The sequence below is a fragment of the Sphingomonas sp. DG1-23 genome, from assembly GCF_030730875.1.
GTDB lineage: Bacteria > Pseudomonadota > Alphaproteobacteria > Sphingomonadales > Sphingomonadaceae > Sphingomonas.
Genome location: NZ_JAVAMA010000003.1, coordinates 108288 through 163867 on the forward strand (window position 1 = coordinate 108288; position 55580 = coordinate 163867).

Genomic DNA, 55580 nt, shown 5'->3' on the forward strand with positions numbered 1-55580 from the left:
GCTGCACGCCCTATGAGATGGCCGAGGCGGCGAAGCTCAGCGAGGATCGCGGCGCGGCGATCGTCGACATCAACATGGGCTGCCCGGTCCGCAAGGTCACCAGCGGCGACGCCGGATCGGCGCTGATGCGCGACCTCGATCTCGCCGCGTCGCTGATCGCGGCGTGCGTCAAGGCGGTCAGCGTCCCCGTGACGGTCAAGATGCGGATGGGCTGGGACCATGCCAGCCTCAACGCCCCCGAGCTCGCGCATATCGCCGAGGATCTCGGCGCGAAGATGATCACCGTCCATGGCCGCACCCGCAACCAGATGTACAAGGGCAATGCCGACTGGGGCTTCATCCGCAAGGTGAAGGACGCGGTGTCTATCCCGGTGATCGCCAATGGCGACATCTGCACGGTCGAGGATGCCCGCGCTGCGCTGGCGCAATCGGGCGCCGACGGGGTGATGATCGGGCGCGGCGCCTATGGCCGGCCGTGGATCCTGCGCGACGTGATGGACGCGCTGACCGGCCAGCCCGAGCGCGCCGAGCCGTCGCTCGACGAACAATATCGCGTGATCGTAGAGCATTATGTCGACACCCTCAGCCATTATGGCAACGAGGTCGGCGTCAACATGATGCGCAAGCATGTCGGCTGGTACACCAAGGGCATCCATGGCTCGGCCGAGTTCCGCAACCATGTCAACAAGATCTCCGATCCGGTGCGAGTGCTCGACATGCTCGCCGAATTCTACGCGCCATGGTCTTCGCGCGCGGCGGCCTGAGGCGCGCGAGGCCGGAACCGGTTAAGGGACCTGGCTTCGGCGAATTGTTCGCCGCGCTTCCCGTCGCGGTGCTGGTGATCGATCCCGACGGCCGCATCGCCCATGCCAATTCGGCGTGCGAGCTGCTGCTCAATCATAGCGAGACGACGATGGTCGGGCAGCCGTACGACGCGGTGCTGCGCCCGCCCGAGGATTATGTCGATCGCCGCGACGGGCATGGCTTCGCGGCGTTCGACATCGAGATCGAGGCGGTCCGCGGCCCGCGCATCCGGGTCGATTTCGTCGAGACGATGATCGCCGACCAGCCCGGCTGGCGGATCGTTACGCTCCATCATGCGCCCCAGTCGCGCCCGGTGGCGCAGGGTGCCGATCGCACCGCTGGCGCGCGCGCGGCGGTCGGCGCCGCGGCGATGCTCGCGCACGAGATCAAGAACCCGCTGTCGGGGATTCGCGGCGCCGCGCAATTGCTGCAGCGGGGCGACGCGGAAGGCGAGCTCACCGGGCTGATCACCACCGAAGTCGACCGCATCGTCGCGCTGATCGACCGGATGCAGGACTTTACCGACACGCGGCCGCTCAAGCTCGCGCCGACCAACGTCTATCCCTTGCTCGATCACGCCCGGCGGGTGGCGCTGGCGGGTTTCGCGCGCGAGATCGCGATCGAGGAGCGTTTCGATCCCTCGCTGCCGCCGGTTCTGGTCGATCCCGATGCATTCCTGCAGGTGCTGCTCAATCTGCTCAAGAACGCCGCGGAAGCGCTGGGCGACACCGCCGAGCCCCGGATCACGCTGGCGACCGCCTATCGCCACGGCATGTCGGTGAGCACCGGCGCCGGCCGGCCGCGCCAGAAGCTGCCGATCGAGATCCTCGTCCTCGACAATGGCCCCGGCGCGCCCGACGACATTGCCGAGCATCTGTTCGAGCCGTTCGTCTCGGGCAAGCCGGAAGGGAAGGGGCTGGGATTGCCGTTGGTCGAGAAGCTGGTCCGCGACATGGGCGGGATCGTCCAATATGGCCGCGAGCGCGACCCCGAGGCGACCGTGTTCCGCATCCTGCTGCCGAGGGCGGCATGAGCGGCAGCGTATTGATCGTCGACGACGATTCGGCGATCCGCACCGTCGTCGCCGCCGCGCTCAGGCGCGAGGGGCACCGGGTCACGACCGCGGCGAGCATCGCGGAGCTGCGCCGGGCATTGGCGAGCGGCGTGCCCGACGTGCTGGTGACCGACGTGGTGCTCCCCGACGGCAACGGGCTCGATGTCGCGGCGGGGCTCGCCGGCGAGCATCCCGAGCTGCCGATCATCGTCTTCTCGGCACAGAACACGCTGGCCACCGCCGTGCGCGCGACCGAGGTCGGCGCGTTCGATTATCTGCCCAAGCCCTTCGACCTCGACGTGCTCGCCCAGGCGGTGCGCGGCGCGATCGCCCGGCGGCAGCGCCAGCCCGCCGAACTCGCCGAGGCCGAGATCCAGGGCGGCTCGACGCTGATCGGGCGCTCGCCGGCGATGCAGGAAGTGTATCGCGTCATCGCCCGCGTCGTCGCGAACGATCTGACCGTGCTGATCTCGGGCGAATCGGGCACCGGCAAGGAGCTGGTCGCGCAGGCGATCCACGATCTCGGGCCGCGCCGCCGTGCGCCTTTCGTCGCGCTCAACATGGCGGCGATCCCGCGCGAGCTGATCGAGGCCGAATTGTTCGGGCACGAGCGCGGCGCCTTTACCGGCGCGGCGACCCGCGTCGCGGGCAAGTTCGAGCAGGCGGCCGGCGGCACCCTGTTCCTCGACGAGATCGGCGACATGCCGATGGACGCGCAGACCCGGCTGCTGCGCGTGCTCCAGTCGGGCGAGTTCACCACCGTCGGCGGCGCGCGGACGATCCGGGCCGATGTCCGTATCGTCGCGGCGACCAACAAGGACCTCGTTCAGCTGGTCCAGGCCGGACAGTTTCGCGAGGACCTGTTCTACCGGCTCAACGTCGTCCCGGTGAGCCTGCCGTCGCTGCGCGAACGCCGCCAGGACGTGCCGCTGCTCGCGCGCCATTTCCTCGATCGCGCCGCCGAGGCGGGGCTGCCGCGCAAGCAGCTCGATCCGGGCGCAGTCGCGGTGCTCGAAGGCTATGACTGGCCGGGCAACGTCCGCGAGCTCGAGAATCTGATGCGCCGCATCGCCGCGCTCAGCCGCGACGAATGGATCGACGCCGATGCGATCCGCCGCGCGATCGGCGATTCGAGCAATTTCCAGCCCGAGGCGCGCGATGCGGGGATCGACGCGGCGGTGCGCGCCCGGCTCGAACGCATGGCGATCGAGGAGCCGCGCGCGCTCGACGACGGCAGCCTGTACGAGCGCATCATCGGCGAGGTCGAGCGTCCGTTGATCGAGGCGATGCTGGCGCGCCATCAGAACAACCAGCTGCGCGCCGCGCGTGCGCTCGGCATCAATCGCAATACCCTGCGCAAGCGGCTCGACACCTTGGGGATCGAGATGGGGGCGGATCGACCGGCCGGTACCGAATAGCGACGGTTAGCCCCAAATTATGTGTTCTTTCGGCCACAATCTCGTTGTAACAAAGCAACGATGGATGCCGTGACCGAGCAGATTGCCGAAGCCGGACCGCGCAAGCGGCGGCTGAGCGTCACGCCCGCGATGGAAGCCGGCGTGCTGTTCGCCGCCATTGCGATCGCCATCATCAGCTATTTCGTGATCAGCGGCGAGCGCTCGCCCGAACGGCTGCTGTCGCCGCCTTTGGTCGCATTGCTGCTCGTCGCCAATCTGCTGCCCGGAGTGGCGCTGCTCGTGCTGATCGGTCGTCGCGCCGCCCGGCGCCGCGCGGCATTGTCGACCGCGGGCGGGGAGGGGCGGCTGCACGTCCGCCTCGTCGCGATCTTCTCGGTGCTGGCGAGCGTGCCGACGTTGCTCGTCGCGGTGATCGCCTCGCTGCTGTTCCAATACGGCGTCGAATTCTGGGTTTCGGACCGGCCCAAGAGCATGATCGAGAATGCGCAGGCGCTGGCGCAGGAATCGTATCGCCAGCTGCTGGGCTTCGTCGATCGCGAGACGGTCGCGATGGCCAATGACGTGGCGAACGCGCTCAACGAATATCCGCCCGAGAGCATCAATTTTCAGCAGATTTTCGGCGGGCAGGTATATGTCCGCAGCCTTTCCGAGGCGATCATCTTTACCGTCGCGCCCGACGGCCAGATCCAGACGATCGCGCTGGTGAATCCCTATGAGCGCGATCTCGAGAAGGAGATCGATCGCGCCGCGCTCAAGCGGATCGATCGCGGGATGCAGAGCGTCGCCGATGCGCAGGGCGATCGCATCCGCTCGCTCACGCGCATTCCCGGATCGGGCAATCTCTATCTCTATGCCGGCCGGGCATCCGGTCTCGGCGGCATATCGCCGCAGACCGAGCGCGCTGCGCAGGTGCTCGCCGATTATCGCGCGCTGGTGACGCGCTCGCGATCGCTCCAGCTCCAGTTCAACATCGCGCTCCTCGTGCTCGCATTGTTCATCGTCGGGATCGCGGTCTGGGTGGCGTTGCAGGTCGCCGACCGGGTGGTGCGGCCGGTGAACGAACTCGTCGGCGCCGCGCGACAGGTCGCCAGCGGCGACCTCACCGCGCGCGTGCCCGAGCGCAAGTCGAAGGACGAGCTCGGCGTGCTCGCCGGCGCATTCAACCAGATGACCGGCCAGCTCCAGGGCCAGACCAACGCGCTGGTCAGCGCCAATGCCCAGCTCGAGAGCCGGCGCGCGCTGATCGAGGCGGTGATGTCGGGGGTCTCCGCCGGGGTCATCTCGATCGGGGCCGATCGGGTGGTGCGGCTGATGAATGCCTCGGCGCTGGCACTGCTGCGGCGAAGCGAAGAGGAGTCGCTGGGCAAGCCGCTTGCCGAAATCGCCTCCGAACTCGAAGCCTTGCTCGACGGCGCCGAGCGCGAGGCGGTGGTCCAGGTCACCGTCGGCGGCGAGGCGCGGACGCTCGCGGTGAAGATCACCTCGGACGAAGCCGGCCAGGTGCTCACCTTCGACGACATCACCCAGCAATTGCTCGATCAGCGCCGCGCCGCCTGGTCCGACGTCGCGCGGCGGATCGCGCACGAGATCAAGAACCCGCTCACCCCGATCCAGCTCGCCGCCGAGCGGCTCCAGCGCCGTTACGGCAAGCAGATCGAGGGCGGCGAAGGGGTGTTCGCCCAGCTCACCGACACGATCGTCCGCCAGGTCGGCGATCTTCGGCGGATGGTCGACGAATTCTCGTCCTTCGCGCGGATGCCCAAGCCACTGTTCCGTCGCGAGTCGCTGCTCGACATCGCCCGCCAGTCGATGTTCCTCCACGAAGTCGCACACCCGGCGATCCGCTTCGAGCTCGACGCGCCCGACGAGCCGCCGAGCCTCGTCTGCGACCGGCGTCAGATGGGCCAGGCGCTGACCAACGTGATCAAGAACGCGGTCGAGGCGATCGAGGCGCGCGGCGAAGGATCGGCGTTGCCGCAAGGCGAGGTCGCGCTTGCGATCAAGGCGGAGGACGAGCAGCGTATCCTGCTGACCGTCGCCGACAATGGCGTCGGGCTGCCGGTGGAGCGCGACCGCATCGTCGAGCCCTATATGACCACGCGCAGCCGCGGTACCGGCCTCGGCCTCGCGATCGTCAAGAAGATCGTCGAGGAGCATTGCGGCACGATCGGCTTTACCGACCATGAGGGCGGCGGGACGGTGGTCACGATCTGCTTCGACACCGAAGCGCTCGAAAGACTCGCCCAGCAGAATAATGACGCCGAACCGGCCGAGCCCAGGGCCCCGGCACTTACCAGAAGCGGAAAATCCTGATGAGCCTCGATATCCTCGTCGTCGACGACGAACGCGACATTCGCGAACTCGTCGCGGGTGTGCTGGAGGACGAAGGCTATGCCACGCGCGCCGCCGCCGACAGCGACGCCACGCTGGAGGCGATCGCCGAGCGCCGGCCGAGCCTGGTGCTGCTCGACGTGTGGCTGCAGGGTTCGCGGCTCGACGGGCTCGAACTGCTCGACGAGATCAAGCGGCGCGATCCGTCGATCCCGGTGCTGGTGATCTCGGGGCACGGCAATATCGATACCGCTGTCGCGGCGATCCGCCGCGGCGCCTCGGACTTCATCGAGAAGCCGTTCGAGGCCGAGCGGCTGCTGCTGCTCGTCGAGCGCGCCACCGAGACCGAGCGGCTGCGCCAGGAAGTCGTGTCGCTGCGCGCCTCGGTCGGCCGCGAGAACGACCTCACCGGCAGCTCGGCCGCGATCAACAGCGTGCGTGCCACCTTGAAGCGCGTCGCCTCGACCGGCAGCCGGGTGCTGATCACCGGGGGCGCCGGCGTCGGAAAGGAAGTCGCGGCGCGGCTGCTCCATGGCTGGAGCCAGCGCGCCGCCGCACCGTTCGTGATCGTCAGCGCGGCGCGGATGACTCCCGAGCGCGTCGAGGAGGAATTGTTCGGGGTCGAGGAAGGCGGCGATCTCGTCCGCCCCGGCCTTCTCGAACAGGCGCATGGCGGCACATTGTTCCTCGACGAGATCGCCGACATGCCGGTGGCGACCCAGGCGCGGATCCTGCGCGTGCTCACCGACCAGAGCTTCAGCCGCGTCGGCGGCACCCGAATCGTCAAGGTCGACGTCCGCGTCGTCTCGGCGACCGCGCGCGACCTGATGGCCGAAATCGCTGCAGGGCGCTTCCGCGAGGACCTTTATTACCGGCTCAACGTCGTCCCCGTCTCGATCCCGCCGCTCACCGAGCGCCGCGAGGACATTCCCGTGCTCGTGGAGCATTTCGTCGCGCATTATGCGAGCGAGCGCCGGGTACCGACCCCCGAGGTCGCGCCCGACGCGATCGTCGCGCTGCAGAGTTATGAATGGCCGGGCAATGTCCGTCAGCTGCGCAATGTCGTCGAGCGCACCGTGATCCTCGCGCCGGGGGACCGGATCGGGCGGATCGATCTCGACCTTTTGCCCCCCGAGGTGCTGGGCCGGCAGGGAGACGGCGGGCCGGGGGCGGGTGCCAATGCGATCATGGGCGCGCCGCTCAAGGAAGCGCGCGAGACCTTCGAGCGCGAATATCTGCGCGTCCAGATCCGTCGGTTCTCCGGCAACATCTCGCGCACCGCGAGCTTCATCGGGATGGAGCGTTCGGCGCTGCATCGGAAACTGAAACTGCTCGGGATCACCGAGACCCGCGAGGAATAGGTTGGACGCGCGCGCCCGGAACCAATAGAATGCCGGCTCCGCACCAGGGTGGCGCGGCATTCCGACGCCGGGAACCGGCGCGAAGCGGGACATGAGCCCGCCAAGAATAGAAGGAAACTATCATGGCCGAGAAGCAGACTTCGCTTCAGGACCTGTTCCTCAACTCGCTCCGGCGCTCGAAGGTGCCGGTCACGATGTTCCTCGTGAAGGGCGTCAAGCTCCAGGGCATCGTCACCTGGTTCGACAATTTTTCGGTGTTGCTGCGCCGAGACGGCCAGTCGCAGCTGATCTACAAGCACGCCATCTCGACGATCATGCCGGCGGGCCCGGTTGACCTCGCCTCGCTCCTCGAAGCGGCGGGAGAGTTCCAGCACAAGAACCCGGTTCTGCAGGAAATTTTCCTCAACGCCGTGCGTCGTCAGCAGGAAAACGTCACGATGTTCCTCGTCAACGGCGTGATGCTGCAGGGCCAGATCGCGGCGTTCGACCTGTTCTGCATGCTGCTCCAGCGCGAGGGCATGGCGCAATTGGTCTACAAGCATGCGGTTTCGACCATCCAGCCGGCACATCCGCTCAACCTCGCCGAGGAAACAACCGCCCCCGACGGCGATTGAGCCATCATGTCCACCGGTTTTGATCGCGACGCCGACGAGTTCGCCCGCGGCGCGCGCGCGATTGTCGTCTATCCCGAAATGGGCGCCAGTTCGCGCGATGCCGAAGCGCGCCTCGAAGAGACCGCCGGGCTGGCCGCGGCGATCGGCGTCGAAGTGTGCGAGAAAGTCACGGTCAAGCTGCGCCAGCCCAAGCCGGGGACGTTGATCGGCTCGGGGCAGGTCGAGGCGATCGCCGAGACCGTCCGCGACGCGGAACTCCAGCTCGCGGTGTTCGATGCGGGCCTGACTCCGGTCCAGCAACGCAATCTCGAGACGGCGCTGGGCTGCAAGGTGATCGACCGCACCGGGCTGATCCTCGAAATCTTCGGCGAGCGCGCCCGCACTGCCGAGGGCCGGCTGCAGGTCGAGCTCGCCCATCTCGATTATCAGGCGGGCCGGCTGGTGCGCAGCTGGACCCATCTCGAGCGCCAGCGCGGCGGCTTCGGCTTTCTCGGCGGCCCGGGCGAGACCCAGATCGAGGCAGACCGCCGGCTGATCCGCGACCGGATGGCGCGGCTCAAGAAGGAGCTCGACCAGGTCAGCCGCACGCGGACCTTGCACCGCGACCGGCGCCAGCGCGCGCCTTGGCCGGTGATTGCGCTGGTCGGCTATACCAATGCCGGAAAGTCCACGCTTTTCAATCGCTTGACGGGCGCTGACGTCATGGCGGAGAATCTGCTCTTCGCCACGCTCGACCCGACCTTGCGGCAGATTGCGCTGCCCGGGATCGACAAGGCGATCCTCTCGGACACAGTGGGCTTCGTCTCCGAACTGCCGACCCAGCTCGTCGCGGCGTTCAAGGCGACGCTGGAGGAAGTGGTGTCGGCCGACCTGCTGATCCATGTCCGCGACATCGCCCATCCCGACAGCGAGGCGCAGCGCGCCGATGTCGAAAAGGTGCTCGCCGAGATAGGCGTCGCCGAGACGACGCCGCGGTTCGAGGCGTGGAACAAGCTCGATCTGCTCGACGACGCGCGTCGCGAGCAATTGCGCGAAGATGCCGGCAAGCGCGAGGACGTGATGCCGATCTCGGCGTGGACGGGGGAGGGCGTCGACACCCTGATCGCCACCGTCGCCGCGCGGCTCACCGCGGGGCATCGTCGCTACACGATCAGTCTGCCCGCCGGCGACGGAGCCGGGGCGGCGTGGCTCCACCAGCACGGCGAGGTGGTCGAGCAACGGATCGAGGAAGAGCAGGCGCTGTACGAAGTGCGGATGGCGCCTGGGGACTATGAACGATTCCTGACGCGGCAGGGCTGAGCCCGGAACACTGCCACGGGGAACGCATGATTCGCCGCTCCCCTCCCGCTTGCGGGAGGGGCTAGGGGAGGGTGCGACGGGGAGGCTGGTGCGACTCGCGCACGTCAGGCCCTTCGACCCCTGCAAGCGGGAGGCGAGCGACCGGTGGTGGGGATTTGTCGATTTCGAAGCGGATCGGGACCCGGATGCGGCGGACGCCCGCGGCAAGACCCTCGGTCGATCCCTTTCCGGCGAAAGTGGTGATGCTCCCGGCGACCACCGCGCACGCGGCGCGGTCCAGCGCGGCGTCGCCGCTGCTCGCCACCGGTTTGCAGGCGAGCAATCTCTCTTTCGGTCCCACCAGCGCCTCGACCCATACGCGGCCCTCTGCGCCCCGGTGCAATGCTTCGGCCGGGTAGCTGTCCGCAGCTTCGATCATGCGCGGCCTAGGTGGCGGCGGCAGTATCGGGCAGCGCCGGCTGTTCAGCGTGAAGGCCATCGCACCGCAGGCGAGCGGACGGATCTCGCGCAGCGCAGTGACCCGGTAGATCGACCCATATTGCATCCCGCGGCGGGCATCTCGCCGCGCGATGCAGCCGGTCGCGCCGAAATGCTCGGTCGCCACGGCCTGCAGCCAGACGCCGCGGACCGCCGAAACGATCGCGCCGCGCCTGGCCGAGCGCGCGTTCGAGCTGGGACCGGACGGCGGCGGCGTCGAGGCAGAGATGGCCGACCTCCTGCATTCCTCGCGGTCGAAGCCGCTCGTTCTTCTCGAGAAGCGCGCGGCGTTCGAAGCTGGCATGCGCCCAGTCGCCATCGGCGACGACGAACAACCCTTCGAGCGGCGCCGGCCCACCGATCCGGATGCCGCGCGGAAACAGCAAAGGGAAGCAGACGATCAGCAGTATCAGCGCGCCGATCGTGCCGTAGAGGATCAGGCCGGCAGGGCGCAGGTTGCGCACCGCCCGCCCGAGGCTCATCCGCGCTTGGCCTTGACCCAGAGCGCTTCCTTGCCGTCAAGATCGAGCCCGGCGAACGCCGCGCCGGCTTCGGCTTCCATTGCCTTGAAGCGGCGCTCGAACTTGGCGTTGGCGCCGCGCAACGCCGCCTCGGGGTCCACGCCCTGCTTGCGCGCCCAATTGACCACCGCGAACAGCAAGTCGCCAATCTCTTCCTCGCGATGCGCGGGCGACGTGGCGGCTTCGACTTCGGCGAGTTCCTCGTCGATCTTGGCGCGGGCGCCGCTCGGATCGGGCCAGTCGAAGCCGGTGCGCGCGGCGCGCTTCTGGAGCTTTTCGGCACGGAGCAGAGCAGGGAGGCCGAGCGCGACGCCGTCGAGCGCGCTCTCATGCCCTTTCGCACCGCGCTCGTCCGCCTTGATCTGCTCCCACAGATGATGGCCGCCCGCATCGGCGCCGAGAAAGATGTGCGGGTGGCGGCGCTCCATCTTGTCACTGATCGACTCGATCACGTCGGGGAGCGCGAAATGGCCGGCTTCCTCGGCCATGCGGCTGTGGAACACGACCTGGAGGAGCAGATCGCCGAGTTCGTCCCTGAGCTCGGCCATGTCGCCGCGCTCGATCGCGTCGGCGACTTCATAGGCTTCCTCGATCGTATAGGGCGCGATCGTCGCGAAGGTCTGCACCGTGTCCCATTCGCAGCCGGTCTTCGGATCGCGCAACCGCGCCATGATCGCGACGAGGCGTTCGATATTGGCCGAAGTCATGCGGAGAAGGCTCTTTCAACTGGATCGTGTCGAACCGGCATAGCCCCTTGGGATGCCTTTACGCCACCCGGCGGATCAGAACCATATCCTGATCCCGGCGACGAAGCTCGTGCCGCCGGTTTCGTCGCCGCGTCGACGCGCATAGTCTGCAGTGGCGCCGAATTTGCGCTCCCAAGATACGCCGACATAGGGCGCGAATTCGCGGATGCGCTCGTAACGGAGCCGCAGCCCCAGCTCCATGTCGGACAGGCCGGCGCCGGTCGCGCTCTCCGGCACGTCCTGCGCGGCGAGGTTCAGCTCGGCGCGCGGCTGGAGCACGAGGTCCTGCGTGATCCGCTGATCGTAATAGCTCTGGATCCGGCCGAGCAGATCGCCTCTGGTGGAGAGGAACAGCGTGCCCTCTACATCGAACCACCACGGCGCGACGCCCTCGACACCGATCGCGGCCCAGGTGCGGCGCGGCCCCGGCCCGAGATCCTGGCGGAGGCCGGCCTGCAGGTTCCAGTACGGATCGAGCGCGCGGCTGTAGAGCGCCTGCACTTCGGCGCTCTCGACGGCGCCGCCGAAATCGCCGCTGCCTTCGCTTTTCAGGGCTAAGCGATCCCGGTCGCCGCCGATCCACGCCTCGCCATCCCAGCGATAGCCCTCATTGCCCTTGCGCGCCTGATATTCGGCGAGGTTGAACGCCAGCTGCGACCAGCGTCCGCCGCCATGCTCGCGACGAAGCTTGTCCTGCGCGGTCGCCATGGCACCGGCACCCCAATAGCTGTCGGCGGCGCGGTCGCGGGGAGGGGCGGGAGCGGACGCATCGCCGGGAGCAAGATCGGTGCCGGTCGCCCCGGCCGTCGCGCTTTCCTGCATCGTCGACATATCGTGGCCGGCGTGCGGATCGGCCGGCACGGGCATGTCGTGGCCGGCATGGGGATCGGCCGGCACGTGCGTCTGCGGCGGCGGTGCGGGCATGGAATGCGCCGAATGATCCTGCGCCGCAGCGGGCATGGCGAGGATCAGCGGCGCGAGCCCCGACAGCCTCATGCGCCGGTCTCCTCGAGCGGGCGCACGCTGACGACCTGCATCATCCCGGCGTGCATGTGATAGAGCATATGGCAATGGAACGCCCAGTCGCCGGGCACCGCGGTCACGTCCCAGCTGACCTTGCCGCCGGGCAGGACATTGACCGTGTGCTTGCGCGGCGAATGACCGCCATGGCCGGTCACCAGCTCGAAGAAATGGCCGTGCAGGTGGATCGGGTGCGCCATCATCGTGTCGTTGACCAAAGTCACCCGGACGCGCTCGCCGGCGCGGAAGGCGATCGGGTCCTTCACTTCGCTCAATTTCTCGCCGTCGAACGCCCACATATAGCGTTCCATGTTGCCGGTCAGGTGGATCTGCAGCTCGCGCTCCGGCGCGCGGACATCGGGATTGCGCTCCAGCGCCACCAGATCGCGATAGGTGAGCACGCGGTGGCCGGCATTTTCGAGGCCCTGGCCGGGCTCGCCGGTGCGATCCGCCGGCATCGGCGCGATCGTCTGGACGCCCGGACCCATTTTGACCTGTGGGGCATTGGCGGGATCGCGCATCGCCATGCTGTGCGACATGCCGCCGTGATCCATCCCGGTCATGTCCATTCCCATGTCTCTCATCGTCGCGATCGGCCGCTTGCGCAGCGTCGGGATTTCGGCCGCCATGCCGGGGCGGGGCGCCAGGGTCGCGCGTGCCATTCCCGAGCGGTCGACCGATTCGGCGACGAGCGTATAGGCGCGATCCTCGGTCGGCGTGACGATCACGTCATAGGTCTCGGCGACGGTGATCTGAAGCTCGTCTACCGGCACCGGGCGGACATTCTGCCCATCGGCCTGGACCACGCGCATCTCCAGTCCCGGGAGTCGCACGTTGAAGATCGTCATCGCCGAGGCATTGATGATGCGCAGCCGCACGCGCTCGCCGGGCTGAAACAGCGCCGTCCAATTGTCCTTCGGGCCGTGGCCGTTGACCAGATAGGTATAGGTCGATGCCGTGACGTCGGCCACATCGGCCGGATCCATCCGCATCCGGACCCATTCGAGCCGATCCTTTAGCGGCTGATCCTCGCCCGCGATCAGGCCGGCGAGGGTCTGACGCTGGCGATTGAAATAGCCGGGCTGCTTCTTGAGCTTCGCGAAGATCGCGTGTGGATGGAGCGGGCTATGGTCCGACAGCACGACGACATGCTCGCGATCGTAGCCGATCGGATCCGCCCCTGCCGGATCGATCACGATGGGACCATAATGGCCCATCTGCTCCTGCAGCCCCGAATGGCTGTGATACCAATAGGTGCCCGACTGGACGATCGGGAATTCGTAGGTGAAGCGCGACCTTGCCGGGATGCCGGGAAACGAGACGCCGGGGACGCCGTCCATCTGGAAGGGCAGGATCAGCCCGTGCCAATGGACCGAAGTCTCCTCGTCGAGAGCATTGACGACGTGAAGCCGCGCGGTCTGTCCCTCGCGCAGGCGGAGGAGGGGGGCGGGGACGGTGCCATTGATGCCGATCGCGTGACTCCGCCGCCCGTCGACCTGCATCATCTGGTGCGCGACGCGCAGGGTGATGTCCGCGCCGGACAGCATGGGCAGCGTGGGAGCGAGGCCCGGCGAAACGCTCTGTGCCCAGCCGGGCATCCAGCGCGCGCAAGCGGCCGCGCCCCCGGCGAGGGCAGCCCCGCGCAACAGCCGCCGCCGATCGGTCGTCGCATGCATCGAATTCTTCTCCGGGCGAAATCGCCGAGGCTATGGAGTTTGACACCATGTCAGAGTCAAGCCACCACAGGGCCGGCGCTTGTCGAGGAACATCGCGATGAATATCGGCCAGGCCGCCCAGGCGAGCGGCGTTTCGCAGCGGATGCTCCGCCACTATGAGAAACTGGGACTGATTCCGCCGCCGCCGCGACGCGCAAGCGGGTATCGCGACTATTCCGACGCCGATGTCCACCGGCTACGCTTCATCGCCAGCGCGCGCGACCTCGGTTTCCCGATCGAGGATATCCGGGAATTGCTCTCGCTGTGGAGCAATCGCCAGCGTTCGAGCGCCGACGTCAAGGCGCTCGCGCTTGCACGCGCAGAGGATCTGGGCCGCAAGGCGCGCGCGCTCGACGAGATGCGGCGCACGCTCAGCGACCTTGCCGGGCGCTGCCACGGCGACGATCGCCCCGATTGCCCGATCATCGATCGGCTTGCGCGCGACGACTGACTATTCGCCGGCGCGGCGTTCGGCATAAGAGGCGCGGGCCGCGTCGATGCGTTCGGCATTGGCGACCACCCATTCGGCGAGCCCGCGGACCGGACAGAGAAATTCCTTGCCGAGCGGAGTCAGGGCATATTCGACTTGCGGTGGCGTCACCGGAGTCACCGTCCGCGAAACGAAGCCATTCTCTTCGAGATCGCGCAGGGTCGACGCCAGCATCTTCTGACTTATCTCGCCAACTTCGCGCCGCAACGCATTGAAACGACGGGGACCATTCCCGAGCGTGCGCACCACCAGCAAGGTCCATTTGTCGCTGATCCGCGCCAGCATGCGGCTGATATGCTCGCAAGCGGCGGTATCGTGATGGTCACCTGGTATCGCGCAGGTGCCTCCTTGTTCGGTCATGGTTGCCTTCTTTAATCTGGTCACCTTGGGAAACTAGCACACACGAGGTTACTATGCACGCCAAGCCGCGTATCGCCGTCATCATCGGCTCGACTCGTCCGTCGCGGTTCGCCGACGGACCGGCGCAATGGATATTGAAGCAAGCGCAGGCGCGGGGAGACATGGACGTGGAGCTCGTCGACCTGCGCGATCACCCGCTGCCGTTCTTCGATGAGATCGCATCGAATCTGTGGATGCCGAGCAAGGATCCGGAGGCGATCCGCTGGCAGGAAACCGTGGGTCGCTACGACGGCTATATCTTCGTGGTCGCCGAATATAATCACTCGATCACCGGGGTGCTCAAGAACGCGCTCGATCAGGCGTACAAGGAATGGAATCGCAAGCCGTTCACGGCGATCGGCTATGGCGGCACCGGTGCCGTCCGCGCGATCGAGCATCTCCGCCAGATCGGGGTGGAACTGCACATGGCGTCGACGCACGCGGCCGTACATATCGGCGGGGCCGACTTCATGGCCGTCCATCCGGCCTTCGGAAACAAGCCGATCGAGGAGATCGAGGCAAATCTGTTGGCATCGACCCAGACCGCGCTCGACGAACTGGTCTGGTGGTCCAAGGCGACGATGGCCGCGCGAGCGGTCGCGGCCTGAGCGTTCGGGGAGCGGGTCGGCGTGAAACCGGCCCGCTTCTCAGGCAAACATCAGAACGATAATATACATTATGTAAAATGCAGGACGGTTTTTGCGTCAGGTCTCGTCCCTGCGCATCCGGCGCTTCGGCTTGGCGTCGGCCGGCGCCGTGGTGGCGTCGCCGGTCCCGTCGCCGGCTTCGGCTCTGGGCTGGAGCACCAGCACATTGTTTTCGACGCGCCAGCTGTGCAGCCGCGACAGGAAGTTCATGCCGAGCACGTCGAGATCGCCGAAGCTCTCCGACACCACCACGCCGAGATCCTCGGTCTCGAGCGGCCCGATCGCCAATTTCTGAATACGGCCGCGGCGCGCTGCGACCGTGCCGTTGGCGGTCTCGATCATCGCGGGCAATCCGTTGCCGGCGGTGACGTTCGATTCTGCCGCGGTGCGATCCGAGATCGCCGTGATCGTCGCGCCGCTGTCGATCAGCATCCGCCGCTCGACGCCGTTGATCGTCACCCGCGCCCAGAAATGGCCGTCGGGCGCCATGCGGATGCGCACGGTCTCGCCCTCGACCTGTTGGTCGTCGATGCCGAGCTTCGCCGAAGCCGCGGCGAACAACGCGCCGAGTTCGTGGCGATGCGCGACCGCGAGCACGGTCAGCACGATGATCAACGCCCAGGTGATCAGCGAGCGCAGCACGAAACCGATCGACAGCCTGCGCACCGAAAGCGCGCTGAGGACGAGCACGAGCACGCCCACCAGCCAGATCAGGTCCATGCTGTCCCATTCGCTCACGCCAGCATCTCCAGCCCGTCAAAGCCCGGTTCGACCCCTTGGGGCAGCTCGGCGGCGAGACCCATATAGTCCATCGACTGATCCATATGAACCAGCGCGGCGCGGCGCGGGCGCAATGCCCCTACCCAGCCCAGCACCTGGTCGAGATTGGGGTGTGTCGGATGCGGCGCGCGGCGCAATGCATCGACCACCCATATGTCGAGATCCGTGTAGAGCGCGTGCATGTCGCTCGTCATCTCATGGAAGTCTGTAGCATAACCTATTGATTTTCCGTTACTATCAAACCGGAGACCGGCAGATGTTATGCCGCCGTGCGGCTGATCCGCGACGGTGATGCGGATATCGCCGATCTCCAGCGTATCGGGGAGCGGCGCGATCGCGATGGTCGGACGGTAGAGCGCGCGGCCGAAAAACGCATAGTGAAACTTGTGCTGGAGCTGCTCGAGCGTGAACGGCCGCGCAAAGCCGCGCACCGGCTCGCCGTTGCGGATGTGCATCAGCTGACGAAGGTCGTCGATGCCATGGGTGTGATCGGCATGATCATGGGTCCAGATCACTGCGTCGACATCGGCGACATTGGCGGCGAGCAGCTGCGCGCGCATGTCGGGGCTGGTGTCGATGAGGATCGTGGTCGTCGCGGTGGTGACCAGCACCGAGGCGCGGGTTCGGCGATTGCGCGGCTCGTCGGGATCGCAGGCGCCCCAGTCGTTGCCGATCCGGGGAACGCCCGACGAAGTACCCGAACCGAGGATGCGGATTTTCATGGCGCTTCGTCACCCCGGCGGACGCCGGGGCATCGTGCGGTCGAGCGGGTGGCCTGCGGCCTGAGGTCCCGGCGTTCGCCGGGATGACGGAGGATCGCGCGCCGTTCCGCCCTCACGCCAGCGTCTTGGCGAATAATTTGTGGAAGTTTTGCCGCGTCGCCTCGGCCAGCGTCTCGGGATCCTCTCCGCGCAGGTTCGCGAGGAAACGGCAGGTGTCGGCGACGAAGGCCGGTTCGCCGGTCTTGCCGCGATGGGGCACGGGGGCGAGGAAGGGCGCGTCGGTCTCGATCAGCAACCGGTCGAGCGGCAGCCGGGCCGCGGTTTCCTGAAGGTCCTTCGCGTTCTTGAAGGTCACGATCCCCGAGATCGACACATAGAGCCCGAGCTCGAGCGCGATGTCGGCGAAGGCGCCGCTCGCAGTGAAGCAATGGATCACGCCAGGAAAGGCGCCCTTCCCCATCTCGTCGCGGAGAATCTCGGCGGTGTCCGCCTCGGCATCGCGCGTGTGAACGATGATCGGCAGCCCGGTCTCGCGCGCCGCCGCGAGATGCGCGCGGAAGCTGGCGCGCTGGCGGTCACGGTCCGAATGGTCGTAATAATAATCGAGCCCGCTCTCGCCGATGCCGACGACGCGCGGGTGCCGCGCGCGTTCGACCAGCTTGACGGTGTCGACATCCGGGTGCTGGTCGGCCTCGTGCGGGTGGATGCCGACGCTCGCCCAGACATCGGTCTCGCGCTCGGCGACGGCAATGACGTCATCCCACTCGTTTTCCCGGGTCGAGATGTTGAGCATCGCGACCACGCCGGCGTCGCGGGCGCGCGCCAACACTTCGGGCTGCTGCTCGCCAAGGCCCTTGTAGATCAGATGGCAGTGGCTGTCGGCCAGTCTCACGCTTCGCTCGCCTGCAATTCCAGTCGCGGGAAGATGGGGGTCGGCGCGGCGATGCGGAAGTCCTCATCGTCCGCGGACGGCAGCTGAACGAGCAACTTGCCTGCCGAGGTCGGAATCACCGGCAGGATCGTCGTGGCGAGACGGCGGATCGCGCGAAGCAAGGTGCGAAGCACCGCGTTCATCCGCTCGGGGTCCGTCTTGCGCAGCGCCCAGGGCGCCTGGCTGTCGATATATTGGTTGCAGGCGAACACGCCGGTCATCCACGCCTCGATCCCCTGGCTGAGCGCGAGATCTTCGAACGCGGTGCGGAACGCGGCGCAGGCGACGTCAACCTCGGCGAGCAGGATCGCGTCGGCCTCCTCCGCCCTCCCCTCGGGCACATGCCCCTCGCAATTCTTGGCGACGAAGGCGAGCACGCGCTGCGCGAGATTGCCGAAGCTGTTCGACAGATCGGCATTGGCCCGCGTGACGATCGCCTCGTCGCTGAACGTGCCGTCATTGCCGAAGCTGACGTCGCGCAGCAGGAAATAGCGCAGTGCGTCGACGCCGTAGAGCGTGGCGAGCTCCATCGGATCGACGACGTTGCCGACCGATTTGGACATCTTCTCCCCGCGATTGAGCAGGAAGCCGTGGCCGAAGACCTGCTTCGGCAGCGGCAGGTTGGCCGACATCAGGAAAGCCGGCCAATAGACCGCGTGGAAGCGGACGATGTCCTTGCCGATCAGGTGAATGTCGGCGGGCCAATATCGGGCGAAGCGTTCGGCGTCGTCGGGATAGCCGGCGCCGGTGATGTAATTGGTCAGCGCGTCGACCCAGACATACATCACATGGTCGGGCGACCCGGGCACCGGCACGCCCCAGTCGAAGCTGGTGCGGCTCACCGAGAGATCGATCAGCCCGCCCTCGACGAAGCGGAGGATCTCGTTGCGACGCGATTCGGGGCGGATGAAGTCGGGATTGGCGGCATAGAAATCGAGCAAGGGCTGCTGGTATTTCGATAGCTTGAAGAACCACGTCTCCTCGACGGTCCATTCGACCGGCGTGCCTTGCGGCGAGAGCTTGACGCCCCCTTCCCCTTCGACGAGCTCCTTCTCCTCGTAGAATGCCTCGTCGCGGACCGAATACCAGCCCTCGTAACGGTCGAGATAAAGGTCGCCCGCGTCGGCCATGGCCTGCCAGATCGCTTGGCTGGCTTGGTAGTGTCCGGGCTCGGAGGTGCGGATGAAGCGATCGTATGAAATATCGAGAACGTCCGCCATCTCACGGAAATAGCTCGACATTTCGTCCGCCAGCTCGCGCGCCTCCATGTCGCGTGCCCGCGCGGTCTGGACCATCTTGAGACCATGCTCGTCGGTGCCGGTCTGGAAGAAGACGTCGCGGCCGTGCTGGCGCTGGAAGCGCGCGATCGCGTCGGCGGCGATCATCTCATAGGCATGGCCGATATGCGGACGGCCATTGGGATAATGGATTGCAGTCGAGATGTAGAAGGGATCGGCCATGCCGCGGCTTTAGGAGCGGTGCGCATTGGGGGCAACCTCGGCGCACGCCCGCATGTGCTTCGGCGAAAGCAGGCGCCCAGAGCCACGCGCGACATGGCCTGCTGCCCTGGGCTGCTGCCTTCGCAGGAGAACTAGTCTCCGCAGAGTCGTCGCCCTGACGCGTCGCGCATCGCGGCGGCTTCGGCGGACGATTCGCTCAGCCGCGTTACTTCGAGGCCGGTGAACGCCGCGCGCCGGGCACAGAGCTTCTTGCAGGCGTCGGGGAGCGCGCCGGGGAATTTGATCCGGTCGCCGTCATATTGCGCATCGAAGCGGCACCCGTCCTTGCCGAGCGTGATCTCGAGCATCGCGCCGTCGCGCTCGACGCTGCCGGCGCCGCTGCAGGTAATGCGGTCGCCATAATCGACATAGGCTCCGATCCGGTAGCTCGAGCCCGAGCGCACGACGCAGACCCGGTCGGTGTCGCGGGCATAGAGGCCGGTCAGATCGCCGTCGTCGGGATCGCGCACCAGCCCGCGTTCGATCGCGGCGCTTTCGAGGTCCTGCGGCGCCTCGGCATTGTCGCCCGTCTTTCCGCCCGAGCAGGCAGCGAGCGCCAGCAGCAGCGCGAACGCGGCTCTCATGCGTCGCGGACCAGCCTGCCGTCCTCGATCCGGCGGAAGAAGCAGCTGCGCTCGCCGGTGTGGCAGGCGGGGCCTGCGGGCTCGACCTTGAGCCATAAAGCGTCCTGATCGCAATCGATCCGCGTCTCGAGCACGCGCAGCACATGGCCCGAGCTCTCACCCTTCTTCCACAGCCGGCCGCGGCTGCGCGACCAGAAATGCGCCTCGCCGGTGGCGAGGGTCGCGGCGAGCGCCTCGGCATTCATATGCGCGAGCATCAGCAGCTCGCCGGTGCGCGAGTCGGTGGCGACCGCGGTGATCAGGCCGGCGGAATCATATTTGGGGTTCAGGATGAGGCTGGTGTCGCGGTCGTCGGTCACGCATCAGGCTCTAACCCACTCGTCAGCCCGGCGAAAGCCAGGGCCTCGGGCCGCAATGCCCGCCGCCGGAGGTCCCGGCTTGGGCCGGGATGCCGGTTGGCTCGTCAATGATCGCGAATCGCGTCGATCAGCTCGTCCTTGTCCATCTTCGAGCGGCCCTCGATGCCGATCTCCTTCGCCTCGTCGTAGAGCTCGTCCTTGCTGCGATCGTCGAGCCGGCCCTTGTGATCGAGCGTGCCGGCCTCCTTGGCATTGGCGATCCGGGCGGCCTTCTCCTTTGACGCGCCGTCGTCGCGCAACTTCTCGTAAAGTTCGTCATTCTTGATCTGCGATCCGTGATCCCTGGCCATGATCAGGCTCCTTTCGCCTTGAAAAACCGGCGAAATGGCCTCCTGGTTCATTTCCTTGTGACAAACCGGCGACAAACCGCGTCGAACTGCCTATATGGCCCCCGAGAGTTCCCAACCCCCTCGAGGGCTGATGCTTACCACGCACCCGTTTGATGACGACAAGCTGCGCGAAGAGTGCGGCATTTTCGGTGTTTCCAATGCCGAGGGCGCAGCCGCGCTCGTGGCGCTGGGACTCCATGCGCTCCAGCACCGCGGCCAGGAGGCGGCGGGGATCACCAGCTGGGATGGGCGCGAGTTCCACACCCATCGGGCGATGGGCCATGTCGCCGGCAATTTCGACCGCGACGACGTGATTCGCGCGCTGGTCGGCACCACTGCCTGCGGACATGTCCGCTATGCCACCACCGGCGGCTCGGCGATTCGCAACGTCCAGCCGCTATATGCCGAGCTGGCGAGCGGCGGCTTCGCGGTGGCGCATAACGGCAACATCTCGAACGCGATGCGGCTGCGGCGCGATCTCGTCCGTCGCGGCGCGATCTTCCAGTCGACCTCGGATACCGAGGTGATCATCCACCTCGTCGCCACGTCGCATTACCGCACCTTGATGGATCGCTTCATCGACGCGCTCAAGCAGGTCGAGGGCGCCTATTCGCTGATCGTGATGACGCCGGAAGGGATGATTGCCTGTCGCGATCCGCTCGGCATCCGCCCGCTGGTGATGGGCAAGCTCGACCAGACGATCGTGTTCGCTTCCGAGACGGTGGCGCTCGATGTGGTCGGCGCCGAATATGTCCGCGACGTCGAGCCGGGCGAGCTGGTGATCGTCAAGGGCAGCGAGATCACTTCGCACAAGCCTTTCGCGCCGCAAGCCGCGCGGCCGTGCATCTTCGAATATGTCTATTTCTCGCGCCCGGATTCGATCGCCGAGGATCGCAGCGTCTATTCGGTTCGGAAAGCGATCGGCGCGCAGCTGGCGATCGAATCGCCGGTCGAGGCCGATCTCGTGGTCCCCGTGCCCGATTCGGGCGTGCCCGCGGCGATCGGCTATGCCCAGGAAAGCGGCATCCCGTTCGAGCTGGGCATCATCCGCTCGCATTATGTCGGTCGCACCTTCATCCAGCCGGGCGACAAGGTCCGCCACCTCGGCGTCAAATTGAAGCACAACGCCAATCGCGAGCTTATCCAGGGCAAGCGCATCGTGCTGATCGACGATTCGATCGTGCGCGGCACCACCAGCCTCAAGATCGTCCAGATGATGCGCGAGGCTGGCGCCGCCGAGGTCCATCTGCGCATCGCCTCGCCGCCGACGCGGCACAGCTGCTTCTACGGCGTCGACACACCCGAGCGGACCAAATTGCTCGCGGCCAAGCTCGATCTGGGCGGGATGACCGATTTCATCCATGCCGACAGCCTGTCGTTCGTCAGCATCGACGGGCTGTACAAGGCGCTGGGCGAGGCGCACCGCGCCGACATCCACCCCAAATATTGCGACGCCTGCTTCACCGGCGATTATCCGACCACGCTCACCGACCAGGACGAGCTCGCCCCGGTTGACCAGTTCGCGCTTCTGGAGGAACGGGTCGGCTGAGCTGATTCTTCCGGAGTTCGAATGACCGACAAGCCTCTCGCCGACCGTATCGCGCTCGTCACCGGCGCCAGCCGTGGCATCGGCGCGGCGACTGCCAAAGCGCTCGGCGCCGCCGGCGCGCATGTCGTGCTGACGGCGCGCACCGCCGGCGGGCTCGAGGAAGTCGAGGAGGCGATCTATGCGAGCGGCGGCTCGGCGACGATCGCGCCGATGGATCTGACCGAGAATGAGAGTGTCGCGCGGCTCGCGGCCGCGGTGTCCGAGCGATGGAAATCGCTCGACCTGCTCGTGCTCAACGCGGCGTCGCTGGGTAGTTTGAGCGCGGTCCCGGCGATCGACTTCAAGGAATTCGCCAAGGTGCTGACCCTGAACGTCACCGCGCAGGCCGCGATGCTCGCATCATTCGATCCGCTGTTGAAGGCGGCGAAGCAGGCGCGGGTGCTCGGCGTGACGTCGAGCGTCGGGCGGACCCCGCGCGCCTATTGGGGCACCTATGGCGCGTCCAAGGCGGCTTTCGAGAATCTGCTGCTGAGCTATGGCGAGGAAGTTCGCCACATCAGCGGAGTGCGCGTCGGCATCATCGATCCGGGCGCGACCCGCACCAAGATGCGCGCGCGGGCCTTTCCGGGCGAGGCTGCCGAGACGGTCAAGCCGCCCGAAGTCGTGGCCGAGCGAATCGCGGCGCTGTCGGTCTCGGGGTTCGAGACCGGGCATTTCGAGCGCGTCGATTAGTCGCAGTCGCGCTTCACATCGAAGCGCGCGAGGCGGGTGCGCAGCGACTCCTGCAATTGCTTGTCCGACCAGCTGTGATTGGGCGGGCTGCGGAAGCTCCCGATCGGCTTGCCCAACCGCGCCAGCATGATCTGGCCGCGACGATCGTCGCGCAGATGCGATCCCATGCGGGCCTCGACTTGCGGCAGCACCGGCGCGGCGCGCGGGCCCAGCGCGCACAATGCGCCGGCCGCTGCTTCGCGCACTTCGCGATCGGCAATCAGTTCCGCCAGCGCCGGCGCAGCGGCGGCGCCGCGATCCGACATCCGCCGGACGAGCCCATCTGCCCATTTGCGCCGATCATGATCCGCGAGCAGCCTCTCTTCCTCAGCGGTGAGCATCGTGAATGCGCCGTCCAGGCTCTTGAGCCAGCTTCCGAGAATGCTCGGCGCGGCGTCCGAAGCATCATAGCCGGTCGGCGTGGCGAGCAGCCTGGCGACGATTACCGGGCGCAGCTCGGCCAGGCCATCGTCGAAGCGCCGGGACACGTCCCACAAACGGTGGAACTCGACGACGCGCGTGTCGGCGACCATCGCGACGACCAGCGCGCGGTCGTCGCCGCGCGGACCATTGCGAACGATGTCCTCGAACACGGCAGGCGCCAGCGCGAAGCCCGCATCGCCCTTTGCCCGCTTCGGATCTTTCATCGCCGCGGCGAGATGCTGTCGCAGCGAGTCGCCGCTTTTGCCGTCGGCTTGCGAGCCGATATTGGTCTGGCCCCGCAGCAGCTCGATCGGGACGAAATGACCGCGCCCCGCATAGCTGACTGCGTTGCGCCGCCCCCATCCGAAGCGAAAATCACTCAGTCCGCCCTCGGCGAGGATCGTCAGCGGGAGGAATAACGGGCGCGACCACGCAAAGCTGCGTTGCAGGAGCAATTCGGCCTTTCCGCCCCGAACGCGCTCGATCGCCAACCGTCGGAGCGACGGGGTCGGCGCAAACAACCGCCAATTCGCGTTGTTCCGGCCGCCGTTCCGAACCTGCAGCGTGATGCGGAAGTCGACATTCGGCGACGCCAACCGCCGGACGATGCACTCGCCTTCCGACTGGCGCGTCAGCCAGGTGCGGGTCAACCTCTCGCCCGCCGGGCCCTGGCCCCATTCTTCGGAGAGACTGGCCCCGCTGCTCTCTTCAGAAGCGCAGCCCGATGCTCGCTTCTCCAGCTTCAGCAGCACCGGAGCGGAGGCGCGCTTGTCGCCCGATATGTCGACCAGGACTACACCTTCCACGCCCGGGGTGTAGAGGATCGAATGACAGACCAGGTCGCAGGAGGGCCGCCTGAACATGCCCTCTCCGACATAGAGGAAGGGTGCGCGGAGCTCGATCAGACCGCGTAGGGCGATCGGCGTGCCGGCAGACCGGTCGCCGGTGCTTTCGGCGGCGATCCAGGCATTGAGTGCGGCATTGAAGCTAAACGGAATTCCGATGAGCAGCGCCAGGGCCGCCAGCGTCGCGCCCGCCATCGCCGCAAAGTCACTGAATGCCCATCGGATGGGGAACCAGAGCATTGCATAGGTCAGGCTCCACAGGAACACCGTGGGTATCGCCATCATGATCAGTCCGGGGACGATCAACACCATCAATCCGGCCATGACCAGGCCGGGCATGCCGATCAGGATCATGCTGAGCACGCCGGTGAGTAGCAAGAATAGCAGAAAACCCCGGCTCATGCCCCGGGGGCTAATGCCATTACGTGAAGATAGGATTGCCGGAGCTACGGAGCGGTCGCCGCGAACAATTTGTCGAGAAACGCCGTTCGCGCGACACCGTAATCCCGGTCGCTGGCCTTGTCCGCCGCGGCCGAGACCGCAATCACCGTCCGCGTCTTCGGATCGACGCGGATCGTCTGTCCGAAAATCCCCTGCGCGCCGAACCGGCTCTCGGGATAGGTCCACCATTGATAGCCATAGCCGCGGCCCGGCACGCCGATATCGGCATGCGCACGCGTCGATTCGGCGAACCAGTTCGCGGGGACCACGCCTTTGCCGCCCTCGAGCGCGAGCTGGCCCATCCGGGCATAGTCGCGCAGGCTCACCGACAGACAGCAGCCGCTGACTTCGTGCCCCGACGGGTCGACCATCCAGAAGCCGTCCTGCTCCATGCCATAGGGCCGCCAGACCTTCTCGCTCAGATACTCGGCGAGCGGCTTCTTCGTCGCGCGCATCACCAGCACGCCGATCAGATTGGTCTCGCCGGTCTTGTAGACCCATTTGCTCCCCGGCGCGGTCTCGCGCGGGAGCTTCTTCATGTAATAGACGGTGGGGTCCTCGCCCGCCGGAACCGCTTCGAGGAACATCCGCGCGACGTCGGATTTCGCGTCGGTATAATCCTCGTTCCACCGCACGCCCGACGTCATGGTGAGCAATTGCGCGATGGTGACGCCGTCATAGCCGCTCCCCGCCAGTTCGGGGATGTACCTGGTCACCGGCTCGTCCACCGACTTGATATAGCCGTCCTTGATCGCCGCGCCGACGAGAGTCGAGGTGAACGACTTGGCGACCGAGAAGCTGGTCCATCGCCCTTCCCGGCCATAGCCGCGGGCATAACGTTCGAGCCGGATCTTGCCGTCCTGCAGGACGATCAGCCCCGAGATGTTCTGGCTGGCGATGAACGCGTCGATCTCGGCGTCGGGCACCGCGAGCGGTTTGCCCGCCGGCAGCATGCGGACCTTGCCGCGGGCCTTGACGACATGGCCGGGGAAGATCTTCTCCATATGGGGGAAATTGGCGTCGCGTTGCGCCTGGCTCCAGAACAGCACCTCGGCACCGACTTTCCGGAGCCCACTGGTATCCTGTGCCGCCGCCGGCCCCATCGCGACCGATGCGAGCGCCAGCGCGCCCGCGAGCATCCATCCCTTGGCCATCACCCCTCCTTCACCAAAGTCGCCTGCACGACGTCGATGCCGCCGCCCCGGAAGCCGCCTTCGCAATATTTCAGATAATAGCGCCAGAGCGCGAGGAAGCGCGCATCGAATTGCGGCGGCAGTGCCTTGGCCGCGACCGCAGCATCGAAATTCTCGCGCCAGCGCCGGAGCGTTTCGGCATAATCGAGCCCGAACCGGGCCTCGTCGCGCCATTCGAGGCCGTTGCTGGCGGCAAGACGCCGGAATTCGCTCGCGCGGATCAGCAGCCCGCCGGGGAAGATGTAGCGCTGGATGAAATCGACATTGTTGGCATAGCCTTCGAACAGCGCGTCGTCGAAAGTGATGATCTGCAGCGCCGCGCGACCGCCGGGCTTGAGTACCCGGGAAACCGCCGCGAGATAGGCCGGCCAATATTGCCGGCCCACCGCCTCAGCCATCTCGATGCTGACGACCGCGTCATAATGGCCGGTGACGTCGCGATAATCGGTGAGCGCGAAGCTGGCGCCGTCGATCCCCGCGGTGCGCGCCTCGGCCCACGCCTTTTGCTCGGTCGACAAGGTGATGCCGTGGACCCGCCGCCCTGCCCGCGCCGCCAACTCGGCGAACGAACCCCAGCCGCAGCCGATCTCGAGGATCGCCTCGCCCGGCGCGGTGCGGGTGCGGTCGAGCATCGCCCGCAGCTTCGCCTGTTGCGCCGCCTCGAGCGACTGGCCGGGATCGGCGAAGCACGCGCTCGAATAGGTCATGCTCCGGTCGAGCCAGGGACGGTAGAAGTCGTTGCCGAGATCATAGTGGAACTCGATGTTCCGACGCGAGCCGCCGCGATGGTTGCGCCGCAGCCAATGCCAGACGCGTTTGGCGAGCAGCCACGGCCCGGTCGCACGGGCAGGCTGGGCAAGCCCGGCGCGATTGCGGCTGAACAGGGCGAAGAGCTGGACCGCATCGGGGCTCGCCCACTCCCCCGCCGCCCACGCATCGTACCAGCCGCTCGATCCCTCGAGCCCCAGTCGCAGCAAGGCGCGCCAGCTGCGCAGGTCGACCACCGCGGCGGGGCCATCCGCGCGTCCGCCGAGCAATCGCGCACGGCCGTCGGGCAACAGCAATTCGAGGCTGCCCTCGGCGATGCCGCGATCCAGCCGGTCGAGCTGGCGATCGAACAGGCGCGCGATCAACCCCGGCGGGCCGCCCCTGCGGTTCGCTTGCCCGGTTTGACTGTTTCTCCGCGTCGGCGCGTTCATCGCCCTTACATGCACGCGACGTGCCCCGGAGCAAGTGCCTTCTCAGATCGTATGCGGCGCCTTGTCGACCATCCAGGTCTGGCCCTTGGCGACGAGCTTCTGGAGATCGGGCTTCTTGCCCTCGGCCGCCGCCTTGTTCTGCGCAACGACTGCGCTTTCGAAGGTCGGTGCGGGATCGTCGTAGAGCACCCCGAGCGCCATCGGGAACGGCCCGAACGGCATCTCGACCAGCATATGGGCGATCGCTCGGTTGGTGACGTTGTGGACGATCACCCCCGCCGCTTCCCAGTCGCCCTCCGTCACATCGACCACCTCGAGCGTCAGCCGTTCGAGATCGAGCGCGAGCCCCTTCGCGCCCCCGGCGAACAGCAACGGCTTGCCATGTTCGCACCAGAGCTGGTTCCCCGCCGCATTGGGCTTGGCGGTGAAGGGCTCGAAGACGTCGTCATTATAGACGATGCAGTTCTGGAAGATCTCGATGAACGCGGCGCCCTGATGCGCGTGCGCCGCCTTCAGGACCGAAGGCAGATTCTTGTTCACGTCGATCCCGCGCGCGACGAAGCGCGCACCGCTGCCGAGCGCGAAGGCGCAAGGCTTGGCGGGATGATCGACCGAGCCGAACGGCGTCGAAGGGCTGCGGGTGCCCTCGCGCGAGGTCGGCGAATATTGGCCCTTGGTGAGGCCGTAGATCTCGTTGTTGAACAGCAGGATCTGGCAGTTCAGATTCCGTCTGAGCAAGTGCATCGTATGGTTGCCGCCGATCGACAGCGCGTCGCCGTCGCCGGTGATGATCCATACGTCGAGCTCGGGATTGGCGAGCTTGACCCCCGTCGCCACCGCCGGCGCGCGGCCATGGATGGTGTGGAAGCCATAGGTTTCCATGTAATAGGGAAAGCGCGACGAGCAGCCGATCCCGCTGACGAACACGGTGTTCTCCGGCGTCGCGCCGATCTCGGGCATGGTGCGCTGCACTGCCTTGAGGATGGCATAGTCGCCGCAGCCGGGGCACCAGCGCACCTCCTGGTCGGTCTCCCAGTCCTTGGGCGTGCTTGGGCGAATCGTCGTGATCTCGTTCATCGTTCTTCGTCCTTCATCCCCTCCCCCGGCGGAGAGGGAGATCATGGATTCACTGCCTCCGGGCTCGGAAGCTGCGTGTCGTCGGGTCCCAGTTCCTCGGCGCGGTCGCTGCCCAGATGGCGATCGATCGCGCCTTCGATCTCGGCGATGGTGAAGGGCTGGCCCGACACCTTGTTGAGCGGCACTGCGTTGACGAGATACTGGTCGCGCAGCAATGTCTTGAGCTGGCCTGTGTTCATTTCCGGCACGAGGATATGCTCGTAACTCACGAGCAAATCGCCCAGATTCTTCGGCAACGGCCAGATGTGGCGGATATGGACATGGCTGACGTCACGCCCCTTGGCGCGTGCGCGGCGGACCGCGCTGGCGATCGGGCCAAAGGTCGATCCCCAGCCGACCACGACGAGCTTGCCGCCCGCCTGGCCCTGTTCGACCTGCTGGTCCGGCACATCGATCCCGAGGACCTTGTCGCGGCGGATGTCGGTCATCGCCTGGTGGTTGCCGGGCGAATAATCGATGTTGCCCGTGCCCAGCGCCTTCTCGATCCCGCCGATGCGATGGAGCAGCCCCGGCGTGCCCGGCTTGACCCAGGGCCGCTTCAGCTTCTCGTCGCGGGCATAAGGGAGGAACTTCTCGCCCTCGGCCGGAACTTCGGTGTGGAAGGTCACCGGGAACGGCGCGTAGCTGCGCATATCGGGCACTTTCCACGGCTCGGCGGCATTGGCGATATAGCCGTCGGTGAGAATCATCACCGGGGTCATGTACTGCGTGGCGATCCGCACCGCCTCGATCGCGACGTCGAAGCAATCTGCGGCCGAGCGCGACGCGAGCACCGGCATCGGCGCGTCGCCGTTGCGGCCGTACACCGCCTGATAGAGGTCCGATTGCTCGGTCTTGGTGGGAAGCCCCGTCGACGGGCCGCCGCGCTGCGAATTGACGATCACCAGCGGCAGTTCGGTCATGATCGCAAGGCCCATCGCCTCGCCCTTCAGCGCGATGCCGGGCCCCGAGGAAGACGTCACCCCCAGCGAGCCGGCATAGGACGCGCCGAGCGCCGAGGCGATCGCGGCGATCTCGTCCTCGGCCTGGAAAGTGGTGACGCCATATTCCTTGTAGCGCGCGAGGCTGTGGAGGATCGCCGAGGCCGGCGTGATCGGATAGCCGCCGAAGAACATCGGCAGCCCGGCGAGCTGCGCCCCGACGACGAGCCCCATCGAGATCGAATCGGCGCCGGTGACGGTGCGGTAGAGCCCCGGCTCGGACGGCGCCGCGGCGACCTGACGCTGGGCGATCCCCATCGCGCCGAGCTCGGCGGTCTCGCCATAGGCATGGCCCGCGTTGAGCGCGGCGATATTGGCTTCGGCGAGATTGGGCGCCTTGGCGAACTTGGTGCGCAGCCATTCGATCAGCGGGCCGCGGTCGCGATCGAACATCCAGAGCGCCAGCCCCAATGTCCACATGTTCTTGCAGCGCAGCGCTTCCTTGTTGCCCAGCCCGAACGGCTTGACCGCCTCGACGGTCAGCGCCGAGATGTCGAGCTTGAGCAATTGCCACTTGTCGAGACTGCCGTCGTCGAGCGGATTGGCGGCATATTTGGCCTTGTCGAGGTTGCGCTGGCCGAACTCGCCCGCGTCGGCGATGATCAGCCCGCCGGGCTTGAGCGCCTCGACATTGGTCTTGAGCGCCGCAGGGTTCATCGCGACGAGCACGTCGGGCTGATCGCCCGCAGTGTCGATCCGCGCCGAGCCGAAATTGATCTGGAAGGCCGAGACTCCGAACAAGGTGCCTTGCGGCGCGCGGATCTCGGCGGGAAAATCGGGGAAAGTGGCGAGATCATTGCCCGCCAGCGCAGTCGACAAAGTGAATTGCCCGCCGGTCAACTGCATGCCGTCGCCGGAGTCGCCGGCAAAGCGGACGACGATCGCTTCGGAGACGGGATGCGCCGACGCTTCCTCGGGCGTAAGTTGATGCGCGGCGGTTGCCATCGTCGATCCTGGCTCCTGCGGTTTGTCTATCCTTGTGAGTGCTCTACGCCTCACATGCGCTACGCCCAAGCCAGAAAATGCCGTCAGGCCCGCAACGCCTGCTTTGCCACCGCCGATCCCAGCGCGAAAATCGAGGCGACATGACGGCGCGAAACCTCGAGCGCGTCGAGCCCGTAGCCGCCGCCGAGTGCGCTGGCGAAAGCGAGTCCGCCGCCGGCGAAGCTCTGTGCGATCCAGCGATCGCGGTCGATCAGCCCCTGATAGCTCAGCCCCAGCCGGCCGAGCCGGTCGCCCGCGAGCGGGTCCACGCCGGCCTGATAGAGGATCAGATCGGGCGCGAAATCGTCGAGCAAGGGGAGCAAGGTCGCGGCGAGGGTCGCGAGATACTCCGCATCGCCGGTGCCGTCGGCGAGCGGTACGTCGAGCGTCGAGCGCGCCTTGCGCACCGGGAAGTTCTTCTCGGCATGGATCGAATAGGTCGCGATGTCCGGGCGTCCGGCGGTCAGCGCCGCGGTGCCGTCGCCCTGATGGACGTCGCAATCGACGATCAGGATACGCCGCCCTTCGTCGGCGAGCCGTACCGCGGCCAGCGCGAGATCGTTGAACACGCAGAATCCCGCTCCGGTATCGGCGAGCGCATGGTGGCTCCCGCCGGCAGTGTTGGCGGCATAGCCATGGGTAAGCGCGAGCTGCGCCGCCAGCCAGGTGCCGCCGGGAACCATCTGCGCGCGAAGCGCAACTTCGGGGGTTACCGGAAAGCCGATTCGGCGCTCCTTGTGCAGCGGCACCCGCGCCGCGATCACTTCCGCGACATAATCGGGATCGTGCACCGCCTCGAGCCATGCGCGCGGCATCGGCTCGGGCGCGTGCCATGCGAAGGCGTCGCCCTCGGCACGCAGCAGATCGCGCACCAGTCCGTTCTTGTTCCACTGATACGGGCTGCGCGCCGGGGCAGGCGCGACATAAGCGGGATGGTGGACGATGTGGATCATGGCCAGCCTCTCCCTAACCCTTGTCGTCATCCCGGCGAAAGCCGGGATCTCATGCGAGTTGCCCGGCGGCAGCGGTACATCATAGCCTTGCATTCCGGCGTCTGCCGGAACGACGGAGCGGATATGGGCGGGTGGACCTATATCATGACCGACAAGCCACTCGGCGTGCTCTATACCGGCGTGTGTGCGCTGCTTGGCCAACTCGCGAAGGCACAGGCTCCCGCTTCTGCGCGAAATATAAGTGCACCCTGCTCGTGCTCGCCGAATGGCATCACCGGATCGAGGATGCCGTTTTCCGCGAGAAGCGGCTCAAGCAGTGGTAGCGTCCGTGGAAGATCGATCTGGTCGAGCAATCGAATCCCGAGTGGCGCGATCTGTTCGATCTGATAAGCGACTGACCGCATGAGATCCCGGCATTCGCGGGGATGACGGATTGGACATGACCGACACCACCTCCCTTCCCTATCGCCCTTGCGCCGGCGTGATGCTCGTCAATCGCGAAGGCCGCGTGTTCGTCGGGCAAAGGCTCGATTCGACGCTCGAGGCCTGGCAGATGCCGCAGGGCGGGATCGATCCGGGCGAGGACGCGCTCGAGGCGGCGTGGCGCGAATTGCGGGAGGAGACCGGAGTCGCGCGCGAACATGCCGAATTGGTCGCCACCGCCCCCGACGAGCTGACCTACGACCTACCCGACGATCTGATCGGCAAGGTGTGGCACGGCAAATGGCGCGGCCAGCGCCAGCTTTGGTTCCTGTTCCGCTTCCTCGGCGAGGATCATGACGTCGACATCGCCACCGCCGAGCCGGAGTTCCGCGCATGGCGCTGGGCCGAGCCCGCCGAGCTCCCCGACATCATCGTGCCGTTCAAGCGCGACCTGTATCGCCAGCTTGTCGATATTTTCGCCGATCCCCTCGACTCGCTTCGTCGGGCGTAACGATCGGCTCGTCGCGGGCCGCCCTTTTGGTGCCCTATTAATATGACTAGAGAGCGGCGATGCGTGCCCTGCTCCTCGTCCTGCCGCTGCTGTTGGCCAACACCGCAGCCGAAGATCCCGAGATCCCGTCGACGATCAAGTCGATGCTCGACGCCGCGATCGCATCGGGCAGCGAGGGCGACGTCGCGGTCATCGTCAAATATGCCAAGGCCGCCGATCCGGCCAGCGCCGACCTCGTCGTCAAGATCGCCAGCGATTGGCGCAACGACCGGCTGGCGAAGGCCAACCGCAGGATCCGCGAGGCCGATTTCTTCGATCTGGTGAAGGGCCGCGCCGAACTGGGCGGCTATGTCAGCACCGGCAATACCGAGAATGTCGGGCTCACCGCGGGAATCGAGGTCAAGCGCGAGGCGCTCGAATGGCGCCACAAGCTGCGGCTCCAGGCCGATTATCAGGAGAGCCTGAGCGTCGTCACCCGCGAGCGCTATCTCGCCGCCTACGAGCCCAACTGGAAGTTCGACGATCGCGCCTACATGTATGGCGCCGCGCAATATGAGAGCGACCGCTTCTCGGGCTTCTACGATCGCGTCTCGCTTTCTTCCGGCGCGGGCTACAGCGCGATCAGGTCGCCGGCGGTGAAGCTCGATGTCGAGCTCGGACCGGCCTATCGATTGACCCGGTTCATCGATGCGACGAAGGAGAGCAATCTCGCTGCGCGCGGCAGCGTCGATTTCGGCTGGAAGCTGTCGCCGACCATCTCGGTGACCCAGAACGCCTCGGCCTATCTGCAGGATGCCAACAGCACCGTGTCGAGCCGATCGGCCTTGCTCGCGAAGCTGTTTGGGCCGTTTTCGGCGCAATTCTCGTACACGCTCCAATATGAAAGCACGCCGCCGATCGGCCGCCAGACCACCGACACTACCAGCCGCGCGGCACTGGTCGTCGATTTCTGACGGCGCGGAGCCATGCCCTCGCTGCATGACGTCGCAGCACGCGCCGGGATGACGGCAATATTATTTCGCGCTACCAGCCGTGCATGAGCGGGCTTTCCAGTATCGAGCAGGCAGCGATCGAACAGGTGACGCATGCGCCGATGCTCGCGCGCACCGAGGCGTGGACCGCGATCAACAGCGGCACGCGTAACCTCGTCGGGCTCGCAAGCGTCGCCGACGCGCTTGCCGAGGCCTTTTCGGCACTCCCCGGGCATCTCGCGCTCATCGATCCCGCGCCGGTCGAAAGCGTCACCCTCGACGGGCGGGTCGAGGAGATAGCGCACGGTCGCCATCTCCATCTCGCGGTGCGGCCCGAAGCGCCGGTGCAGATGCTGCTGACCGGTCATATGGACACGGTGTTCGGCGCTGAGCACCCTTTCCAGGTGGGACGCTGGCGCGACGACGGCGCGTTCAACGCTCCCGGCGCCGCCGACATGAAGGGCGGCCTCGCGCTGATGCTCGCCGCGCTCGAGGCCGTCGAGGCCAGCCCGCTCGCCGGGCGGCTCGGCTATGAGGTGGTGATCAATTCCGACGAGGAAACCGGCTCCTTCGCCTCGCGCGGACTGATCGAGGGCGCCGCGCGCGGCAAGGTGGCGGCGCTCACCTATGAACCGGCCCTCCCCGACGGCACCCTCGCCGGCGCGCGCGGCGGCACCGGCAATTTCTCGCTGATCGTCCATGGCCGCAGCGCGCATGCCGGGCGCAATCCCGAAGAGGGCCGCAACGCCCTGGTCGCGGCGGCGGCGCTGGCGGTGCAGCTGGCCGAGGCGAAGGCGCCGGGCCTCGCCGTCAATCCCGCACGGATCGACGGCGGCGGTCCCAACAATGTCGTCCCCGATCTCGCGATCCTGCGCGTCAATTTCCGCCCGCGCGACGAATGGAGCATTTCGCTCGCCAAGGCCGCGATCGAGAAGGCGGCCAATGACGTCATGGCGTCGCACGACGTTCGCGTCGAAGTGCATGGCAGCTTCAATCGCCCGCCCAAACCGCTCGACCCGGGTGCCGAACGCCTGTTCGAACTTGTCCGCGAAGCGGGGGCCGACCTCGGCATTCCGGTCGCCTGGAAAGCGACTCGCGGGGTGTGCGACGGCAACAACATCGCCGCGTGCGGCATCCCCGTGGTCGACACGATGGGCGCGCGCGGCGGATCCATTCATTCAGCGGAGGAATTTCTGATCCCCGAAAGCTTGCCCGAACGCGCCGCCCTCTCGGCGCTGACCATCCTGCGCATCGCCGAGCGAGGCCGGCCATGACCTTCCGGATCCGCGCCGCGCGCGACGAGGATCTCCAGCCGCTCTACGAGATGGCCAAGCTCACCGGGGGCGGCTTCACCAATCTGCCGCCCGAGAAGGACGCGCTGCGTGCAAAGCTGGTGCGCAGTCACGCCGCCTTCGCGCGCAGTGAGGACGGGCTGTTCGACGATCTGTTCGTGCTGGTGCTCGAAAATGTCGAGACGGGCGAAGTCCGCGGCACTTGCCAGATATTCACTCATGTCGGCCAGCACTGGCCCTTCTACAGCTACCGGCTGGGTACGGTGACCAAGCACAGCCAGGAACTGAACCGGACTTTTCGCGCCGAAATCCTGAGCTTGGTCAACGATCTTGAGGGTTCGAGTGAAGTCGGCGGGCTGTTCCTCCACCCCGGCGAGCGCGCCGGCGGGCTCGGCATGCTGCTCGCGCGCAGCCGCTATCTGTTCATCGCCCGGCACCGGGCACGCTTCGCCGAGCGCATCCTCGCCGAGTTGCGCGGGGTGATCGACGAAGCCGGCGGTTCGCCCTTCTGGGACGGCGTCGCCGGGCGCTTCTTCGGGATGAATTTCCAGCAGGCCGATGAATTCAACGCCACCCATGGCAACCAGTTCATCGCCGATCTGATGCCCAAGCACCCGATCTATACGGCGATGCTCCAGGAGAGCGCGCGCTCGGTGATCGGCCTGCCCCATCCCTCGGGCCGCGCCGCGATGCGGATGCTCGAGAGCGAAGGTTTCGCGTTCGAGAATTATGTCGACATCTTCGACGGCGGCCCGACGATGACCGCGCGCACCGACCATGTCCGCACGATCCGCGAGGCGAAGACCGCGACGGTGACCGCGATCGCCGATGGCGGCGCTCCGGCCATGCTCGCGACCGGGCGGCTCGCCGATTTCCAGGTGGCCTATGGCCGGATCGAGACGCGCGACGGCGGCGTCGCGATCGACAGCAGCTGTGCGCACGCGCTCGGCGTCGCGGCCGGCGACGAGGTGCTCCATGTCGCGCGGTGACGGGCGGCTCGTGGAGATCAACTTCGACGGCGTCATCGGGCCGAGTCACAATTATGCCGGTCTCAGCCCCGGCAACCTCGCCGCGACGCGCAATCGCGGTCTCACCGCACACCCCCGCGCGGCTGCGCTCCAGGGCGTGGCCAAGATGCGCGCCAATCTGGAGCTCGGGCTGACGCAGGGCATCCTCCTGCCCCACGCACGCCCCGACCATCGCTGGCTGGACGGCCTCGCCACCGATTATGCCGCAGCGCCCGGCCATTTGCAGGCGCAGGCCCTGTCCGCTTCGGCGATGTGGGCCGCCAACGCGGCGACGGTGTCCCCCGGCCCCGACACCAGCGATGGCCGCTGCCATCTCACCGTCGCCAATCTCGCCACGCTCGCGCATCGTAGCCATGAATGGCCCGAGACATTGGCGCAGCTTCGCCTCGCCTTCGCCGACCCGGCCTTCGCAGTCCACGCCGCCGTTCCCGCGCCGTTCGGCGACGAGGGCGCGGCCAATCACATGCGGCTGGCTACGGCGCACCATGCCACGGGGGTGGAGATCTTCGTCTATGGCAAGCCCGGCGGGCGCTTCCCCGCCCGCCAGCACCCCGACGCCAGCGCCGCGATCGCGCGACGTCATGGCCTCGATCCGGCGCGAACCCTGTTCGTCCAGCAGTCCGACGAGGCGATCGCCGCCGGGGCCTTCCACAACGACGTGGTCGCAGTGGCCAATGGCCGGGTGCTGTTCGCACACGAACAGGCCTTTGCCGACAAGGATCGCTTCTACGACGATCTCCGCGCCGCTTTTCCCGAAGTCGAGATCGTCGAAGTGTCCGCCGATCGGGTGAGCCTCGACGACGCCATCGCCTCTTATCTGTTCAACGCGCAATTGGTGACCCTGCCCTCGGGCGAGACCGCGCTGATTGTTCCCGAGGAGGCGCGCGAGACGCCGGCGGTCTGGGCGTGGCTCGAGGCGCACGTCGCCGGCAACGGGCCGATCCGGCACGTCGAGGTCGTCGACGTCCGCCAGTCGATGGCCAATGGCGGAGGCCCGGCCTGCCTGCGGCTGCGCGTGGTCGCCGATCCGGCGACGGTCGATCCCCGTTTCCTCGTCGACGCGGCCCGGCTCGAGCTGATCGCCCGGGTGATCGAAACGCATTGGCCCGAGGCGATCGCGGCGGACCGCATCGGCGATCCGGCGCTGATCGCGCAGATCGAGGCGGCGCGGCGCGCGCTGCTGGAGGCGCTCGGAACTGTCGAGTTAATTGACAGGTAACCATCTTCGCGGACTCAGAAATGGCGGATTTCCGCACATGGCCCGACGCTTGCTTGGGCTTCGGCATGTTCAGCCGAGTCCGCCGCCTCTTCACGATCAAGACCAAGTTCGAGGCCTATCTGGTCATCTATGGTCTCGGCACGGGTGCAGTGGAGCGCGGGATGCACTATCTCGATCGCTTCCCCGGCTGGGGTGGCAAGGCCCTGTTCCTGCTCTGCCCGATCGCCGTGTTCATGGCGGGCGCCAAGATCCTCGACACTTTCGACGTTCCGCAATGATTCCGCACATCGGCGGCAATAGCTGCTACCGGTGTCATCGCTGCTTTGCTAAGCCTCTGCCATAACAGAATGGGTGAGGAGTCGGGCGCTATGCGAGCATTGCTGTTGGGATGGGCTCTGGCGGCGAGCATCGTCGCCCCGGCAATTGCCGCCCCCGACAAGGCCGAAGTCGCCGCAACGATGAAGCGCGCGACGCGCTTCATGGTCGAGAAGGTCGCCACCCATGGCGGCTATGTCTGGTCCTATCTGCCCGACATGTCGCGCCGCTGGGGCGAGATGGAAGCCTTTCCGACGATGATCTGGGTCCAGCCTCCGGGCACCGCGACGATGGGACATCTCTATCTCGACGCATATCACGCCACCGACGACGCTTATTATTACGAAGCCGCCGAGCAGGCCGCCAATGCGCTGATCGCGATCCAGCAGGACAATGGCGGCTGGCATTATTTCGGCGATTTCGGCGGTGCGCCGTCGACGAAGCGCTGGTACGACACGATCGGCAAGAATGCGTGGCGGCTCGAGGAATTCCAGCATCACTGGGGCAACGCCACGTTCGACGACGCCGGCACCTCCGAATCGATGCAGTTCCTGCTGCGCCTCTATGTCGAGAAGCATGATCCGAAATATCTTCCGGCGCTGACCAGGGCGCTCGACTTCGTGCTCGACAGCCAATATCCGATCGGCGGCTGGCCTCAGCGCTTTCCGCTCAAGAGCGACTTCAGCCATCACGGCAAGCCCGATTACACCAGCTTCATCACGTTCAACGACGATGTCGCCGGCGAGAATATCCAGTTCCTGCTCTATGCGTATCAGGCGCTGGGCGGCGATGCGCGCGTCCGTGACGCCATCGTCCGCGCGATGAACGTTTATCTCGTCACCCAGCAGGCGAAGCCGCAGGCCGGCTGGGGGCTGCAATATACCCTCGACCTCAAGCCGGTCGGCGCGCGCACCTACGAACCGACCGCGCTCGTCACCCACACCACCGCCGCCAACATCCGCCAGCTGTTCCGCTTCTACCGCCTGACCGGCGACAAGAAGTTCCTCGCCCGCATCCCCGATGCGCTCGACTGGCTCGAATCGGTCAGATTGCCCGCCGACCAGGTCAGGAATGGCCGCGCCTTCCCCACCTTCGTCGAGATCGGCACCAATCGTGCGCTTTACGTCCATCGCCGCGGCTCGAACGTGGTCAATGGCGAATATTATGCCGATTACGACCCCGCCGACACGATCACGCATTACAGCTCGACCCGCGCGGTCGATCTTGCCGGGCTGCGCCGCGAATATGCCATGCTGGTCGCCTCGGATCCGGCCGAGGTCACCAGGGACTCGCCGCTGCGGACCGCCCAGCCCCTTCCGCGCTATTTCCTCGTCGAGGAGGCTGCGACGTCGGATCTCAACACCGCGAGCGGCAAGCGCTCGCCCGAGACGCTGGTCAAGTCGCTCAACGCCGCAGGCTGGTGGCCGACCGAACTCAAGGCGACGAGCAACCCCTATGCCGGCGACGGTGCCGCCACCCCCGCAGCGGGCGACTTCAGCCGCACCAAGGTCGGCGACGCGACCGACACCTCGCCCTATGAGACCGATCATCCCGTGGTCGGGATCTCGACCGGCACCTATATCGAGAACATGAAGGTGCTGATCGGCACGCTACGCCGATAGCCGCTTCTCCCGTGCTCCTGCGAAAGCAGGAGCCCCGGGGTTATTCGCCGTTTCGCTCGTGGCTCTGGGCTCCTTCCGCAGGAGCACCAGGGAGTTCCAGATCCAGCGCATTACCCAGCGCCGCACCCGAGGCGGTGTTGTCGAAGATCGTCCACACCTCGCCTTGCGCCGCCCAGTCGGCGATGCGGGCTGCGAGCGCGTCGAGCGCCGCCGGTGCGTATGCCGACCAATAGACCCGCGGCGTGCCGTGGAGCCGGATATAAGTCAGCCCGCGCCATCCGCCCGGCTCGCGCGCCGCCTCGGGCACCGGGGGATCGGCGAGCACCCGGGCGATCCCGCGGCCGTCGAGCATCGCGTCGACCTCGGGCACATACCAACTCGCATGCCGCGGCTCGATCACTATCTGGCCGCCGAGCAGCCGATCGACCGAATCGAAGAAGCGCCCGGCTATGTCGCCGGGAAATGCGAAACTCGGCGGCAGCTGGACCAGCAGCGGCCCGCGCTTGTCGCCCAATCCGGCCACTTCCCCGGCAAAGGTCGCGATCAGAGCGTCGCATTCCACGAGCCTCGCCTGATGGGTGATCGTCCTCGGCAGCTTGACTGCGAACCGAAAATTCTCGGGAACCGCCGCTGCCCAGCGGGCCCAGGTCGACGGCCGGTGCGAACGATAGAAGCTGGTGTTGATCTCGACGGCGTTCAGCCGCTGCGCATAACGCTGGAGGTGGGTTCCTCCGCCGGGCACGCGGTCGGCGAAGGCCCGCGGGATCGACCAGCCGGCGGTGCCGATCCTGCGCACCCTGTCCGTCGGGGTTCGGGTCAGCGTCGGAATGCCGCATCTCCCGGAAACACAAACCCCCGCCAAGTCGCTGACTTTGGCGGGGGATGTTGGCGCGCCCGGAACGATTCGAACGTCCGACCCTCAGATTCGTAGTCTGATGCTCTATCCAGCTGAGCTACGGGCGCGCATTGGAGTGGCGCTGATAGAAGCGACTTTCGGGGAACGCAACCCCGTTGCGCGAGGTTTTCCACAAGCTTAAGCACCCGGCCATGCGCAGCCCCCTTTTCCTCGCCCTTCCCGCCCTCGCCTTCGGCCTTGCGGGCTGCACCCAGAGCCCCGACGCCTATCCGTCGCTGCTGCCGCGCCCGATCGAGAAGCAGAGCCTCGCCGAGCCCGAACGCCCCGCGGCGGTCGCGACGCCCGATGCCGCGCTCGACGCCCGAATCGCCGCGGTGAACGCCACGCTCCAGTCGGCCAATCAACGTTTCGCCGCCGCGGCGCAGGAGGCCGAAGCGAAGATCGCGGTCGCGCGGGGCGTTCCCGAGGGTTCGGATGCGTGGCTGGATGCGCAGACCGCGCTCAGCACGCTCGAATCGCTGCGGGCGCCGGTGCTCGCCGCGCTCGCCGAGATCGAGGCCATGGCGAGCGAACGCGGTCAGGCGGGCAAGCCCGCTTATCCCGCGCTCGATTCCGCAGTTGCGGCCGCCGACGCCATGGCGACCGCGCAGGGCGACAGGATCGGTGCGCTCGAAGCGGCGCTCGCCGGCGCCTAATCGTCCGCCAGCGATGGGTTGAACGCGCGCATCACCGGCACCACCGACGCATAATCGTCGGTCCAGGGCGTGAAGCCGGGCTTCTGCGTCAGCTTCTGCCAGCGCGGATCGCCGCTGGTCAGGCGCGCCAGCGTCTTCGGGTCGCGTGACAGCGCGATCCAGTCCGAAATGCTCGCCTCGTCGCGTTCCTCGAGCGCGGAGGGGTAATAGACCAGCCGGGCCGCGTGCCACCCGCCCTGTCCCGCCGCGCCGGCGACGACCGGCGCCAGCGCGAGGAAGCGGTTCGAGATATGGACGAGCAGCAGCCCGTCGGGCGCGAGCACCTTGGCATAGGTGCCGAACGCTTCGGTGGTCATCAGATGCATGGGCACCGCATCCGAGGAAAAGGCGTCGAGCGCGAGCAGGTCGAGGCTGGCCGGTGCCGCCTCGTCGAGACGCAACCGGGCATCGCCGATCGCGATCTGCGCCTGCGGCACGCATTGGCGGAGGAAGGTGAACCGCCCCGAATCGCGCGCGATCGTCACCACTTCGGGATCGATCTCGAAGAAACGCCATTGCTGGCCCGGCGCCGCGTAGCAAGCGAGCGTCCCCGTCCCGAGCCCGACCACGCCGATCCGCGCGGCGGGTCCGTACAGCGCAGGCACGGCCTGCATCGCGCGGCCCACGCCCGAGCCCGGAACATAATAAGTGGTGGGGAGCCGCGAGCGCGCGTCCTTGAGCTGGATGCCGTGCAGCGTGGTGCCATGCGCCAGCCGCCGCTCGTCGGGCAGATCCGCCACCGTGTACACGCCGAAATAGCTGCGCGTCCGATCGCCGCTCAACGAGATCTCGATCGCGCGATAGCCGCCGAACAGGAACAGCCCGCCGGCCAGCGCGACGAGATACGGGATGCGCGCGCCGGTCGCGATCAGCCCGATAGTAGCGACGGCGAGAAAGGCGATCTGCTCGTGCATCGCGCCGAGCACGCCGCCCGGATTGAGGATGCCGAGCCAGACGAAGGTCGCCACCAGCAAAGCCGCCGCGAGGAACTTGATCCGGCGCAATTGCCCCTCGCCGCGCCACAGCCGGCCGATCGCGGGGAACAGGAAGCTCTGCGGCATCAGCACGCCCGCGGCGAGGATCAGCAGCGGATATTCATAGGTCCAGTCGAAAAGCACCGGCGCGACCAGTCCTGCGAACACCCCGCCCAGCGCGCCGCCGACCGACATTGCGAGGTAGAAGCCGGTCAACCGGTCGGGCGCTGGCCGCAATCGGTACATGCAGGAATGCAGCGCCACCGCGACGACGAACAACAGGATCAATCCGATCAGCGCGTTCAGATAAGCGAGCTTCTGATGCCCCGCGATCAGCGTCGCGCCGAACAGCAGCAGGATCAGCGGGGCGACTCGCGCGAGCAGATCGGGGATCGTGTCGCCCTCGCGAAACGCCACCGAAAAGCTCAGCAGATACAGGCCGAGCGGCAACACCCACAGCATCGGCATCGCGACGATGTCGGTGGTGAGGAAGGTGGTGGTCGCCAGCATCAGCCCCGAAGGGACGAAGGCGAGCACGATCCAGTGAAGCACCCGCCGCACGCCCGGCGCCGGGCTGTGATGCGCGACATGCGGTTCCTCGGGGGCCTTGCGCGGCAACAGGGTGGCGCAACCGGCGACGAGCACGAAGACCAGCCCATAGCCGATCGACCACAGCCAGCTCTGCCCCTTGAGCGCGAGCCCCGGCTCGACGATCAGCGGATAGGCGATCAGCCCGCCGAAGCTGCCCACGTTCGACGCGGCATAGAGCGCATAGGGATCGCGTCCGCCGCTGGCGACGCTGTACCAGCGCTGGAGCAAGGGCGCCTGTGCCGAGATCGCGAAGAACAGCGGCCCGATCGAGGCGCCGAACAGCCACGGCACCCATAATGCCGGCTCGGCATCGGCGGGCAAATCCATTCTGAACAGTCCGATCGGCAGCCACCACAAGGCTGCGACCGCGAGCACCGCGAGGTGGATACCCGCCTGCATCCGCACCGGCACCCGCCCCAGCCAATGCGCATAGGCATAGCCGCCGAGCAAAAGCGCCTGATAGACCAGCATCGCGCTGTTCCAAACCGCCGGCGCGCCGCCGAGCCGCGGCAGCGCCATCCGTGCGACCATCGGCTGGACGAGGAAGAGCAGGAAGGATCCGGTCAGGATCGCGACGACGAACAGCCAGCGGGATCGCGTTTGCGGCGCCGTCGCCTGCTGTATCCCGTCCACCATGCACGCTTTCCCTTTCACCGGACGGTCTAGCCGCGTCCGATTGCGCCCGGCTTAACCGCGGGGCGCGCGATGCGATAGGTGACATGCGGCCGGAGCCGTTCGATCGCCCTGGGATGATCGAAATCGTCCTCGGGCGCGCGCACCATGCCCAGCCGTTCCATCAATCCCCAGCTACGGACATTGTCGACGCTGGTGATCGCGGCGATCCGTGGCGCCTCCAGATTGGCCCAGCCCCAGTCGAGGCTCGCCTGCGCCGCCTCGCGGGCATAGCCGTGCCCCCAATATTCGTGCGCCAGCCGCCAGCCGATCTCGATCTCGCCATGGATCGGCGTCTCCTCGGCGCCGGGCTTGAGCCCGCAAAAGCCGAGAAAGGCGCCGTCGGATCGCCGCTCGATCGCCCAGAAAGTGAAACCCTCTGCATCGAGGATATGCTGGAGCCGATCGATCAGCGCATCGCTCTCGTCGCGCCACAGCAACGGGCCGAGCGTCGCCATCACCCGCTCGTCCTGCCCCATTGCGTGGAACGGCGCGCGGTCGGAATCGCGCCAGCCGCGCAAGATCAGGCGTTGGGTCTCGATCATGCAGGGCGGTCGATCGCATAGACGATCATCGCGCCGAACGGGTCGGCAGCCGGATAATCGGGATGGCGAAAGTCGAGCTCGGTGCGCCGGCGCATTCCCAGCCGCTCCATCAGGCCCCAGGAACGAATATTGCCGATCACCGTCCATGCCGCGATGCGCGAACGATCGGTGTTGGCCCAGCCCCAGGAAAGGCTCGCCTCGGCGGCCTCGCGCGCGACCCCCTGTCCCCAATGCGCTTCGCCGATCCGCCAGCCCACCTCGAGTTCCTCGGGCACCGGCGTCCCCGGATGCCCGCCGATCCGCAATCCGCATATTCCGACCAGTTCGCCGGACGCGCGTAGTTCGACCGCCCACATACAATGTCCGAAGCGGGCCTGTTGCTCGATCTGCCGGTCGATGATCGCGTCGTGCTTCGCTTGCGGCGCCGGGCCGCCGAAATGCGCCGTCATCGCCGGCGTGTTGACGAGCGCGTGGAATGCAGGCTTGTCGGCCTCGCGCCACTGCCGCAGCGACAGACGTCCGGTCTCGATCATTCCGGCCGGTCGATCGCGAAGGTGACGGTGGGACGCAGCACATGGCCTTCGGGAAAGCTCGCGCTCAGATAGTCGCCCTCGGCGAGCCGGACCATGCCCAGCTTCGCCATCAGGGCCTGGCTCTTGTGGTTCACCGCGGAAGTGATTGCATAGATCCGGTCCTCGGCGATCTGCCCCCATGCCCTCGCCAACACCGCGTGCATCGCCTCGTGGGCATAGCCGTGGCGCCACCATGGCAAGTCGATGATCCAGCCCGCCTCGATCGCGCCGACGATCGGTGCGTGCGGCTCGCCGCGCTTGAGCCCGCAAAACCCGACCACCGCATTGTCCTCGCGCCGCTCGACGACGAGAAAGCCCAGCCCCTCGCCGCGCAGCCGGTCGTGCTTGGCGATCACCGCATCGGCCGCGGCTTCGTCCATCCCCGGAAAAAGCTGCGCCATCACCTGCTGGTTGGTGAACATGCCCACCAATGCGTCGCGGTCGCGCGGCTCGGGGACGCGCAGGATCAGGCGTTCGGTCTCGATCACGCGCCCAGCAGCCGCGCGGCGAGCGGCGCGTGATAGGTCAGCACGCCCGAGCAGCCCGCGCGTTTGAACGCCATCAGCGTCTCGAGCACCAGCGCCTCGCGGTCCCCCGCGCCGGCCGCGGCAGCTGCCTCGATCATCGCATATTCCCCTGAGACCTGATACGCGAACACAGGCACTTCGAACGCATTCTTCACACGCGTTATGATGTCGAGATAGGGCAGCCCGGGCTTGACCATCACGCTGTCGGCGCCCTCGGCGAGGTCGAGCGCGACTTCGCGCAATGCCTCTTCGGCATTGGCCGGGTCCATCTGATAGGTCTTCTTGTCGCCCTTGAGCAGCCCGCGGCTGCCGACCGCGTCGCGGAACGGGCCATAAAAGGCGCTGGCATATTTGGCGGCATAGGCCATGATCTGGACATTGACATGGCCGTTGGCCTCGAGCGCGGATCGGATCAGCCCGACCCGGCCGTCCATCATGTCCGAAGGCGCGACGATGTCCGCCCCCGCCTCTGCCTGGACGAGCGCCTGGTCGGTGAGCAACGCCGCGGTCTCGTCGTTGCGGACATAGCCGGCGGCGTCGACGAGGCCGTCATGGCCATGGCTGGTATAGGGATCGAGCGCGACGTCGGTGAGCACGCCGATCTCGGGAACGGCATCCTTGATCGCCCGGATCGCGCGGCACATCAGATTGTCGGGATTGAGCGCCTCGCGCCCGTCGTCGCTGCGCAGCCCCGCCGGGGTGTTGGGGAACAATGCGACGCACGGAATGCCCAGCGCCGCCGCTTCCTTCGCCCGCTCGGCAATCGCCTTGACCGACCAGCGCGACACGCCGGGCAGCGACGCGATCGGCTCCTCGGCATCGCCCTGGCAAACGAACAGGGGCCAGATCAGGTCGGCCGGGGTGAGCACGGTCTCGGCGTGCATCCGCCGGCTCCAGCCGGCGGCACGCGTGCGACGAAGGCGAAGCGCAGGATACTGACTCATCGCGCCCGTTTGGGGGATCGCGGAAGGCGGCGCAAGCGTTACACCCCTGAAACGTATCAGGACGCCCATGCCCAAATTCGCTTCCGCCGCCATGATCGTCAATGCAAAGTCGCGGCGCGGACAGGATCTGTTCGAACAGGCGTGCAAGCATCTGGACGGCCTGCCGTTCCGCGTCGACGCCCATGCCGTCGAGGATCCCGCCCGGCTCGAGCCGACGCTCAAGCGCGTGCTCGCCGCGAGGCCCGAACTCGTCATTCTCGGCGGCGGCGACGGGACGATCAGCGGGCTGGTCGATTTCATCAAGGGCACCGGTGCGGCGATCGCGGTGCTGCCGCTCGGCACCGCCAACAGCTTCGCGCGCTCGCTCGGCATCCCGCTCGACATCGCCGGCGCGATCGACGTGATCGCCCGGGGCGAATTGCGCCGGATCGATCTCGGGATGATCGACGGCGATTATTTCGCCAATTGCGCGGCGATCGGCCTGTCGCCGCAGATCGCCGAGAATGTCCCCGCGGGACTCAAGCGCTGGTTCGGCCGCGCCGGCTATCTCGCCTGGGCGGCGTATGAATTCACCCGTTTCCATCCCTTCACCCTGATCGTCGGCGAAGGGCCCGAGGCGCAGCGGCTGCGCGTCGTCGAGGTGCGGATCGCCAATGGCCGCTTCCACGGCGGCACCGAGTTGATCGACGCGGCGCAAGTCGACAGCGGCGAGATCGTCGTCCAGGCGGTGCAGGGCCATGCCCGCCGCCGGCTGCTGCGCAACTGGGTCAACGGCGTCCTGCGCCGCGCCGCCCGCCACGAGGACACGATCGACTTCACCGGCAAATCGCTGCGCATCGCCACCGATCCGCCCTTGCCGATCTCGATCGACGGCGAGGTCCTCGCGCATACCCCGGTCACCGCGCGCATCGCTGCCGGCGTGATCGACGTCATGGTGCCACGAAGCTGATTGCCATCCCGGCGAACGCCGGGATCTCGGGCAGCGGGCGCGCCGTTTGCGGCGACGTCCCGGCCTTCGCCGGGATGACGGATTACCCCAGCCGCGCCAGCGCTGCCGCCAGCCGCTCGGCTTCGGCCGCCTTCTCGGCATGATCGGCACGGGCTTTCTCGACCGCCTCGGGCTTGGCCCGCTCGACGAAGCTCGGATTGCCGAGGCGCCCCGCGAGCCCATCGCGCTCCTTCTCGGCCGCCGCGATCGCCTTGCTCAGCCGCGTGCGCTCGGCTTCGAGGTCGACCACGCCACCGAGCGGAAGGACGAACGTCGCCTCCTCGACCACCACCTGCAGCGCACCACCCTCGAACGTCTCTTCCTGTCCGAAATCGACTCGGGCAAGCCGGGCGATGACCTGACGCTGTCTGACGAGCCGGTCGCCCGTTTCGCTCGATTGATCGCGAACATAAAGCGGCAGGCGCGCAGCCGGCGGCACGTTGAGTTCGGTGCGCGCAGCACGAATTTCGCTCACCAGCCTGATCAGCCAGTCGATCTCCCTTGCCGCTTCCGGATCGAGTGCCTGCGCATCCGTCACCGGCCAGTCCGCGACGATGAGCTCGCGCTTGCGCGCACCCATTTTCGACCAGAGTTCCTCAGTGATGAAGGGCATGAAGGGGTGGAGCATGATCAGGATCTGGTCGAGCACCCATCCCGCAACCTGCCGTGTTTCAATCGCATTCGCGGTGGGTTCCGCTTTGTCGACGTCCACGTCGAACTGCAGCACCGGCTTGATCAGCTCGAGATACCAGTCGCAGAAGCGGCTCCAGGTGAATTGGTAGATCGTGTTCGCCGCCTCGTCGAAGCGCAGATCGGCGAGCGCGAGGTCGAGTGCCTGCACCGTCGCGATCGTCTCGGCGATGATCCAGCGATTTACCGCGAGATCGGCTGCGGGTGCGTGCGGCGTGGTCGATGCCCCGATTCCGTTCGACTGGGCGAAGCGCGCTGCGTTCCACAGCTTGGTCGCAAAGTTGCGATAACCCTCGATCCGGCGCTCATCCATCTTGATGTCGCGGCCCTGGCTCTCCATCGCCGCCATGAAGAAGCGCAGGGCGTCGGCGCCGTACCGGTCGATCAGCCCGAGCGGATTGACGACATTGCCCTTGGACTTGGACATCTTCTGCCCGTCCGCGGCGCGGACCAGACCGTGGAGATAGAGGGTCTTGAACGGCACTTCCTTCATGAAGTGCAGGCCCTGCATCATCATCCGCGCATCCCAGAAGAACAGGATGTCGAACCCCGAGATCAGCACGTCATTGGGATAGCGGCCGCCCAAAAGTCCTCTCCCCTCCGGGGAGTGGGTTGGGAGAGGGGCGGTGCCGGCAGCGGGAGCTTCTGCCCCTCTCCCGACCTCGCCTCGGCCACCCTCTCCCCGAAGGGGAGAGGGAATTTCGTCCGGCCAGCCCATCGTCGCGAATGGCCACAGCGCCGAGGAGAACCAGGTGTCGAGTACGTCGGTATCACGCCAGAGGAATATTCTATCGGCATGCAGATCCCGGCTGTCGTTGCTCTCAGCGGCCTCTTGAAAGCTTCCTTCCTCGACGATCATCGTCGGATCGCATCCATATGTTTCAGCCGCCTGACCCTGGATATCCTCCCAGGTCTCGCCAACGAATATCTCGAATGGAGCGTCCGCCTCGAAATAGCTCAGCCCTGCGCCGCGTTTCGCTGGCCCGAACCACGCCGGAATCCGGTGCCCCCACCAGAGCTGGCGGCTCACGCACCACGGCTGGATGTTCTCCATCCAGTTGAAATAGGTTTTTTCCCAGCTCTTCGGGACGATCCGGGTCGCGCCCGAGCGCACCGCCTCGATCGCCGGCTTCGCCAAGGTCGCGGCATCGACATACCATTGGTCGGTCAGCCACGGCTCGATCACTACGTTCGAACGGTCGCCATAGGGCGTCTGGATCGTCCGGGGCTCGGAATCATGTTCCGCGCCTTCCTTGTCGACATAAGGCACGAGGAAACCTTCGGCCTTGAGCCGTTCGACCACCAGTTTGCGCGCCTCGAACCGGTCGAGCCCGAGCAATTCCTCGGGGATCAGCCCGTCGCTGGTCTGGGTGATCCGCGCTTTGGCGTCGAGCATGTTGAGCATGTCGCGCGCCTCGATCCCGGCGCGGCGGCCGACCTCGAAATCGTTGAAATCGTGGCCTGGGGTGATCTTGACCGCGCCCGAGCCGAGTTCGGGATCGGCATGCTCGTCGGGGATGATCGGGATCAGCCGCCCGGTGATCGGCAGCCGCACTTGTCTGCCGACCAGAGCCGCATAGCGTTCGTCGCCGGGATGCACCGCCACCGCCATATCGGCGAGCATCGTCTCGGGCCGCGTCGTCGCGACCTGAATGAACCCGCTATTATCCTCGAGCGGATAGCGCAGATGCCAGAAATTGCCTTTCACTTCGACCGTCTCGACTTCGAGGTCCGAGATCGCCGTGCCAAGGCCCGGATCCCAGTTCACCAGGCGCTTGTCGCGATAGATGAGGCTCGAACCATCCGGCTTCCTGGTGTTGTAGAGCTCGACGAACACCTTGAGGACGGCCTTCGAGAACCCCTCGTCCATCGTGAAGCGCTCGTTGGCCCAGTCCATCGAGCAGCCGAGCCGGCGGAGCTGCTGCGTGATCTCGCCGCCGCTCTCTTCCTTCCACTCCCACACCTTCGCGACGAATTCCTCGCGGGTGAAGTCGGTGCGCTTCTGCTGCTTCGCGTTGAGCTGACGTTCGACCACCATCTGGGTCGCGATGCCGGCATGATCGGTGCCGACCACCCAGCGCGCATCCTTGCCCTTCAAGCGCGCGTGGCGGACCAGCACGTCCTGCAGCGTGTTGTCGAGCGCATGGCCGATATGCAGGCTGCCGGTGACGTTGGGCGGCGGATTGACCAAGGTCCACGGATCGGCTCCCGGCCGCTCGGGGGCGAACAGGCCCTTTTCCTCCCAATGGCTGTACCAGCGGGATTCGATTTCGGCGGGGTCGAAGGTCTTGGGAAGCTCGGTCATGCGCGGGCTTTAGCGAGGTGTGCAGTCGATGCACAACCCATGCCGCATTCGCTTCCCTCCCGCTTGCGGGAGGGGAATGGAGCATCACTCGCAGACCGGCTTGTCGCACCCTTTCGCTACGAACCCGTCGCGGCCGCCCGTATAATTCCCCAGCCATCCCAGCACCTCGCCATACCATTGCATGCTGTTCTTCGGCTTGAGCACCCAGTGATTCTCGTCGGGGAAGACCAGCAGCTTCGACGGGATCTCGCGCCGCTGGAGCGCAGTGAACGCCGCCAGCCCCTGGGTATAGGGGATGCGGAAATCCTTCTCGCTGGTGATCACCAGCTGCGGGGTCTTCCACGCCGTAACATGGTTGACCGGGTTCCATTTCTCGAACGCCTCGGGTGCTTCGAAATAGGCCTTTCCGCCATGCTCCCACTCGTCGAACCACAGTTCCTCGGTCTCATAGGCCATCGCCCGCGCGTCGAACACGCCGTCATGCTGGACGATGCACTTGAACCGGTCGGGCCATTTGCCCTCGATCCAGTTCATCATATAGCCGCCATACGAGGCGCCTAGCGCGCAGGCATTGCCGCCGTCGAGCCATGCGAACCTGTCGGTCGCCGCGGCGAGGCCCTTTTGCAGATCCTCGAGCGGCCAGCCGCCCCAATTGTCGCGGATCGCGTCGGTAAACGCCTGGCCGTAGCCGGTCGACCCGTGGAAATCGACCGACACCACCGCATAGCCCGCTCCCGCGAACACGGCCGGGTTCCAGCGATACGACCAGCTATTGTTGCTCGATCCCTGCGGCCCGCCATGGACGATGAACGCCACCGGCGCCTTGGCGCCTTCAGCCAGCGATGCCGGACGCACCGCATAGCCCCAGACCTTGTCGTTGTTCGCCCCGGGGAAGCTGAACCGCTCGACTTTGGGCAAGTCGATCCCGGCGAGCTTGTCCGCATTGACCGAGGTCAGGCGCGACACCCTCTTGCCCGACAGGCGATAGAAATCGTCAGGCGCGGTCAGGCTGTTCATGCTGAACACCACGCCGCTTTTGGTCGGCACCACCGCCGAGACCACGCCTTCCTGCGTCAGCCGCGTCACCTTGCCGCTCTTCGCATCGACGCTGAAGATCGGCTCTTCCTGCGTGTCCTGCGCGGTGACGTAGAGCGTCTTGCCGTCCGCCGCCCAGGCGATCGAGGCAACCGAGCGGTCCCAGCTTTCGGTCAGCGCGCGCACCTGTCCGCTCGCCAGATCGCGCAGCATCAGCACCTGCCGGTCGGCTTCGTAGGTCGGCCGCTTCATCGCGAAATAGGCCAGCCACTTGCCGTCGGGAGATACGGTGGGGAGATTGTCGGTCCCGTCATTGTCGGCGGTGAGGTTGACCGGCGGCGCCGATCCGTCGGCGGGCGCCGCGAAGATGTCGAGATTGGTCGAGCTCGCCTCGATCCGTCCCGCCTCGCGCAAGGCAAAATAGACGGTCTTGCCGTCGGGGCTCCAGCTCAGTTCCTCGCCGCCGCCGAACGGCTTCGACGGGGTGTCGCCGATCAATTGCCCGCCGATCGCCACGCCGTTGCCGGTCGCGCCGCCCGGCCCGAACGGCAATACGAACAATTGCGAGCGGTCGCCATTCGCCCAGGTGTCCCAATGCCGCACGAACAATTGGTCATAGACACGGCCCGAGCCGGCATTGGCGTCCTTCTTGACCATCGCCGGCTCGAGGCCCGGCGCGCCTGGCTTGCGATCGGCCCAGACCAGCATCTTGTCGCCGGTCGGCGCGACCTTGAAGCCGCTGAACCCGCCGGGAATATGGGTCAGCTGGGTCGGCGTGCCGCCAGCGATGGGCACGCCCCAAACCGCGTCCTCCCCGCCCTTGTCCGACTGGAAATAGACCGTCGCGCCATCGGCCGAGAATTGCGGCGCGAGTTCGTTGACTTCGGCCTCGGCGACGAGCTTCTCGGGGGTCGCGCCCTTCTTGCCCAGATCGAGCCGCCACAGATCGTAGCGCCCGCGATTGGCGGCGAGATCGGTCTCGCGCTGCTGCCAGACCAGCCATTTGCCGTCGGGCGACACCGCGGGGCCGCCCACCCGCGACAGCGCGGCGACGTCCTGAATGGTGAGATCACGCGCGGCAACGGGCGCAGCGGCGGAAGCGAGCGCGACGCCCGCGAGCAGGAGATGCTTCATGGCGGGAGATAAGCAGATGGTCGCGATCGTTACAATCGTCCAAAACCGTCACACGGCGAAAGCCGGGGTCTCATGCGGCACGCGAACGGCCTGCGGCCCGAGATCCCGGCATTCGCCGGACGACGGATCAATTCCGTCCGGTGATCCGGGTGATCTCGCGCGCGACCATCGCTTCGACGATCTGCGGCAGGTTCGCGTCGAGCCAGTCGCGCAGCATCGGCTTGAGCAGTTCGCGGACCATGCCCTCGAGCGTGTCCGATCCGGCCACTTCGGGCTTCACCACGATCCGCGAAAGCGCCTCGAGCGGTCCCCGGGTCGCCTCGACGGCGCGTTCGGACAGAATCGGCTCCGTGCGGGGCGCCTCGACCGGCGGCGCGACCTGCGCCTCGGGTTCCTCGACCTGATCGCGCAGTTCGAGAACGGCCTCTTCCTCGGGATCCTCACTCTCGACTCGCGGCGCCCGGGCAGGCGCAGTGGGCGCCGGCGCGGGGCGGCTGCGACGGGTACGCGAAGCCACCGCCGCATCGCCTTCCTCGGCGATGATGCGTTTGATGGAGGAGAGAATCTCCTCCATCGACGGCTCGGTACTGATATCCCCCATCGCCGGCACGTCTCCTGTGGCTGACTCTGGTTAAATCAGGGATTTCGGGGCGTTGTGTCAACCGATCGCTGCAACAAAGGATCCAGCTGCCCCGGCGGCACCGTCGCGCCCTGTGCCGGCGTGCCGGTCGTCGAGGTGCTGGTGCCGGTCGGCGCGGGGTCGTCGGACCAGTCGCCCCAGCGGCCGCGGACGCGCTCGTAATTGGCCGCCGGGTCGTAGAGCGGCCCGCCGTCGAGACCGAGATCCTTGGCCTCGGCACGGCCCATCGCCGCGAGCAGCGAGAAGCCGGCGACATAGGCGTCGCGCTCGGCGGTGACGTAGTTCACCTGCGAATTGAGCAATTCCTGCTCGGCGTTGAGGATATCGAGAATGGTGCGCGTGCCGACGCTGTTCTCGGCGCGGACGCCCTCGAGGCTGAGCCGGTTGGCCTCGACCGCGACGCGGGTCGACTCGATCACGCGGAGCGCGCTCTGGTACGAAGCGAAGCTCGAACGCGCCTGCGCGATCACGCCGCGCTCGGTCAGCGTGACCTGCTCGATCGCCGCGCCTTGCCGCGCCTGGGCCTGGCGGACCTGCGCCGCGGGGCGCCCGCCCTGGAAGAGCGGAACGGTCAGCTGCGCGCCGAGGGTGGTGGCGATCCCGTCGCCCTGCAGTCCCTGCGCGCGTGCCTGCGAGCCCACCGATCCGAGATAATTGTAATAGTCGCCGCCGACGCCGATGCTCACCTGCGGCAGGCGGCCGGCACGCGCGACGCTGACGTCGTAGCGCGAGGCGTCGCGGGCGAGCTGCGCCGCCTCGAGAAACGGATTGTTGGCCAATGCGGTCTGCTCGGCGGTCACCACATCGTCGGGCAGATTGGGCAAAGCCGGCGGCGCGGCGAGCACGCCCGGCGGCGTGCCGATCACGCGGATGTAATTCTCGCGGCTGCCGATCAGCCGCGCCTCGGCGGTGCGCAGCTGACTCTGCGCCAGGGCGAGTCGCGCTTCGGACTGGGCGACGTCGGTGCGGGTCAGATCGCCGACTTCGAAGCGGTCGCGCGTCGCCTGGAGGTTGACCTCGAGCACGCGGGTATTCTGCTGGTTGAGCCGGACGATCGCCTCGTCGCGCAGCACGTCGACATAGGCCGTGGTCGCCTGGGTGAAGATGTCCGATTCGGCGCCGCGCAGATTGGCCTGCCCCGCCTCGACCCGGGTCTCCGCCGCGCGCACCGAATTGCGCACCGCGCCGCCGCTGAACACCGGAACCGACAGATCGAGCCCGAGCCGCCCGGTCCGGGTCGGCCCGAAGGTCGCGTCGCTGTCGTAGAGCCCGTTGCTGAACGATCCGGTCGAATTGACTCCCGGAAGCCCGCGCGAACGCGCGATCGGGACATTCTCGTCATTGGCGCGCTGATTGGCGCGCTCGCCGGCGAGGTCCGGATTGGTGTTGTACGCCTGGACCAATGCGTCGCGCAGCGTCGTGGTCGGCTGCGCCGCGGGTGCCAATGCCGGCGTCGCGGTCGGCGGCGCCGTCTGGACCGTCACCGGGGTCGACGTGCCGGTGCGCGTCGTCACGGTCTGTGCGCCGGCAGGCATGGCGAGTGCAGTCAGGCTCGCGCCCAGCAGCAGAGTGGTCAGTCGCATTCAGTGTCTTCTTTTTTCAGAAAGTGAAGGTCCGTAGGCGTCGGAAACCTGGCAATTCGGTACATTCCACGTCGATGAAGTCGATCAGGCCGAAACCCCCTTCGGTGCGGCGGCCGGCAGCGAGCCGGGTCACCCCGCGGTCGACCACGCCGGAGAGCACGCGCCCGCCGGGCCTGACCTGCGCGACCAGAGCCTCGGGAAGCTGCTCGACCGCGCCGTCGACGATCATCAGGTCGTACGGCGCGCCCGCTGCCCAGCCGGCGTTGAGCGGGCCCTGCACGACTTCGGCCTTGCCCTCACCGGCCAGCGCCTTGCGCGCGATCGCGACCAGCGAATCCTCCTCCTCGAGCGCGACCACCGACTTCGCCAGCAGCGCCAGCAGCGCCGCGGCATAGCCGCCGGCGGCGCCGACCAGCAGAACATGGTCCTCGGGCCGCACATGCGCCTCGGTCAACAGCAGTCCGGTCGCGAGCGGCGAATTGTGGCGCCGCCCGCCGGCGAGCGGCAGCAGCGTGTCGCGATAGGCGAGCCCGCGATGCTCGGGCGGCAGGAAATCTTCGCGCCGCACCCGGGCCATCGCCTCGACCACGCGCGGATCATTGACTGCGTTGGTGCGCAGCTGGCTCGCGACCATCGCATGGCGCATCGCTTCGAAGCGGCTGGCTTCGACGGGCGCAGGATCGACCTGAAGGGTCATCATCACTCCGGCTTTCTTGCACAGCCGTATTAGCTGCGCAATACACTTGTTGAACGTTGCCGTGCTTCTATCGCGCTGCAGCGTCGCCGCCAAGCGAAGCCGGGCTCATTTTGAAACTATGTTGACATGACGCCACCCCTCGCGCATCTCGCCGCCTCGCTTCGGGGCCCGATGGCGGAGTGGTGACGCAGAGGACTGCAAATCCTTGCACCCGGGTTCGATTCCCGGTCGGGCCTCCAGCGTTTCCAGACAGACATGCAAAAGGCGCCCGCTTCGCAGCGGACGCCCTTGCTTCGGTTTCAGCGCCGGTTAGCGGCGACGGCTGCGGCAATCGCCGCCGTCGACTTCGCGGCCGAGCAGGGCACCCGCGCCCGCGCCGATGATCGTGCCGGTAGTGCTGCGGCCCCGATACGAGCTGCCGCGGCCGATCTCGCCGCCCAGCAGGCCGCCGGCGACTGCGCCGAGAATCGTGCCGGTGGTGCCGCTCGAGCAGCGGCGATACCCGCGGTTGCGATAGCCGCGATAGCCCCGACGATAGTCGCGGCGATCCTCGCGATAGCCGCGGTCGCCGCGATAGTCGCGCTCGTAATAACCGCGGCCATAATCCTGCGCGGCGGCGGGAGTGGCAGCCATTCCGCCGAGGGTGACGGTCGCGGCGAGCGCGGCAGTGAACAGGGACTTGATCATTTCATCCTCCTTCGGGGGCTTTGCTTGCCTCCACATGCCGACTCTTCTGCCACGCCGCAGATGGGGCGAGCCTGAATGCCTCCGTTAGCCAAGGTTCATCCGCTGTGGTTTTTGCGTCACTCGTCGGCAGGAATACACGCCTCGTCGCGACCGTTTCGAGCCGCAGGCGGAACAACCCATCGGCGTGGCGGGTTTTCGCATGGGATCAGAGGGAGACGTCGCATGTACGATTTCGGCCTCCGTCAGGCGCTGTCGGGCTATCGCATCGCGTATCGGCCGCAGGAAACGAATCACTGCCCCGGCTGCGGCAAGTCGCATTGGATGATCGGGCGACTCACTGCCGAATGCGCCTTTTGCGGCACGGCCTTGCCGCTGATCGCGGGGGGCGCATCGGGCAACGGCGTGATGCGTCCGCGCCCCGCGGCGCCGCTCGCCGCCTAGGCAGGAACGCGGCCTCGGCGGCAAGCGTTGCACTTCGCGATACCGCGACAGGAGCAACTCGATGACCGATATTTCCGTTACCTCGCCCGTCGAGCGAATCGCCCGCGTGATCGCGGCCGAAGCGCTGAGCATCAATGGCGAAGGGCGCGACGCGAGCGCCGGCGGGGCGGTCGACGCGGTCTGGGAGCAGGAAATCCCGCGCGCGACGGCGATCCTGCGCACCCTGCGCGAACCGACTCCCGAAATGGTCGAGGCCGGCCGCGCCGCGGGCAGCGATCCCGCGGAAATGTGGAACGCGATGGTCCGCGCCGCGATCGGCCACGAAGAAACGGTCTGAATAATTCCTCCCCGAGCTTGTCTCGGGGAGGAGCAAGTTTCACATTCCGCCCTTGCTCTCGCCCTCGTCATTGGGCTTGGCCATCGCGGTGTGCATCTTCGCGTTGATCGTGTCCGGGGTGATATGGCTCAGCGCCGCCTGAAGCTTGTTGACGAACCCCGAAACCACATGCGGCTTCTTGCCGGTCATCGCATCCCAGCCGTCCTGCGCCACTTTGGCCGGATCGGCCTTGTCCGATTCGCCCACCGGCGTGTCGAGCATGCCCGCCCGGCGGAAGAATTCGGTCTCGGTCGGTCCCGGCATCAGCACGGTGACATTGACCTGCGTATCCTTCAATTCCTCGCGTAGCGCATAAGACAGGCTGTCGAGATAGGCCTTGGTGGCGTTATACACTGCCTGCCACGCCCCGGGGATCAGCCCTGCGATCGATCCGGTGATCAGCACATTGCCCGAATCGCGCGCGACCATCTGCCGGAGCGCTTTTTGGAGCAGATAGGTCGTGCCGGTGACGTTGGTGTCGATCACCCGTCGCCAGTCGGCGACGTCCTGCGCGAGAAAGCCGTGGCCCAGCCCGAGCCCGGCGTTCGCCACCAGCACATCGATCGGCCGCCC

The 55580-nt window shown here is 66.8% G+C and carries 54 protein-coding genes and 2 tRNA genes (2 of these 56 cut by a window edge); 23 read left to right on the forward strand and 33 right to left on the reverse strand.

Going from position 1 to position 55580, the window contains the following annotated elements; all coding sequences use genetic code 11:
* The 7 genes from dusB to hflX form a co-directional block, all read left to right on the forward strand.
* A protein-coding gene (gene dusB, locus Q9Q95_RS06080) for a tRNA dihydrouridine synthase DusB (protein ID WP_306094929.1) crosses the window boundary here: on the forward strand, positions 1 to 764 show its 3' portion. Its footprint begins 235 nt before the window's first position; 764 of the gene's 999 nt are visible here — the last part of the coding sequence; its start codon lies beyond the left edge, outside the window; it ends in the stop codon at positions 762 to 764.
* A complete protein-coding gene (locus tag Q9Q95_RS06085; RefSeq protein WP_306094932.1) occupies positions 740 to 1837 on the forward strand; it encodes a nitrogen regulation protein NR(II) in 1098 nt (365 codons plus the stop codon). The genes dusB and Q9Q95_RS06085 overlap by 25 nt, the downstream gene beginning before the upstream one ends.
* Positions 1834 to 3276 (forward strand): nitrogen regulation protein NR(I), encoded by a 1443-nt coding sequence (ntrC, locus tag Q9Q95_RS06090; protein ID WP_306094934.1) that lies wholly within the window; start codon positions 1834 to 1836, stop codon positions 3274 to 3276. The genes Q9Q95_RS06085 and ntrC overlap by 4 nt, the downstream gene beginning before the upstream one ends.
* Before the next feature lie 60 nt (positions 3277 to 3336).
* Positions 3337 to 5589: an ATP-binding protein gene (locus Q9Q95_RS06095; protein ID WP_306094936.1), complete on the forward strand. Its 2253-nt coding sequence runs from the start codon at positions 3337 to 3339 to the stop codon at positions 5587 to 5589.
* Positions 5589 to 6968, forward strand: a complete 1380-nt coding sequence (locus Q9Q95_RS06100; protein ID WP_306094938.1) for a sigma-54 dependent transcriptional regulator — start codon at positions 5589 to 5591, stop codon at positions 6966 to 6968. Before Q9Q95_RS06095 ends, Q9Q95_RS06100 begins: the two co-directional genes overlap by 1 nt.
* A gap of 122 nt (positions 6969 to 7090) precedes the next feature.
* Complete coding sequence (gene hfq, locus Q9Q95_RS06105; RefSeq protein WP_306094940.1) at positions 7091 to 7582, forward strand: RNA chaperone Hfq; 492 nt, start codon at positions 7091 to 7093, stop codon at positions 7580 to 7582.
* Positions 7583 to 7588: 6 nt separating this feature from the next.
* Positions 7589 to 8881: a GTPase HflX gene (gene hflX, locus Q9Q95_RS06110; protein ID WP_306094942.1), complete on the forward strand. Its 1293-nt coding sequence runs from the start codon at positions 7589 to 7591 to the stop codon at positions 8879 to 8881.
* Between the two features lie 61 nt (positions 8882 to 8942).
* Here hflX and Q9Q95_RS06115 read toward each other — a convergent pair whose 3' ends face one another.
* The 5 genes from Q9Q95_RS06115 to Q9Q95_RS06135 all read right to left on the reverse strand — a co-directional run bounded on the left by Q9Q95_RS06115 (position 8943) and on the right by Q9Q95_RS06135 (position 13321).
* Positions 8943 to 9299, reverse strand: a complete 357-nt coding sequence (locus tag Q9Q95_RS06115) for a TonB family protein (RefSeq protein WP_306094944.1) — start codon at positions 9297 to 9299, stop codon at positions 8943 to 8945.
* A 7-nt stretch (positions 9300 to 9306) separates the two neighbouring features.
* Positions 9307 to 9840: a hypothetical protein gene (locus tag Q9Q95_RS06120; RefSeq protein ID WP_306094946.1), complete on the reverse strand. Its 534-nt coding sequence runs from the start codon at positions 9838 to 9840 to the stop codon at positions 9307 to 9309.
* Positions 9837 to 10586: a nucleoside triphosphate pyrophosphohydrolase gene (gene mazG, locus Q9Q95_RS06125; RefSeq protein WP_306094948.1), complete on the reverse strand. Its 750-nt coding sequence runs from the start codon at positions 10584 to 10586 to the stop codon at positions 9837 to 9839. Before mazG ends, Q9Q95_RS06120 begins: the two co-directional genes overlap by 4 nt.
* A 75-nt stretch (positions 10587 to 10661) precedes the next feature.
* Positions 10662 to 11621 carry a copper resistance protein B gene (locus Q9Q95_RS06130; protein WP_306094951.1) on the reverse strand — a complete coding sequence of 320 codons (960 nt, stop codon included), beginning with the start codon at positions 11619 to 11621 and terminating at the stop codon, positions 10662 to 10664.
* The gene (locus Q9Q95_RS06135) at positions 11618 to 13321 is read right to left on the reverse strand and encodes a copper resistance system multicopper oxidase (RefSeq protein ID WP_306094953.1); all 1704 of its coding nucleotides are present in this window, start codon (positions 13319 to 13321) and stop codon (positions 11618 to 11620) included. Before Q9Q95_RS06135 ends, Q9Q95_RS06130 begins: the two co-directional genes overlap by 4 nt.
* Before the next feature lie 97 nt (positions 13322 to 13418).
* Between Q9Q95_RS06135 and cueR the strand changes: the two genes are divergently transcribed.
* Complete coding sequence (cueR, locus tag Q9Q95_RS06140) at positions 13419 to 13811, forward strand: Cu(I)-responsive transcriptional regulator (RefSeq protein WP_306094955.1); 393 nt, start codon at positions 13419 to 13421, stop codon at positions 13809 to 13811.
* Here cueR and Q9Q95_RS06145 read toward each other — a convergent pair whose 3' ends face one another.
* Complete coding sequence (locus tag Q9Q95_RS06145) at positions 13812 to 14210, reverse strand: helix-turn-helix domain-containing protein (protein WP_306094957.1); 399 nt, start codon at positions 14208 to 14210, stop codon at positions 13812 to 13814.
* Between the two features lie 53 nt (positions 14211 to 14263).
* Between Q9Q95_RS06145 and Q9Q95_RS06150 the strand changes: the two genes are divergently transcribed.
* Positions 14264 to 14857: an NADPH-dependent FMN reductase gene (locus Q9Q95_RS06150; RefSeq protein ID WP_306094959.1), complete on the forward strand. Its 594-nt coding sequence runs from the start codon at positions 14264 to 14266 to the stop codon at positions 14855 to 14857.
* 96 nt (positions 14858 to 14953) lie between these two features.
* Here Q9Q95_RS06150 and Q9Q95_RS06155 read toward each other — a convergent pair whose 3' ends face one another.
* The 7 genes from Q9Q95_RS06155 to Q9Q95_RS06185 form a co-directional block, all read right to left on the reverse strand.
* Positions 14954 to 15634, reverse strand: a complete 681-nt coding sequence (locus Q9Q95_RS06155) for a TIGR02281 family clan AA aspartic protease (RefSeq protein WP_306094961.1) — start codon at positions 15632 to 15634, stop codon at positions 14954 to 14956.
* Positions 15631 to 16398: an MBL fold metallo-hydrolase gene (locus Q9Q95_RS06160; RefSeq protein WP_306094963.1), complete on the reverse strand. Its 768-nt coding sequence runs from the start codon at positions 16396 to 16398 to the stop codon at positions 15631 to 15633. Before Q9Q95_RS06160 ends, Q9Q95_RS06155 begins: the two co-directional genes overlap by 4 nt.
* A gap of 112 nt (positions 16399 to 16510) precedes the next feature.
* Positions 16511 to 17290 carry a TatD family hydrolase gene (locus tag Q9Q95_RS06165; RefSeq protein ID WP_306094965.1) on the reverse strand — a complete coding sequence of 260 codons (780 nt, stop codon included), beginning with the start codon at positions 17288 to 17290 and terminating at the stop codon, positions 16511 to 16513.
* A complete protein-coding gene (gene metG, locus Q9Q95_RS06170; RefSeq protein ID WP_306094967.1) occupies positions 17287 to 18789 on the reverse strand; it encodes a methionine--tRNA ligase in 1503 nt (500 codons plus the stop codon). The genes Q9Q95_RS06165 and metG overlap by 4 nt, the downstream gene beginning before the upstream one ends.
* Positions 18790 to 18920: 131 nt before the next feature.
* On the reverse strand, positions 18921 to 19412 hold the full coding sequence (locus tag Q9Q95_RS06175) for a hypothetical protein (protein ID WP_306094969.1): 492 nt from the start codon (positions 19410 to 19412) through the stop codon (positions 18921 to 18923).
* Positions 19409 to 19771 carry a phosphoribosyl-AMP cyclohydrolase gene (gene hisI / locus Q9Q95_RS06180; RefSeq protein WP_306094971.1) on the reverse strand — a complete coding sequence of 121 codons (363 nt, stop codon included), beginning with the start codon at positions 19769 to 19771 and terminating at the stop codon, positions 19409 to 19411. The genes Q9Q95_RS06175 and hisI overlap by 4 nt, the downstream gene beginning before the upstream one ends.
* Positions 19772 to 19875: 104 nt before the next feature.
* The gene (locus Q9Q95_RS06185; RefSeq protein ID WP_306094973.1) at positions 19876 to 20121 is read right to left on the reverse strand and encodes a Rho termination factor N-terminal domain-containing protein; all 246 of its coding nucleotides are present in this window, start codon (positions 20119 to 20121) and stop codon (positions 19876 to 19878) included.
* A gap of 130 nt (positions 20122 to 20251) precedes the next feature.
* Between Q9Q95_RS06185 and purF the strand changes: the two genes are divergently transcribed.
* Both purF and Q9Q95_RS06195 read left to right on the forward strand, forming a co-directional pair.
* Complete coding sequence (purF, locus tag Q9Q95_RS06190; RefSeq protein ID WP_306094974.1) at positions 20252 to 21709, forward strand: amidophosphoribosyltransferase; 1458 nt, start codon at positions 20252 to 20254, stop codon at positions 21707 to 21709.
* 21 nt (positions 21710 to 21730) lie between these two features.
* Positions 21731 to 22441 (forward strand): SDR family NAD(P)-dependent oxidoreductase, encoded by a 711-nt coding sequence (locus Q9Q95_RS06195; RefSeq protein WP_306094976.1) that lies wholly within the window; start codon positions 21731 to 21733, stop codon positions 22439 to 22441.
* Here Q9Q95_RS06195 and Q9Q95_RS06200 read toward each other — a convergent pair.
* From Q9Q95_RS06200 to Q9Q95_RS06225, 6 genes are all read right to left on the reverse strand, one after another.
* Positions 22438 to 24150: a hypothetical protein gene (locus Q9Q95_RS06200; RefSeq protein WP_306094978.1), complete on the reverse strand. Its 1713-nt coding sequence runs from the start codon at positions 24148 to 24150 to the stop codon at positions 22438 to 22440. The two genes, Q9Q95_RS06195 and Q9Q95_RS06200, sit on opposite strands and share 4 nt — an antisense overlap.
* A 44-nt stretch (positions 24151 to 24194) precedes the next feature.
* A complete protein-coding gene (locus Q9Q95_RS06205) occupies positions 24195 to 25343 on the reverse strand; it encodes a serine hydrolase (protein ID WP_306094980.1) in 1149 nt (382 codons plus the stop codon).
* Complete coding sequence (locus Q9Q95_RS06210; protein ID WP_306094982.1) at positions 25343 to 26581, reverse strand: cyclopropane-fatty-acyl-phospholipid synthase family protein; 1239 nt, start codon at positions 26579 to 26581, stop codon at positions 25343 to 25345. Before Q9Q95_RS06210 ends, Q9Q95_RS06205 begins: the two co-directional genes overlap by 1 nt.
* A gap of 42 nt (positions 26582 to 26623) precedes the next feature.
* Positions 26624 to 27658 carry a 2-oxoacid:ferredoxin oxidoreductase subunit beta gene (locus Q9Q95_RS06215; RefSeq protein ID WP_306094984.1) on the reverse strand — a complete coding sequence of 345 codons (1035 nt, stop codon included), beginning with the start codon at positions 27656 to 27658 and terminating at the stop codon, positions 26624 to 26626.
* 41 nt (positions 27659 to 27699) lie between these two features.
* Positions 27700 to 29643: a 2-oxoacid:acceptor oxidoreductase subunit alpha gene (locus tag Q9Q95_RS06220; RefSeq protein ID WP_306094986.1), complete on the reverse strand. Its 1944-nt coding sequence runs from the start codon at positions 29641 to 29643 to the stop codon at positions 27700 to 27702.
* A gap of 83 nt (positions 29644 to 29726) precedes the next feature.
* The gene (locus Q9Q95_RS06225) at positions 29727 to 30635 is read right to left on the reverse strand and encodes a histone deacetylase (RefSeq protein ID WP_306094988.1); all 909 of its coding nucleotides are present in this window, start codon (positions 30633 to 30635) and stop codon (positions 29727 to 29729) included.
* Between the two features lie 439 nt (positions 30636 to 31074).
* Here Q9Q95_RS06225 and Q9Q95_RS06235 point away from each other — a divergent pair, with 439 nt between their 5' ends.
* From Q9Q95_RS06235 to Q9Q95_RS06265, 7 genes are all read left to right on the forward strand, one after another.
* Positions 31075 to 31569, forward strand: a complete 495-nt coding sequence (locus Q9Q95_RS06235; RefSeq protein WP_306094990.1) for an RNA pyrophosphohydrolase — start codon at positions 31075 to 31077, stop codon at positions 31567 to 31569.
* 59 nt (positions 31570 to 31628) lie between these two features.
* Entirely contained in the window at positions 31629 to 32522 is an 894-nt protein-coding gene (locus Q9Q95_RS06240; RefSeq protein WP_306094993.1) for a YdiY family protein, read from the forward strand.
* Positions 32523 to 32605: 83 nt separating this feature from the next.
* Complete coding sequence (locus Q9Q95_RS06245) at positions 32606 to 33814, forward strand: hydrolase (RefSeq protein ID WP_306094995.1); 1209 nt, start codon at positions 32606 to 32608, stop codon at positions 33812 to 33814.
* Positions 33811 to 34821 (forward strand): arginine N-succinyltransferase, encoded by a 1011-nt coding sequence (locus Q9Q95_RS06250; RefSeq protein ID WP_306094997.1) that lies wholly within the window; start codon positions 33811 to 33813, stop codon positions 34819 to 34821. Before Q9Q95_RS06245 ends, Q9Q95_RS06250 begins: the two co-directional genes overlap by 4 nt.
* A complete protein-coding gene (locus Q9Q95_RS06255) occupies positions 34808 to 36079 on the forward strand; it encodes an N-succinylarginine dihydrolase (RefSeq protein ID WP_306094999.1) in 1272 nt (423 codons plus the stop codon). The genes Q9Q95_RS06250 and Q9Q95_RS06255 overlap by 14 nt, the downstream gene beginning before the upstream one ends.
* A gap of 65 nt (positions 36080 to 36144) precedes the next feature.
* Entirely contained in the window at positions 36145 to 36357 is a 213-nt protein-coding gene (locus Q9Q95_RS06260) for a hypothetical protein (protein WP_306095002.1), read from the forward strand.
* A gap of 90 nt (positions 36358 to 36447) precedes the next feature.
* Positions 36448 to 38016: a pectate lyase gene (locus Q9Q95_RS06265; RefSeq protein WP_306095004.1), complete on the forward strand. Its 1569-nt coding sequence runs from the start codon at positions 36448 to 36450 to the stop codon at positions 38014 to 38016.
* A gap of 40 nt (positions 38017 to 38056) precedes the next feature.
* Here Q9Q95_RS06265 and Q9Q95_RS06270 read toward each other — a convergent pair whose 3' ends face one another.
* Together Q9Q95_RS06270 and Q9Q95_RS06275 are read right to left on the reverse strand one after the other, a co-directional pair.
* A complete protein-coding gene (locus Q9Q95_RS06270; RefSeq protein WP_306095006.1) occupies positions 38057 to 38812 on the reverse strand; it encodes a DUF72 domain-containing protein in 756 nt (251 codons plus the stop codon).
* Between the two features lie 90 nt (positions 38813 to 38902).
* Positions 38903 to 38979: transfer RNA gene (locus tag Q9Q95_RS06275), tRNA-Arg, on the reverse strand.
* Positions 38980 to 39063: 84 nt separating this feature from the next.
* Between Q9Q95_RS06275 and Q9Q95_RS06280 the strand changes: the two genes are divergently transcribed.
* A complete protein-coding gene (locus Q9Q95_RS06280; RefSeq protein WP_306095008.1) occupies positions 39064 to 39567 on the forward strand; it encodes a hypothetical protein in 504 nt (167 codons plus the stop codon).
* Here Q9Q95_RS06280 and Q9Q95_RS06285 read toward each other — a convergent pair.
* Genes Q9Q95_RS06285 through hemB form a run of 5 tightly spaced genes read right to left on the reverse strand, consistent with a single transcriptional unit; the run spans position 39564 to position 44431 of the window.
* Entirely contained in the window at positions 39564 to 41807 is a 2244-nt protein-coding gene (locus Q9Q95_RS06285; RefSeq protein ID WP_306095009.1) for a fused MFS/spermidine synthase, read from the reverse strand. The genes Q9Q95_RS06280 and Q9Q95_RS06285 overlap by 4 nt on opposite strands.
* 26 nt (positions 41808 to 41833) lie before the next feature.
* Positions 41834 to 42388 (reverse strand): GNAT family N-acetyltransferase, encoded by a 555-nt coding sequence (locus Q9Q95_RS06290; protein ID WP_306095011.1) that lies wholly within the window; start codon positions 42386 to 42388, stop codon positions 41834 to 41836.
* The gene (locus tag Q9Q95_RS06295; protein WP_306095014.1) at positions 42385 to 42921 is read right to left on the reverse strand and encodes a GNAT family N-acetyltransferase; all 537 of its coding nucleotides are present in this window, start codon (positions 42919 to 42921) and stop codon (positions 42385 to 42387) included. The genes Q9Q95_RS06290 and Q9Q95_RS06295 overlap by 4 nt, the downstream gene beginning before the upstream one ends.
* Positions 42918 to 43448 (reverse strand): GNAT family N-acetyltransferase, encoded by a 531-nt coding sequence (locus Q9Q95_RS06300; protein ID WP_306095016.1) that lies wholly within the window; start codon positions 43446 to 43448, stop codon positions 42918 to 42920. Before Q9Q95_RS06300 ends, Q9Q95_RS06295 begins: the two co-directional genes overlap by 4 nt.
* Positions 43445 to 44431 carry a porphobilinogen synthase gene (hemB, locus tag Q9Q95_RS06305; protein WP_306095017.1) on the reverse strand — a complete coding sequence of 329 codons (987 nt, stop codon included), beginning with the start codon at positions 44429 to 44431 and terminating at the stop codon, positions 43445 to 43447. Before hemB ends, Q9Q95_RS06300 begins: the two co-directional genes overlap by 4 nt.
* 67 nt (positions 44432 to 44498) lie before the next feature.
* On the opposite strand from hemB, the gene Q9Q95_RS06310 reads away from it, so the two are divergent.
* Positions 44499 to 45380 (forward strand): diacylglycerol kinase family protein, encoded by an 882-nt coding sequence (locus Q9Q95_RS06310; protein ID WP_306095019.1) that lies wholly within the window; start codon positions 44499 to 44501, stop codon positions 45378 to 45380.
* Between the two features lie 82 nt (positions 45381 to 45462).
* On the opposite strand, the gene Q9Q95_RS06315 is transcribed toward Q9Q95_RS06310, so the two are convergent.
* The 5 genes from Q9Q95_RS06315 to Q9Q95_RS06335 all read right to left on the reverse strand — a co-directional run bounded on the left by Q9Q95_RS06315 (position 45463) and on the right by Q9Q95_RS06335 (position 53506).
* Complete coding sequence (locus Q9Q95_RS06315; protein ID WP_306095021.1) at positions 45463 to 48414, reverse strand: valine--tRNA ligase; 2952 nt, start codon at positions 48412 to 48414, stop codon at positions 45463 to 45465.
* An 84-nt stretch (positions 48415 to 48498) separates the two neighbouring features.
* Positions 48499 to 50583, reverse strand: coding sequence for a S9 family peptidase (locus Q9Q95_RS06320; protein WP_306095023.1), 2085 nt, complete (start codon positions 50581 to 50583; stop codon positions 48499 to 48501).
* A gap of 127 nt (positions 50584 to 50710) precedes the next feature.
* The gene (locus tag Q9Q95_RS06325; protein WP_306095024.1) at positions 50711 to 51184 is read right to left on the reverse strand and encodes a DUF2497 domain-containing protein; all 474 of its coding nucleotides are present in this window, start codon (positions 51182 to 51184) and stop codon (positions 50711 to 50713) included.
* Positions 51185 to 51219: 35 nt separating this feature from the next.
* On the reverse strand, positions 51220 to 52806 hold the full coding sequence (locus tag Q9Q95_RS06330; protein ID WP_306095026.1) for a TolC family outer membrane protein: 1587 nt from the start codon (positions 52804 to 52806) through the stop codon (positions 51220 to 51222).
* A 16-nt stretch (positions 52807 to 52822) separates the two neighbouring features.
* Positions 52823 to 53506, reverse strand: a complete 684-nt coding sequence (locus tag Q9Q95_RS06335) for a protein-L-isoaspartate O-methyltransferase (protein WP_306095562.1) — start codon at positions 53504 to 53506, stop codon at positions 52823 to 52825.
* 162 nt (positions 53507 to 53668) lie between these two features.
* Here Q9Q95_RS06335 and Q9Q95_RS06340 point away from each other — a divergent pair.
* Positions 53669 to 53742: transfer RNA gene (locus Q9Q95_RS06340), tRNA-Cys, on the forward strand.
* A gap of 70 nt (positions 53743 to 53812) precedes the next feature.
* Here the strand turns inward: Q9Q95_RS06340 and Q9Q95_RS06345 are convergent.
* Positions 53813 to 54190 carry a glycine zipper 2TM domain-containing protein gene (locus Q9Q95_RS06345; RefSeq protein ID WP_306095028.1) on the reverse strand — a complete coding sequence of 126 codons (378 nt, stop codon included), beginning with the start codon at positions 54188 to 54190 and terminating at the stop codon, positions 53813 to 53815.
* A 222-nt stretch (positions 54191 to 54412) separates the two neighbouring features.
* On the opposite strand from Q9Q95_RS06345, the gene Q9Q95_RS06350 reads away from it, so the two are divergent.
* Together Q9Q95_RS06350 and Q9Q95_RS06355 are read left to right on the forward strand one after the other, a co-directional pair.
* Positions 54413 to 54631: a hypothetical protein gene (locus Q9Q95_RS06350; protein ID WP_306095030.1), complete on the forward strand. Its 219-nt coding sequence runs from the start codon at positions 54413 to 54415 to the stop codon at positions 54629 to 54631.
* A gap of 61 nt (positions 54632 to 54692) precedes the next feature.
* Positions 54693 to 54968 (forward strand): hypothetical protein, encoded by a 276-nt coding sequence (locus tag Q9Q95_RS06355; protein WP_306095031.1) that lies wholly within the window; start codon positions 54693 to 54695, stop codon positions 54966 to 54968.
* A gap of 39 nt (positions 54969 to 55007) precedes the next feature.
* Here the strand turns inward: Q9Q95_RS06355 and Q9Q95_RS06360 are convergent, their stop codons facing one another.
* Positions 55008 to 55580, reverse strand: partial view of an SDR family oxidoreductase gene (locus tag Q9Q95_RS06360; protein ID WP_306095033.1) — the 3' portion only. The gene runs 222 nt beyond the window's last position; only the last 573 of its 795 coding nucleotides appear in the window; its start codon lies beyond the right edge, outside the window; the stop codon is at positions 55008 to 55010.

Coding starts and splice junctions, on each gene's coding strand:
- Q9Q95_RS06085 (WP_306094932.1), top strand. CDS start 740: ATGGTCTTCGCGCGCGGCGGCCTGAGGCGCGCGAGGCCGGAACCGGTT.
- ntrC (WP_306094934.1), top strand. CDS start 1,834: ATGAGCGGCAGCGTATTGATCGTCGACGACGATTCGGCGATCCGCACC.
- Q9Q95_RS06095 (WP_306094936.1), top strand. CDS start 3,337: ATGGATGCCGTGACCGAGCAGATTGCCGAAGCCGGACCGCGCAAGCGG.
- Q9Q95_RS06100 (WP_306094938.1), top strand. CDS start 5,589: ATGAGCCTCGATATCCTCGTCGTCGACGACGAACGCGACATTCGCGAA.
- hfq (WP_306094940.1), top strand. CDS start 7,091: ATGGCCGAGAAGCAGACTTCGCTTCAGGACCTGTTCCTCAACTCGCTC.
- hflX (WP_306094942.1), top strand. CDS start 7,589: ATGTCCACCGGTTTTGATCGCGACGCCGACGAGTTCGCCCGCGGCGCG.
- Q9Q95_RS06115 (WP_306094944.1), bottom strand. CDS start 9,299: ATGATCGAAGCTGCGGACAGCTACCCGGCCGAAGCATTGCACCGGGGC.
- Q9Q95_RS06120 (WP_306094946.1), bottom strand. CDS start 9,840: ATGAGCCTCGGGCGGGCGGTGCGCAACCTGCGCCCTGCCGGCCTGATC.
- mazG (WP_306094948.1), bottom strand. CDS start 10,586: ATGACTTCGGCCAATATCGAACGCCTCGTCGCGATCATGGCGCGGTTG.
- Q9Q95_RS06130 (WP_306094951.1), bottom strand. CDS start 11,621: ATGAGGCTGTCGGGGCTCGCGCCGCTGATCCTCGCCATGCCCGCTGCG.
- Q9Q95_RS06135 (WP_306094953.1), bottom strand. CDS start 13,321: ATGCATGCGACGACCGATCGGCGGCGGCTGTTGCGCGGGGCTGCCCTC.
- cueR (WP_306094955.1), top strand. CDS start 13,419: ATGAATATCGGCCAGGCCGCCCAGGCGAGCGGCGTTTCGCAGCGGATG.
- Q9Q95_RS06145 (WP_306094957.1), bottom strand. CDS start 14,210: ATGACCGAACAAGGAGGCACCTGCGCGATACCAGGTGACCATCACGAT.
- Q9Q95_RS06150 (WP_306094959.1), top strand. CDS start 14,264: ATGCACGCCAAGCCGCGTATCGCCGTCATCATCGGCTCGACTCGTCCG.
- Q9Q95_RS06160 (WP_306094963.1), bottom strand. CDS start 16,398: ATGAAAATCCGCATCCTCGGTTCGGGTACTTCGTCGGGCGTTCCCCGG.
- metG (WP_306094967.1), bottom strand. CDS start 18,789: ATGGCCGATCCCTTCTACATCTCGACTGCAATCCATTATCCCAATGGC.
- Q9Q95_RS06175 (WP_306094969.1), bottom strand. CDS start 19,412: ATGAGAGCCGCGTTCGCGCTGCTGCTGGCGCTCGCTGCCTGCTCGGGC.
- Q9Q95_RS06185 (WP_306094973.1), bottom strand. CDS start 20,121: ATGGCCAGGGATCACGGATCGCAGATCAAGAATGACGAACTTTACGAG.
- purF (WP_306094974.1), top strand. CDS start 20,252: ATGCTTACCACGCACCCGTTTGATGACGACAAGCTGCGCGAAGAGTGC.
- Q9Q95_RS06195 (WP_306094976.1), top strand. CDS start 21,731: ATGACCGACAAGCCTCTCGCCGACCGTATCGCGCTCGTCACCGGCGCC.
- Q9Q95_RS06200 (WP_306094978.1), bottom strand. CDS start 24,150: ATGAGCCGGGGTTTTCTGCTATTCTTGCTACTCACCGGCGTGCTCAGC.
- Q9Q95_RS06205 (WP_306094980.1), bottom strand. CDS start 25,343: ATGGCCAAGGGATGGATGCTCGCGGGCGCGCTGGCGCTCGCATCGGTC.
- Q9Q95_RS06210 (WP_306094982.1), bottom strand. CDS start 26,581: ATGAACGCGCCGACGCGGAGAAACAGTCAAACCGGGCAAGCGAACCGC.
- Q9Q95_RS06215 (WP_306094984.1), bottom strand. CDS start 27,658: ATGAACGAGATCACGACGATTCGCCCAAGCACGCCCAAGGACTGGGAG.
- Q9Q95_RS06220 (WP_306094986.1), bottom strand. CDS start 29,643: ATGGCAACCGCCGCGCATCAACTTACGCCCGAGGAAGCGTCGGCGCAT.
- Q9Q95_RS06225 (WP_306094988.1), bottom strand. CDS start 30,635: ATGATCCACATCGTCCACCATCCCGCTTATGTCGCGCCTGCCCCGGCG.
- Q9Q95_RS06235 (WP_306094990.1), top strand. CDS start 31,075: ATGACCGACACCACCTCCCTTCCCTATCGCCCTTGCGCCGGCGTGATG.
- Q9Q95_RS06240 (WP_306094993.1), top strand. CDS start 31,629: ATGCGTGCCCTGCTCCTCGTCCTGCCGCTGCTGTTGGCCAACACCGCA.
- Q9Q95_RS06245 (WP_306094995.1), top strand. CDS start 32,606: ATGAGCGGGCTTTCCAGTATCGAGCAGGCAGCGATCGAACAGGTGACG.
- Q9Q95_RS06250 (WP_306094997.1), top strand. CDS start 33,811: ATGACCTTCCGGATCCGCGCCGCGCGCGACGAGGATCTCCAGCCGCTC.
- Q9Q95_RS06255 (WP_306094999.1), top strand. CDS start 34,808: ATGTCGCGCGGTGACGGGCGGCTCGTGGAGATCAACTTCGACGGCGTC.
- Q9Q95_RS06260 (WP_306095002.1), top strand. CDS start 36,145: ATGTTCAGCCGAGTCCGCCGCCTCTTCACGATCAAGACCAAGTTCGAG.
- Q9Q95_RS06265 (WP_306095004.1), top strand. CDS start 36,448: ATGCGAGCATTGCTGTTGGGATGGGCTCTGGCGGCGAGCATCGTCGCC.
- Q9Q95_RS06280 (WP_306095008.1), top strand. CDS start 39,064: ATGCGCAGCCCCCTTTTCCTCGCCCTTCCCGCCCTCGCCTTCGGCCTT.
- Q9Q95_RS06285 (WP_306095009.1), bottom strand. CDS start 41,807: ATGGTGGACGGGATACAGCAGGCGACGGCGCCGCAAACGCGATCCCGC.
- Q9Q95_RS06290 (WP_306095011.1), bottom strand. CDS start 42,388: ATGATCGAGACCCAACGCCTGATCTTGCGCGGCTGGCGCGATTCCGAC.
- Q9Q95_RS06295 (WP_306095014.1), bottom strand. CDS start 42,921: ATGATCGAGACCGGACGTCTGTCGCTGCGGCAGTGGCGCGAGGCCGAC.
- hemB (WP_306095017.1), bottom strand. CDS start 44,431: ATGAGTCAGTATCCTGCGCTTCGCCTTCGTCGCACGCGTGCCGCCGGC.
- Q9Q95_RS06310 (WP_306095019.1), top strand. CDS start 44,499: ATGCCCAAATTCGCTTCCGCCGCCATGATCGTCAATGCAAAGTCGCGG.
- Q9Q95_RS06315 (WP_306095021.1), bottom strand. CDS start 48,414: ATGACCGAGCTTCCCAAGACCTTCGACCCCGCCGAAATCGAATCCCGC.
- Q9Q95_RS06320 (WP_306095023.1), bottom strand. CDS start 50,583: ATGAAGCATCTCCTGCTCGCGGGCGTCGCGCTCGCTTCCGCCGCTGCG.
- Q9Q95_RS06325 (WP_306095024.1), bottom strand. CDS start 51,184: ATGGGGGATATCAGTACCGAGCCGTCGATGGAGGAGATTCTCTCCTCC.
- Q9Q95_RS06330 (WP_306095026.1), bottom strand. CDS start 52,806: ATGCGACTGACCACTCTGCTGCTGGGCGCGAGCCTGACTGCACTCGCC.
- Q9Q95_RS06335 (WP_306095562.1), bottom strand. CDS start 53,506: ATGATGACCCTTCAGGTCGATCCTGCGCCCGTCGAAGCCAGCCGCTTC.
- Q9Q95_RS06345 (WP_306095028.1), bottom strand. CDS start 54,190: ATGATCAAGTCCCTGTTCACTGCCGCGCTCGCCGCGACCGTCACCCTC.
- Q9Q95_RS06350 (WP_306095030.1), top strand. CDS start 54,413: ATGTACGATTTCGGCCTCCGTCAGGCGCTGTCGGGCTATCGCATCGCG.
- Q9Q95_RS06355 (WP_306095031.1), top strand. CDS start 54,693: ATGACCGATATTTCCGTTACCTCGCCCGTCGAGCGAATCGCCCGCGTG.